The sequence below is a fragment of the Cedecea davisae DSM 4568 genome, from assembly GCF_000412335.2.
In the GTDB taxonomy this organism is placed as follows: domain Bacteria; phylum Pseudomonadota; class Gammaproteobacteria; order Enterobacterales; family Enterobacteriaceae; genus Cedecea; species Cedecea davisae.
The window spans coordinates 2,799,453-2,857,123 of sequence record NZ_KE161030.1; the positions used below are offsets into that span (position 1 = coordinate 2,799,453).

Consider the following 57,671-nt stretch of genomic DNA (forward strand, 5'->3'; position numbering starts at 1 on the left):
GTACTATTACGCAAAATCCAGATAAAAAACAAAAAGGTGAGGCTCAAATCCATTGACAGTTCGCTCATCAATCGACTGTGCACACTGGATAAAGATTGTTTTATTTATGAAAAACACTTAGTCCCTGTAACATCAGGAGAATATATACATGCCCTTCAAAGGGTCATTGACACAAATCTTTTCGGATATGAGTATGTTCTGATACAGCATCTATTAGCCAATTCACTTGGCATCCCACCCCCGACAACTAAAGGTGGTTATATCAATTACGGCCTTACAGTTAACCTCTATGGTGATATTTTCCAGGTATTTGAAAACATAAGCTATCAGGAGAGAATAGATCAACAGCTCAAGCGGTTACCTGAAGATATAGTCTCAGGTATTACAAAAAAAGTCTTAGCCCAAACCACAAAAAAAATCGGCATAAAGGGATATTTTCCTCTGCATAACTTGCCACCGGATGCCTGTTTTGTTATCAAACATTCAGAGTTCGAAAAACTAATCAATTTACCGTCTACAAACGCTTTTCACCCATCATCTCCGACACGTATATCAACACCATTGGCCCGCCTGTTCTGGCTTGCTTGCAAAAATAACGAAATAATTAGACCATTGATCAAACAACCCTACAAACTACTGTCCATCTTCGAACAATGGGCACTAATAGAGGGTATTACCGATCGATTCAGCGGCGACACGTTAAAAACAGCGCTTGAACGTGGTTCGCCCACATCCATTTAGGCGCCTAATTACAATGACATTACATGCTTCAATCTAAAAACCCGTATTAAGGATTGTAGTATCCGTAATACGGGCTCTTCAACTTCCACTCCTTTCCTCACTGTGTTTTTTTGTCATCTCCGGGCATATCCCATTTCTGTACTGGAGGTATTTATGACATCGCATCAGCTGTTGCGCCTGAAACAAGTAGAAGTAAAAACCGGTCTGAAACGCTCGCAAATATACCTTTACATGAATGAAGGATCCTTTCCCTCTTCAATAAAGATTGGGCCAGCCAGCGTTGCCTGGCTGGAATCTGAAATTGACGAATGGATTAACTTCAAATTAGCCAACCGCTTAGAACGCTGAAGGGGGATAGAACATTATGTTTCCCTCACTGAATTATGCGGTATTAACAAATGCCCTTGCCGCGCTCAAGGAAGGTAATTTTCGCTATTGTGAAACGTTAGGATTCACATTTGACGAATTAAATACCCTCAATCAGCTATCACTCGACGAACTGTTTATCGTCAGCCGGGCATCAGCGCAGTTTATGTCGATTACCGTTTGTCACGACGCTCTAAAACAGATTCTGGCGATGTCCGGCCAGGAGGCGCAACGCCAGCAACAGATTAATCGAGCTATCAGGTTGGGAGGGTCTATTGCACTCCTGAATCATTTTTTTGGCCTCACCTCGAATGAGGTCTGCACTCGCCGTCGATTGCTGAGCGTCACCATCCCTTATGGCCGCACGCCTATCCCGGATGAAACCATTGATGCCGAAATCTGGCTGTCATGGAAAAAAAACCGCTCTGAAAACCTTGATACGCCTGATGCGCTGGAAGCAATGATGTTGATTACTGAATCATTGTCTTCTCATAAAAAAGGGCCTTCCCTTACCGCCATCTGGAACCGTATCACCCTTTGCGAGAAAGAAGCATTGAAGAGGAGGATATCGCATGCCAGATGAGATCGATCGCGATCAGGAATTCAATGAACAGCGTCTGAAAGAGATGATTGAACAGAACCGTTTGAAACCAACAACCACACCTTCATTACATTACTGCCGTTTGTGCGGTGAACCTATTCCTGAGCAGCGACGGCAAACTCTGCCGGGAGTGACAACCTGTACGGAATGCCAAACCATAATTGAGCGTCGTCAGCGCTGATAGCCGACAGCACTCGTGCAGAGAAGTTACCTTCTCTGCACGTTTTTTATTACCTGAATAAATACTATGTTTAACTATCAATAGTGAAATACTGAATGGGAATCCGTCACCATTATTGCTTGTCTGTATTGATTCAGACTTTAGCTGGTATTTTTCCTTTTTAGAACACAACTAGACTTGGCTGTCTGCAATGAGCGGACATTCAATCGTTCGTGAGGTATTTACAATACTTAACTTAGTTAATGTAGATATGTTTTTAAGTAATTATATCGGTTGAAAATAAATGTCAAATTTGTCACTGTACAAATTCCCTTTCTGGTAATTAACATTTGGATCCGTAATTATACTTTTTACCAAATGTATATCTGACATATCTGTCTTGCAGCCGAAATAGACAGAAATTAATTCTGCGGGCCAAGGATGTAACTCATTACCTTGCTCAACTACATGCCTCCACTCCTGCTCGTATTCCCAATGTTTAGATTTTGTGTGTAATATTCTAATTTTATTAGATAATGTATCGACTTCATTTAAAATTGAACTCGCCTGTATCGATGGATAATTATCATTGTAATTCATCGGCCTGGTTATTTTATCATCTGCTAAGGCTGTGCCGACGATGCGTTTAAACTCTAAGCACATACCTTTATGTTCAGAAGCATAATGCGACCACATCAGCAAATTTTTGTTACTGCTTGCTAGTGAAAGAATACCTAATTTTTCTAAACCGCTTTTAAATCTGTCCAAAGGTTCATCAAGAGAGCGTTTTTGGGAAACTATTACATCTGACATATCTTCACCAAAAATGGCTGATAATTTTTCAGAGTCCATTTCCCGTTCGTACACATGCCTTTGTCCTCTCACATAAAATTGGGTGTCAAAAGGATCATTAAATCCTGCCGGTTTTGAGTACCAGATTTTCCGCTGTGCAAGAGCACTTAATTGATTCTTACCGATAGAGCAGTATTTGAATAGAGATGTAATTTCAGGCTTTATCACTAGCATTCCTATGATTTTTTCAATGTTAACATAATTAATTATGCAACTTTACTATCACAAATTCAGACATTGCTTACGGCTGGGGTCTGATGGTGTCACAGCGTAAGGGGCCGTTGCAGGTTTTTTACCTCGATGCTCTGTTGATACAGAGCCGGGAAAGTCGGAATCTTACGAAACTTTTTTTCGAAGCCATCTTGATAAACCACTGTCCAAAATTAGCCCAGCCAACTTATTTGGTCCGATTAACGTAATGCTGTCGGCTTTGATATTTTCCGATAACGGCCCGCTGTGCCAGATAAAAAACATTCGTTCATAGGCACTGCTTTCCCTGAACCGCTTTTCGTACTCGCTGAAAGCATGTGCGTCCGCATATGATTTAATCTGTATAAATGCTTTCTCTCCGGTGGTGGGAGATTCAAGCTCAAGATCCAGCGTTTTTTGTGTTTTCCCGACAATACTGATGCGTCGCCACCCGCTTGTTGAAAAAACAAGATCTACCAGTAGTTCGAAATCCTGCCAGGTCAGTAGCTGACAAAGATTTTTTATAGCCGTCAGATAAGTCTCTTCAGCTTTCTTCGCATCAGATACCGCAGGGAGATCTTCATCATTTATTTTACGAACAACGTAATCATGTGCACTTACGTTACATATCGTTCCCCGGTATCCCTGAACCTTTAACAGATCTCCGCTCAAGTGATCTTTGGTTAACCGTGCTCCCCCAATGCTGGTGTTCTGCCACCCCTCCATCGTTTTTCTGACTCGACTACCATCCGCCAGCACCTTAACCGGGCCCACGGGTCGACACCAGTACAGAAATCCCCCCATGAAAGTAATGAATAGCGTCTCTGAGTCCGCCATGTAAAAGGTCTTGATCTGCCTAACGTCATTGCTCGCATTACCTTTTTTCCCCTTGCGGATATTAAGCCATATCTCGTGCACGTCTGCCCATTGTCCCTCAACACAAAGACTGTCCGGGGTTTCATGATAACCAAACCGAAGCGTGCCCTCCGACAGACACAGCTGCTCCCATTCACCGGCCTCACCAAGCTTGATAAACTGAACTGTTGCAGGGCTGATTTTCTCCACAATTTTCTCTGGCGGTTAAGATGTCCGCTGATATAAAACAGGAAATGTTAGGGTATTTCAACGCAAACAGGCAACGTGTTGTGAGAGGGGCTATGCAGACAACTACACTCTATGTAATCGGAAACGGCTTCGATCTCTGGCACAAAATTCCTTCCAGCTTGTGGGATTTCAGAGAATATATTCGGGCTAAAGATTCGAATACCTACCAGAATGTTGAAGAGCACCTTCCCGTGGATGATGACTGGTGCGATCTTGAATCCGCGCTTGCAAAACTGGATGCAGGCATGCTTATCAATAACTTAGGCAATTTCATGAGTTCATATGCTGAGGAGGACTGGAGTGATGCAGGTCATCATGATTTTCAGTATGAGGTGGGTCAGGTAGTCAAACGCCTTTCTAAAAGCTTACGTTATCAATTCGGACTGTGGATCCGTGAGTTGCCTATACCTTCGTGTACAAGTGCACCAACTCGCCTGACTACACTGGATCCACATGCATTTTTTTTAAGCTTTAATTACACCGCTACACTGAGTCACGTTTATGGAGTCGATCCGGAGCGTGTTCTTCATATCCACGGTTCTGTAGAGACGAAGGACAATGATTTGATCCTAGGACATGCCTGGGAGCCGAGATCCCGTCCCTCTCTCAACGACAGGGAGGATATTGCAGAGATTGATACACGGCTCATAGAGGCGAACAGCATCATTGATGACTATTTCTCCGCGACATTTAAGCCTTCACAGAAGCTTATCGCTGATCACCGACATTTTTTCGAGGGTCTAAGCGAAATTAAGCAGGTAGTAATTTTGGGCCATTCTCTGTCTGCGGTTGATGCAGTTTATTTCCAAGCGCTGTTTCAGGAGAGTTCCGTTTCTGCGGCACAGTGGGTGATAGCGTGCCGTAGTGAAGAAGAATGGGCAGAAAAGTATCGGAGACTTGAACTGATAGGTATCAGAGCGGCCATTGTCAGGCCAGTCCTCTGGGATACGCTGTAAATCTGCCCATCTCGAGCCATCTTAAGATCGCTGAGAGACTCTGAACCGACTAACCCTTACCGGAAGATACTTCACTTTCGGCCTTGTTTTTAGCCTTTCTTGCCCTATACCTGTTGATGATCCCGTTACCCGAGCGTACCAAGCGTTGCAGAAGCGGTAAGACCAGTTCTGTTGCAAAAAGCCTGATTACCAGCAGTGTATTGTGGACGATGAACCTTATGCAGTTGAACAGCCATGACCGCGGGCGAACCGTATCATGTGCAACCATTGACCTTGACGCATTCGCAAGCTTACCGCCCGCCACAAAGGCCAGCATGAGAAAGACAAAATAGCGAGTGTTATGCCCTTGCTCAATATCCTGTATACGTGCATCGGCTTTCTGCATGGATTTATGCAGTAGCAGAAGTCTCTGGGCATACGCTGGAGGGAGAAAATCCCTAGGCGTTTTATAATCCTCACTGTCGAGAGACATCTCAATGGGGACAGTCTGGCAATTACCCCTGAGTTCGTTTGGTGAACATGCCAGAAGATTGAACTCCTCAATCTGTTTACTGATTTCCGGATCGTCCGCCACTCTTGTTACCCAGTCTGGCAAATCGCTTCTGGCACGTAAAATGTCATTCGAAGAAAAACTATCCTTAAACGACCACTTCATCTCTGATCCCAAGCCACATAAATCAGTAACCTGATTTTTCACGTCCGGATTTTCACACATTGTTTCAAGGTTTTGCTGGCCATTGCGAAAATGCTGCATAATGAGAGAGGTACGTTCGCCTGCTTCTGACAGGTCCTTTTTGTATGAGGGCAGGCCGCTGTCCGTTACAAAATAGAGAGCCGCGACCAGACCCAGGATGTACCAGATATGGTCATAAGCGTTTTTGAAAGTATTTTTCTTCCATAGCGCGCTGAACAGCATAATGACTGACCAGCCGGTTACCAGAGAGATAAATAAACTGGCTGCCGCTGAAGACGTACTGCCCGTAAACCCCTTCCCAAACCTGAACACATCCGGACCGTAACTTCTAAGGTCAGGGACATAACCCATCAGGCTGAGCGCACCCGGCAGGATCCACAAAATCAGGCTTATCCAGCCCGCCCATTTGTTTAGGTAAAATCCGGCACGGATATTCAGCAATGCTATCGGGATGAGAAAGAGAGTGAGTAAGCCTGATAATATGTTAACGCCGTGCGTCGGGCTGAGATTCCAGGGATAGATAACATCACTTCCGACCTGCAAAGGTAGGTCATTTATACTGTGAAACAAGCCTAGGCCCTCAATATTCTGAGCCAGACCCCAGGCAGCCAGATTAGAAAACATCATGTATGGATGAAGGAATTTTAAAAGCAGGAGCATTGGCAATATGGTTCTATATGAAAGACAGTAGTTTTTCAGGATACAAAAAACATCCGCACCATTCTAATATTTATTTCCCCAATATTTAGCACTCATCCTTAATTCATTAACAGCCAGACTTGGTCCTGTCCGTACATAGCCAGTATTGAACGCATCGAGTCAGCAAGAGCTTTTTCAGATTCCGGCTTAGTCAGCTCTGTTTCAGTGAATCAGGTGAGCTCTGCTCACAGCAGATTAACATACTACGTGGTTAGTAAGGTCTACTCTTAGCACAAACCTGTCTGCCACATTAGCTACGCCCACAAGCAGCAATAGCGCCAGCTAAAATACTAGTCAACACTACCAGTCAGCCCAAAATAATTACCACGCGATTCATTTTCTCTCTCATTCCCTTTTTGATTTCCTCATTTTCATCCCATCGCTGATATCGCACGCTAATCACGTCACCTTCCACTGGCGAGCTTGATGGACGTTTATTCGTCCGGGACCAGTATTGCTCTTTAAAAATATGAGTCGGGCTGTCACGTAACCACAATTCAGGGTGCCGCTGAATGTTCTCGCTGACCCGTTGAAACCGGAATGCAGAATCGGGATGTGATCGATGTAGTTAACTCCCCATGACTTTTTATTAAAGGAAATAGCATGAGAAAACCTACCTATCACGTATTTGTCACGCAGGAAAACCAGCCCGATCCTGGCAGAGAGAAGAACACGTACGGGACAAAAGTCGGCGTGGCGTTCGCTCATAACGGCAAACCCGGATTGAACATCGTACTGACACCCGGCATTGCTGTCTCCGGTAAACTGGTGCTTCTTGAACCGAAGGACGATAGCAACACAGCGCAGGCTCCCCAGCTCGATTAGCACTCAATCCTCACGCACCTTTCCCATGCCACCGACAGCCAGATAGCTGCGTACGACTCAATTTTTTACCGAGGCAACCATGCTTTCACCCACGACCTTTATTGTGGTGGCCATGCAGTGTGCCGCCACCATTCCCCCATCCACCACGTTTGATGTAGCTAAAGTGGAATCCAGCTTTAATCCTTACGCCATCGCTGAGATTGTGCCAAAGAAGGAGAGAACATCCGGCAGTATAGGTGTCATTTCTCATCAGCCCACCAGCAAGCAAACTGCCGTCAACATCATCAAACGAGTGGCAGCAAAAGGTCGCCGCTATTCGGTCGGGCTGATGCAAATCACCAGTACCAACTTTCGCCATTACGGCGTGTCAGCCCATGACTTGTTAGACCCCTGCACTAATCTGTCCGTTTTTGAGCAGATCCTCACCGACTGCTACCAACGAGGCGGCACGCTGAAGAGAGCGCTCAGTTGTTACTATTCCGGCAATTTCGATACGGGTCAACGACCAGAATCTGCCTTCGACCAAACCAGTTATATCCAACGTATTGGCTATGCTGTCCCGTCAACGCGGGAAGATCTCAAGCACAGTACCACCAGCCCATTCCCTTCAGAGATTCATTACCCGGCCACCGTCCTGCGCGGTGAACTTACCGATAGAGCCACACCTGTTTTGACCTCCCTGCACTATCCCGACGCCATTATTCGCGGCGATGTATTCATGCCTGTAATTAATGAGGAGAAATAACGATGCAAAAACGTAAATACTGGCCTGCGTTTTCTTCCCTGTTGGTATCAACCCAAACGCTGGCGGCAGGGAGTGGATTTAATAAAGCCAACGATACGCTGAGTAATACCGCCACAGGCATGCTCGGACTGGCCGCCGCCACGATCACGCTGGCGACCATGTGGGTCGGTTACAAGGTGCTGTTTGATGGTAAAAGTTTGCATGACATGCGCAACGTCATTATCGGAGCCATTCTGATTGTTGGCGCATCCGGCTTTGGTGCCTATTGGGCATCATAAGGGGAATCGATGACCACCCTGAACAAAGCGCTGACCCGCCCTGCCGCCATTATGGGTATCCCTCTTGTCCCGTTCGTGATTGTCAGCGGGGCTATCGTCCTGCTGTCGGTCTATATCAGTTATTACCTTGCATTGTTGTTGATCCCAGCCTGGCTGGAAATGAAAGCAAAGGCTCGAACGGATATTCATTATTTCGGACTGCTGTGGCTGGCTTTTAAAACCCGTGGGCGATTTTCTACGAACCGTCATTTCGGTGCCAGTGCCATGCTGGCAAGCCTCTATGACGCCGTCGACGTTTCGGAGTTTATCGATAAGATGAAATTAAACGAGCGCATCACGCTGGATAAATACATTCCTTACTCCTCCCACATCCACCCTCGCATAATAAGAAATCGCTCCGGTGATTTAGTCGCTACCTGGGAATTGGATGGCACTGTATTTGAATGTGAGGATGAGCATCATCTGACATTCCTGGCAAGCCACCTAAACAACCTGATCCGCTCGTATGAGGGGCTACCGATCACTTTCTATATCCACCGCATACGGGAAAAATATCAGGATAGCTTTGATGCCAGCTCGGGCATTCCTTTTTCGGATGAAGTTACTGAACGCTATTACCAGACAATAAAAGGTAAACCACTCTGGCGGCACCGGCTGTTTTTCACCCTCTGCTATGTTCCTTTCTCCACGCTGGAGAAAAAAGTCATGAAGACGCAGCCCTCAGGAAAAAGGAAAGCGGCGCTGGATGATTCCCTGAAAGGGATGCTGGAACATCATGAGGCAATCAACACCGCCCTGTCCCGTTATGTGGCGACGCCATTGGGCCTTTACGAGGAGAAAGACCGGCTTTACTCTTCGCAGCTCGCTTTCTACCACCGCCTGATTACAGGAAAGTGGCAGAATGTGGCGGTGACGCGCACACCGTTTTATCACACACTCAGCACGCCAGATGTATTCTTTACCACCGATACAGCCGAATGTCAGACGGCCAGCGGCTCCCACTTTTTCCGTAGCCTGGAAATTAAAGATTATTCACCTGAGACCTATACTGGCCTGCTGGATGCGCTGTTGTATGCCGAAAGCGAGTATGTCCTGACGCAGTCTTTCACCTGTATGGCCCGGGATGAAGCGCAAAATCATATCCGACTGGCTGAAAAACGGCTGGACTCAACGGACGATGATGCCATTTCACAGCGAGAGGAATTGATCGTCTTACGCGATCTGCTCCAGTCCGGGCATGTGTCCTGCGGCAAATATCACTTTTCCCTGTTGGTCACATCCACCAGCGCCGATCGGGTAGTAAAAGAGACCAATGCGCTGGCCCAACCTTTTAACGATCTCGGCATCATGACATCCCTGTCTACGCTGTCGTTACCTGCCGCCTATCTGGCTCAACTCCCCGGCGTCTATTCGCTACGCCCCCGTCTGGTGGTGGTCAGTAGCCAGAATTACGCTGATATGGGTAGCTTGCATAACCACCATCCCCATAAACGCCACGGCAATCCGTGGGGTGAGGCTATTGCTATCCTGAAATCCCACAGTGGCGGCAGTTACTATCTGAACCTGCATGACAGCCAGGCGGGGCGGGATGACTTCAATGAGAAAACGCCGGGGAATACCGCCATCATCGGAAAAACAGGTTCAGGAAAGACTTTGCTGATGACGATGATGAAACAGTTGATGCAGAAGTACCGTAATCCGGCGACATTTTCCGCCTCTGCCACCATCAAACGACTGACCACCGTTTACTTTGATAAAGACAGAGCGGCGGAGATGTCTATCCGCCAGATGGGAGGCCGTTACTTCCGCATCCGGACTGGGATGCCTACCGGATTTAACCCGTTTTCACTTCCGCCTACACGCCGAAACATCAGCTTTATCAAGCGACTCATTCGGATGCTGTGTCGTCGTAACGGTAAACCACTCGATCCCCGTGACGAAGAACGTATCAGCGCTGCTGTGGATACGATTATGCTGGACTACCCGCCGGAATACCGCCGCTATGGTATTACCCGATTATTAGAAGTGCTGCCGGAGCCACCAACTAAAGAGGCACGAACTAATGGTCTGCGTATACGGCTGAAACAGTGGGCGCAGGGCGGTGAGTTCGGTTGGGTATTTGATAACGAGGAGGACACATTCAACATCAGCAATATTGATAACTTTGGTATAGACGGCACGGAATTCCTGGATGATGAGGACATACGCGGACCCATCACTTTTTATCTTCTATACCGCGTCACCAGCCTGTTAGATGGTCGCCGACTGGTGATGTTCATGGATGAGTTCTGGAAATGGCTGGCCGATGTCGAATTTTCTAAATTCTCCCTCAATATGCTCAAGGTGATCCGCAAACTGAACGGCATTTTTATCCCCGCTACCCAATCGCCCGATGAAATCGTCAGGCACCCCATCGCTCCGGCGATTATTGAGCAATGCAGTACACAAATTTTTCTCGCCAACCCCAAGGCCAGCCGTGCGGATTACGTTGAGAAAATGAAAGTCCCGGAAAACGTTTACGACATCGTCCGTAATCTTGATCCCGGTGAGCATTATATGGTCATTCTTAAAACACCGCTGCGTGCCGGTGAAACTCGCCCTTTTGTCGCCATGGCAAAAATGGATTTATCGGGCCTCGGTAACATCACCAAAATCCTGAGCGGCAGTGAAGACAACCTGAAAATATTTGATGCCATTTATCAGGAAGACATGTCACCCACCGACTGGAAAGAAACGTTCCTTAACCAGGCTATCTGATATTCACCCCGGAGGTCATTACCATGCACACCAGAAAGATGTTTCTGGCGTTATCTCTATTGGTTTCCACACCCGCACTTAGCACTGGTATCCCCGTGTTTGATGCCACCAGCAATCTCGAGTCGATTAATCAGTGGGTACAAAAGCTCCAGCAATGGCAGGAAACGGTCACCCACTATAAAAGCGAGCTTGACGCCTATAAGCAGCAATTAGCGACCGCGACGGGCATACGAGATATTCAGGGATTTCTCCGCGACGCAAAAAGCCTGAAAAACGATATTGATATTCTCCGTAAAAATGGGATTTCGCTGGATGGTCTACTGACTAATCAGGACGGTAACTACTCTTCTGACCTCGAGCGCTTATATAAAAAATATCAATCGTTTGATATTTGTAATCAGTCCAGTTCATCGCAACGCTATCGGGAAAGTTGCAAACAACTTGTCCTAAATCAAGCGGTATCAATTGAAGATACCAGCAATGTCCAAAACCGGATTAATAGCACATTAAACGATATATCAGACTTGTCCAACCGTATTACTAACGCCAAAGACTCGAAAGAGTCACAGGACCTGGCTAACGCGATAGCAGCCAAAAGCGTACAATTGAACGCATTAACCAGCCAGTGGGAAATGTTAGTCAAACAGGCTGAACAGCGCTCTGTGATGTTGGCTCAACAGCGGCAAAAAGCATTCAATGAACAACAACTTGTCTCCCCGATTCCTGACTTTAATCATTAAGAGGATAAGAATGAAAACATCATTTCGAATTTTGACGGTTATTTTAGGTTCATTATTTCTGGCGGGGTGCGACAACCCGAAATCAACGCAGTGGTACAAAGAACATCCGGATGAAATGAGTAAGCGGTATAAAGCGTGTGAATCATCCGGTAGTGACTCCCAGGATTGCGAAAATGCACAAGAGGCGCAATTTGAACTCCGTCAGGAAAATGCCAGGGTTCCCGATTTGAACTAAAGGGGCAATCTATGTCAGGTGGTATGTTTGTTGGAATGAACAACACGATCGCTGACGGTTTACATGCCGTACTGCGGGGACAATCCTCCGTGTACGGCGACATGGTAAGCGTTATCGCCGTCAGCTCCTTCACGTTATTTGTCACTTATCGGGGTTATCAAACCCTGGCCGGAAAACTCCAAACGCCTGTAGAAGATGTCCTATGGGATGTAGGGCGAATGCTATTAATCATGACATTCGTTTTAAATCTTGATGGATGGCTGGATTTAGCCATTTCTGCCATTAATGGATTAACCGATGGCGTCAGCGGTGATGAGAATGTCTGGGTATTACTGGATACCGTATGGGCGAAAGCACAAACGATAGGACAAAAACTTTATCAACAGGATGATTCCACCTATGTAAAACTCAACGGCGGCATTGCCCAACTCCTGGTCTGGGGAGGTGCAATCGTCACCCTGCTATTTGGTTCAGCGGTTAACCTGTTAGCCGGGATAATCATTCTATTAATGACCACCACCGCACCGTTATTTATTTTCTGCCTGCTGTATGGATTCCTTATCCCGATGTTTAACAACTGGCTTAAAGTTATCTTCACGGTGATCCTGACGATTATGTTTTCCGCGCTATCCATCAGAATTGTCATCAATTATCTCAATAGTTTATTAGATAAAGCGGTTAATTTTTCAGATAGCGCCAATATCGTCACGCTGGGCGTTCAATGCTGCGTTGCGGGGGTTATCTCTGGCGTCGTTATCTGGTTTTCAGCAAAAATCGCGAACGCATTAGGCGGCGTCGCCGTTCAGGTTGCGCTCCAGGGTGTCGCCATGAGCGGTCTGCGAGGGCTAGCGAAACCTTCTTCTGACTCAGCAAAACCGGCTATGAAAGCCGGGGCGGCGGGAGCCAGGTTAGCGGCAAAAGGGAGCGTAAACGCCACTCGCTCCGCCGGTACGCTTATCGCCACAGGTGCCAACAAAGCCCTATCCGCATGGCAAAAACGCGCTGCCTCTATCGATAGCATGAAGCGCTTCAATCAACAACATAACCGCTGATTCCCTTTTAACGCAGTCTCGCCCCTCGTACCGTGGCAGCCGCCACCGGTATGGTATTTCTGTCTTCCGCAAACACAGGTAACGATATGAAATCCAGCCTCGTCTTTCTGATGCTGTGCGTCCTCACAGGCTGCGCACAGAATCGGCACAACCTCCCGTCGGTATCTGGCGAGCCTCAACCAGTTAATTCCCCCGCGACTATTCAGGAGCTGACAAAGCATGTCTGAAACAGAAAATATCATTGCGTCATCCCACACCTTTGAATCCGCCCTGCTGGAAAAGGATGAACGGGAAAAAAAGATGGCGTGGCGAATAGCAGCCACAGGGTTTGCTCTGGCCGCAATGGCGACCGCCGCATTGATTATTCTGCTGCCGCTGAAAACCACCGAAATTGAATTATGGTTGGTGGATAAACAGACCGGGCGCTATGAATATATGACCCGGATTAAAGAGCAGAACATTTCCACAGAAAAAGCACTGGCTCAGGCATTAGCGGCGCATTACGTCAGGCTCCGCGAGGGCTATAACTATTTTGCTCTCCAGCGCGATTATGACAATGTGCAGTTATTCAACAGCGACAGTGTGAACCGGGATTATTTAGACGGGTTTAACAACAATCAGGCACCTGATGTCATATTCAATAAAGCGGAATATGTCGTGTCTATCGACATTATTTCCAACGTTCACGCAACCGCGACAGTTCCCGACCATCTGGCAAGCTTACGCATTAAACGGACTATCCGTCGCATTGTCGATAATTCGGTTAAAACAGATATCTGGAACATCCGCCTGACTTATCGCTACCTCCCCCGTAAACAACTGACCGACAGCCAGCGAGAAGTAAACCCGCTGGGATTCGTTGTGACCAGTTACCAGCGCGATAAAGAATTGAGGGGTGAATGATGCTCAAAAAAACAGCGCCCTTGTTGCTCCTTCTGATGTCATCCATAGCCTGGAGCGCAGCGATACCACGCGGCAGCACATATGACAGCCGAATGCAGAATGTCACCTATAACAGTCAGAATGCGACCATCGTCAACACCCGCCCAGGCTACCTCACTACACTCCTGTTTGATGACGATGAAGAAGTCATCGACGCACAAGTAGGTTTCCCAAAAGGCTGGAAAGTCACAAAGAACAATAACCGGGTCGGTGTTGGCCCGAACCCCATTACCCAACCGGTAACCGATGACAACGGCAACAACGTCAACAAGGTGTTTCTCCCGACAGCTAACGAGTGGAAAACCAATCTCTTTGTCGTGACATCAAAGCGTGATTACAGTCTGGAGCTGAATGTCCTGGAGAACGACTCGCCTTCGCAGGCCTTTATTATCCGCTTTCGCTATCCGGATGACGAACGCAGGCAATCAGAAGCAGCCAGTACAGCCCGGCTGAAACTTCTGCGTGAAACACAGGAAAAACAGCGGATAACCACCGCATTCGAGCAGAGTACCATGCCGCGAAACTGGCTATATACCAAGCGAGTCGCAGCAGGTGCAGCTTCCATAGCACCAGATTTTACTTACGATGATGGTCGCTTTATCTATCTGGGTTTTTCTCCCGTCAAAATCCTTCCGTCTATATTCCGGCTTGTTAACGGCCAGGAGCAGACCGTAACGCCCCGCATAGCCAAACACGGAAACTACACAGTCATCGTCGTGCGCACAATGTCGCCTCATCTGGTGTTGCGCTAGGGCAGCGCGGTGGTCGGAATTGAGAATATGTCATTCGGCAACGCCACCGTTGGCAGCGGTGACACCGTTTCACCTGTCGTCACGCTGGAGGCTAAATGACTGATAAATCGATCCCAGATAAAACGGAAAAAACCGTGGCGGAGCTGGAAGTCGAAGCCCGCGAGCGAACCCGTTCAGCGATGGCGAGCCAGGCACCAGAACAGAACAAGCCTCCCGGCCAACCTGAAGTGACCCGCTTTAAAAAAGCATCAAGTCGCCGGACGCTGATAGTCAGCCTGCTGAGCCTGGGTGCCCTGATTGCGCTGGCATTGGGTGGAGATCGCTTCCTTGAAGCATTAAAGCAAAGCGATGATGAGACGGTTGAAACCACAGCGCCCCCGTCAGACAGTACAGGGCAGCATGAGCGTAAAAACCTTGGCATGAGCAACAATCCGTTCGGCCTGTTCGGTCAGGGCAAACAGGAAACCGCAATAAATAATCATCCAATACAGACTGCACCGCCGCCTGAGCCTCCCGCTTTAAATAAGGCAGCAGCACTGGTCGATGGAGCAGGCAATGCCGCTGATTCCGCACTGAACGGTAATACCCAGAACTCGCAAACAGCACCGTCCGGCACGCAGAGCAAAGATACACCTGCAACTACGCCTGGCAAAGACGCTAACGACATCAATCCTGGTGTCGCAAAAGCTATCAGCGTCAGGCCTCTTGGTCTCGATCCCAATCTTTACCTGCCAGTTGATAGTTTTATTCCATGCTCAATGATGCGCCGTTTTGTCTCTGACGTGGGTGGTCGTATTTCCTGTCTCATCGGTGAAGATGTCTACAGCGCCAACCACTATGTGAGGTTGCTCCCTGCCGGAACCATCGCCAGAGGCATCTACCGCACCGGCGCACTGCAACATGGTCGGAGCCGAATGTTTGTTATCTGGACGGAATTACGCACACCGGAACCCGATAGCCTGCAAATTCCACTGGTTGATACCGAAGCCACCGGCCCTTTGGGTGAGGCAGGTATTAGCGGCTGGATTGATACCCATTTCTGGGAACGGTTCGGCAATGCGTTGATGTTGAGCACCGTACAGGACGTGGCCGCCGCCGCATCCGATTCAGCTCCGGGGAAAGAGCGCAATACCGATTACACCGAAAACACCCGCGCTGCCGCGTCAGAAATGGCGAAAACGGCGTTAGAAAACAGCATCAATATCCCACCCACCATGTATCTGAACCAGGGCGATGTGATCGGCATCATGACCGGTACGGATATCGATTTCTCTTCCGTCTATCAACTCCGTCTAAAAAAGAGGTGGTATGAACGCTGAAAACCTGTCGCTGGATTTTATGAAAAACCAGTTATTTGGTGAATTTCTGCAAATGGCAGGCCTGACGGAAATCGCCATTAACCGCCCCGGAGAGATCCACACCAAAATAAACGGTCGATGGCAGAAGCATGATTCTCCTGTGACGTTGCGTCAGTGCCATGCTTTTGCCAAAGCATTGGCCTCATGGAATGAGGACAATATCGATGATACCTCCCCTATCCTTTCCGCCACATTGGGATCAGGCGAACGAGTCCAGACCATTATTCCCCCAGCCTGCGAGAGGAATACCGTATCTATTACGCTGAGAAATCCATCATTCAAGCAGAAAACGCATCAATCCTGGATTGATGCTGGTTTTTATAACCGGATAGCGGGTAAGGAGAGAAACGAAAGCAAAGATGATGAACTGGCCCAATGCTATAACAGTGGTGACATCCCTCACTTTATCGAAAAGGCCGTCGAGTACGGCAAAACCCTCTTTATTGTTGGTGAAACCGGCTCCGGTAAAACCACCTATATGAAGACGTTGCTGCACTATATTCCGCCACATCTCAGACTGACAACGATTGAAGATAATCCCGAAATTCAGTTTTACCACCACACTAATTATGTCCATTTATTTTACCCGGCGGATGCCGGAGACGAGGCGATTATCACGCCCGGCAGACTTATTCGTGCGAATTATCGAATGAATCCTGATCGGATTCTGCTGGCGGAAATTCGTGGACGGGAGGCGTGGGATGCGCTGAAAATTATCGGATCAGGGCATGAAGGCCTTATCACCTCCATGCACGCAGGCGGCCCGGAAGAATGTATTGAAGGGCTCATTGACCGTTGCTATGAGAATCCTGACTGCAAAAATATCCCGTTCGATGTGTTGTTACGCAAAGTGCTGAAATGCGTGGACATCATCATCAGCGTAGATATTCAAGGCGATATTCGGCGAATAGGAGATATCTACTTCAAACCGATACACCTTCATCAAATGAAGAAAACCTTCCGATAGATGAACAGCTCCCCCCTCTCATTTCCAATAAAGGTATTTAATATGAAAACAATTATATTCACCGCCTGCCTTTTCTGCATGAATTTGCTAGTACCTTCTTCCGTAATGGCTGCTGATGTCTGTGAGATTGTTTTATGCCTTTATGGTAAAGCAATCGGGAATGGAGGAGGAAGTGAATGTCACTCAGCTGAACGCACATTCTTTAATGTTGTAAGAAAGAACAAACACGGATTTCGCCCCAACCGTACCGCCGATGCCCGAAAGGCCTTATTACTCGAATGCAAGCCAGCCAACCCGGAAGTTATTGACCTTATAATTAATAAATTTGGCCGCGTGCGTAATTGAATTCAAAGTAAACGGTAATAACAGCACCTTGATTATTACCGATCCCCCTGAAAAATCTGGTTGGCAAACCTGGCATCGGTCGTGACGGTTTTAGGGCTTTTTAATTTATGCGAATAGCAGAAATTAAAAAGTGGCCGTAAGGCGAGTAAATTCGATTTCGCAGAAATTGTTAATTTGCGTCGCCGACTCCATCTGCAAACAGCCGCGCCCACGCGGATTTTGCAGGCCGGGGGAGCCGAATAAATTTCGCCGCCCCAGCGAGCGAAAAGCTATCGCCCACGATAGCGGTTTATTTGGGGGGCTTGCCCCGCACACCGTCGCGGCTAAGTCTCCGGCCAAAAGCCGGTAGCGTGGCGCGACCAACCCCTTTAAAGGTCAGCTTCCCTTTTATTCACGCTGCGAGGAACGAGCAAAGGGAATAAAAAGGCGAAAGCGACCGTCTTAAAGGGGTTGGTCGCGCGTAGCGGGCGACGGTGTGCCGCCTTTGACGTTGGGGGTTTTGGCGCGGCGTTCAGCCGCGACATTACCCCCATGCGACAGGCAATAAGGGCGTCCAGCCCGCATGTACTGGCGCACACCGTTTCGTGCAGGGAAGCATGTTTTCCTGCATATGGCCGCGCAGCGGCCACCTTCTTTGCCCCATACGCTCGCCCCACGTTTTCGCCCGACACCGTGGGGCGAACTGATGGGGCGATGTCATGGGGCGAATCGCTGACGAAGGAGGCATCATGATTTTAAATAAGCTTGCCGCTTCACTGTCGCCGATAGTGAACGGGATGCTGGCACTGCTCGCTTTTGTGCAACAGCAACAACTGATGCTGGCGTTATTAGCGGGGCTGACGATGCCGTTTTTTGTATCAATGAAAAGCGATGAACGGCAAAAAGCCCCGTTGTGGCAAAAGCTGATTATTGCTTTTTCCATGCTGTGTTTTCTTTGCGGCTCTATGGGGCCGGTACTTATCTGGATTTTCCAGTGGCTTTATCAGGGCCGTGTTATCGCCAGCATTCCCGTTCTGGCATGGCCTGCGCTGATTACATTTACCGTAACGGGTTTTATTTTGCACATTCTGCTGCGAAGAGTATTAACACCTGAATTAGACAAAATAAAGAAACGCCTAGTCAGAAAAACCACGCTTGAGCGGGAATTGCGCACCGATGTCCGCACGGTGAAATCACTGCTGCCGGAAACACTGCATTATGACCCGCTGGATTATATCGACCTGAACAAAGGGTTATTTATCGGCATAGACCGAGATATTCAGCCGATGTACCTGCCGTTAAAGGACTGGCAAAAACAACACGCGGATATTATCGGCACCACCGGAGCCGGTAAGGGCGTTGCCACCGGGATATTACTTTATCAAAGTATTCTGGCCGGTGAAGGCGTATTTGTTATGGACCCCAAGGATGATGAATGGGCCCCCCACCTTTACCGGAAAGCATGCGAGGATGCAGGTAAACCTTTTGCCCTGATTGACCTGCGAAAACCCCAATACCAGTTAAACCTGATTGAAGAGATCACTGCCGATGAACTGGAAGAACTTTTTGTTGCCGGGTTCAGTCTGGCAGAGAAAGGTCAGGAGTCAGACTTTTATCGCATTGACGACCGGAAAGCGGCCAGGATAGCCGCACAATTTGTCACCCGTAATACCACTGCAACCATTCGGGATGTTTATAACGGAGACTACGTTCAGGGCATTGCAGATAAAATAAAAGCCTTTTTCGGGAAAATTGAAGAGCTGGCTTTACTCAATGCCATTAATGCCCCCACTGGATTTTCGCTTAATACGATATTTGATGAAGGGGGTTGCTGTTATGTGATTGGCTCAATGCGCAACAGCAAAATCATTACCGCTCAGCGCATGCTGCTGGTTCGCCTGTATCAGCTGGCGGAAAAGCGCGAGCGAGTGAAAGACGTGCCCCGCCCCATTGCTATTTATCTTTCCGAACTGAAATACCATCTATCCAGGCCAGCGCTGGAAGGTTTAGGCGCGGCACGCGATAAAGGCGTACACATTATTATGGACCACCAGTCGATTGCCGATTTAAAAGACTGCCCGGCTGATTTGAAAGGCGACGCCGTTGTCGGCGCTGTCGTTGAGAACGCCAAATTCAAACTGGTTTATCGCGTTATGGACCCGGACACCGCGGAATGGGTGGCCAGGATGTCCGGCACTATATTAGTCGATGATGAAGTCCGCAAAGCGAAAACCGACGCCGTGCTGACAGAGACTATCGACAGTGAACGCACCATCAGGCAGGCCGAGCGTTTCTTCACCGACAGCAATATGATCCTGAACCTACCCGATTTTGTCAGCTTCATCTTCACAACAAAAACACTCCCGTCGGCCTCTCTGATTTCGCCCATCAGGGTGAAAAAACGCGAACTGGAGATCTGCGCTGTGTCGCCCGCGATTGCCGCCACCGCAGCAACGGTAAACATTCCCCTGGAGTTTAACGAGGAGGAGACATCCCCCGAACCCGTATCAACACCGGATATCACCACAACGCGGCCTGATCTTTTTTTTGATGAGACGGGAGAAAAAGACACGACAATGCCGAATGCCGACAAAGAAGAAAACCCGTCAATGCTGGATTTTTAAAGGGGGAATGATGCTGATCACCGCATACTGCGAACGCCAGACGCGACACCGCGAAAAAATACAACGACTACTGAATTTCCTAAAAGAAGAAACGTACAGTGACTTTAAAACACTGATGCAGCTGTATGGCTTCAGGGATCATAAATCGCTGTATTCCCTTCTTTCAAAAGTCGAGGGAATGGGCTTAATACAAAAGCACGTCCTGGTATCGCGCAACATGAAAATTTCATTATGGGGCATAACCACTGACGGACTGGCCGTTGTCTTAACCCCCGACGATGCGCTTTTCCCGGCACGGTTTGAGCCATCAAAAATTACCGGCTGGACGCTGGCGCATCATCTTGATAATCAGGCAGCCCGGATCATCCTTGAGCAAAAAGGCGCATCCGGGTGGATAAATGGCGATCGCACGACCTTCCTTAGCCGTTACCAGGTTAATCACCGGCCGGACGGCTTGATCACCCTCCCCGGTGGCACCGTGGTCGCCATTGAGACCGAGCGCCGTCTGAAAACTAAAGCTCGTTATCAGTCGATCATCGTCAGCCATTTGCTTGCCCGAACCCGTAAAGACTGGATTTACGTTTTTTATATCGTGCCGGACCCGCAGAAAAAACGCGGTCTTGAACGGCTGTTTGACAGCATCCGGCACGTCATCGTTAACCATCAGCACATCCCGCTGGAAGAACGCCACCGTCGGGTGTTTCGCATTTATACTTTTGATGAACTGAAACACCTTTCATTAGACAGCTATGCGTAAACTTTTACTCAGGCCATCGTGATGGCCTCACCGGCCTGGCGGCGGTACCGCCTGGCCGGAATGTTTTTTATTCCACTGTGAGGCGCAGACTGTTCGGTACTCGCTGCGCCGCGTTCCACCTCAGTCTGCGCCTTGCAGCGTTGCCGGTTAAAAACCATTAACCGCATTCCCTTGCGGTTGTCTGATTCGGTCTCAGAGTTTATCCATCAGGTAACGATGTGCTTTAGAGGCTGCGCTGGCCGCTTTGAAAATATAACGCTTGTCGTTTTTCAGCGCTTTCAGCCAGGAAGCAATATAGCTTTCATATTGTACCTCTCCCTCAATCCCAAGATCCGCCATCAGAAAGGCACTTCCCAGCTCCGCGACAAGTTCTTCCTCTGCATAATCCGCACTGCCAAACTTCCCTTTCATTTCACGGTTCAGGCGTTTTTTACCTCCACTCCAGTGAACCAGCTCATGCAGGCCGGTAGCGTAAAAGTTAGCCGCATCAGAAAACAGATGGCGCTCCGGTAACCAGACTTCATCAGTTGAAGGGCTGAAAAAGGCGTTTTGTCCTTTCTCGATGATGTTTGCGCCGCTCTTCCTGAATAGATTTTCAGCCTGCGGCAACGGGGCAAATGTCGCTTCCGGGCTGACAGTTACCTTTGTCAGAGGCAAGCCGTCGATTTGCTGAACGTTAAACACGGTGAAAGTTTTCAGCATCGGGATATGGTCGATTTCTCCGGCGTCGTTTTCCTTCTCCAGCGTGGTGTAGAAAATGGCTGTGGTGCCACGTTCACGCGTGCGAACCTGCCCACCGACTGCCTGCGCCTGTTTGTAGGTCATCCAGCGTGAATCACCAAAGGCCTGTTCCGACGCACTGCACCACAACAGCATGATATTCATTCCGCTATACGCGATACCGGTTGCAAAGTTGGAAGGCAACCCAGACATACCCGGCACTCGTTGCCATGGGCAACACCACGGTTTTACATTGGCCTCAAGCGCTGCAATGATGTTGTCGGTAACTGTCTGATAAATATCCGTTCGGGTTTTCGAAAATTTCGTTTTTGAGGAGCCTGACTGCTCCAGCGGGGATACGCTGGTCGCCGCTGCGGTGTTAGGGGCGCTAGTCTGGGGATGTAGGGAAATCGGCATGGTGTTTTCTCCGTCAGTGTGTGATTTTCGTCTTCGTATCGCCTGACGGTTCGCTTTCCCGGCATCGTTCCGTCCCGCAAGGGCGCAGAATGCGTGCCATTTATCCTTGCGGGACGGGTTGTGTTGGGAAACGATTAACAGGAAGCCGATAGAGGAACGAAAAGCGCACAGGAGAAAAATCTTGCCCCTGCATATCCGGGCGTAGCGCCCCTTACTTTGCTGTGGCGAAATGGGTTTGGGGTTTGGGGTACCGCCAGCAACATAACCAAGGTCATTAAATTATGACTATTTTTAAATCTTGTGTATAAAATACAATCAAAAAAGATGGACAATACTGAGGGACTCATGCGTATTCAGCAGGTTCAAATCAAGAATTTTCGACTTTTAGCAGATGTAGAGCTAATGCTGGAAGAACAGACCACTGTTATCGTTGGACGAAATAATAGTGGAAAAACATCTCTGTCGGAGATAATCCGCAGGTTTTTGGCAGATGGGAGCTCAGCCTTTCAGCTCGAAGACTTTTCCAGTACCTCTTATGACTGCTTCTGTGAGGCGCTGGATGCACTGAACCAAGGGGCTGAAGAAAATATTATTCGTCAGCTTATCCCCGCCATTGAACTTCGATTGAAATTCCAATATGACCCTACTCAACCTCAGTTAGGTCCCTTGAGTCCTTTCGTGATTGATTTGGATCCCGGATGCACTGAGGCACTGGCTGTAATTCGTTATGAGTTGAAACATGGTCAACTTGCACAGTTTCTAGAAAATCAGCCTAATAAGCCGCTAACCTATGAAACCCGTATATTATTCCTTCGTACACTACGGGAACGAATACCCAATAATTTCAGCACAAAAATATGGGCCGAAGATCCAAACGATCCAGATAATCGCCGTGAGTTACAACCTAGCGCATTACGAGGCTTAGTCAAAACTGGATTTATCAATGCTCAGCGAGGACTTGATGATGTAACATCTCGAGAGTCTGACGTGTTGGCCAAAACTGTAGAAGGACTTTTCGCAACAGCTTCTTCTGCATCAGCTGATACAGCAGATAAGCAAATTGCCGAGGCTCTAAAAGACACAGTTCAGGACATTCAAGCTCAGATTGATACGAACTTTGGTGGTCAGCTCAAAAGCTTGATTCCTGCGCTTAAAACATTTGGATACCCCGGTCTGGGAGGGCAAGAGCTTCATACCGAAACCCTGTTGGATGTCGGAAAATTACTGTCTAACTTCACTAAAGTTCGTTACGCGGGTTATGGAGGCGTAGCATTACCTGAATCATATAACGGCTTAGGTGCGCGAAATCTGATATTTATCCTTTTGCAATTAGCAGGCTTTTATAAGGCATTTCGCGCAGAAACCAAAGAGCCAGGCGTGCACTTGATCTTCATTGAGGAACCTGAAGCGCATCTACATCCTCAAATGCAGGAAGTTTTTATTCGCCAGCTAGCTAAAATAGCACAGCAGTTGGTTGATGGCACTGAGGATAAGAAGCCGTGGCCTGTTCAATTCGTCGTTTCAACCCACTCATCGCATATTGCCAATGCAGCTGGCTTCGAGAATATTCGCTACTTTCTCGGGGCTCCTATTACAGGTGCACAACAAGGTATACGCGAAACCAAAATAAAAGATCTACGCAAAGGGCTGAAGCACATATCACCCGGAGATAAGAAGTTCCTTCATCAATACATGACGTTGACACGTAGTGACTTGTTTTTCGCAGATAAAGCGGTTCTCGTCGAAGGACTGAGCGAACGTTTGCTGCTTCCAGTCATCATTGCAAAATTAGAAGCCGAAGAACCGGAATGTCCTAAGTTGTCCAGCCAATATGCCACCATACTGGAAATAGGAGGGGCTTACGCTCACCTGTTCTTCGAGTTGTTGCAGTTCCTTGAACTTCGCAGCTTAATCATCACAGATCTAGATGCCGTCGAGAAACCTGGAGGAAAAACTTGCGCAGTACACCTCGGAACATATTCCAGTAACGCCTGTTTGAAGGCATGGTTCTCCGCGGATGCTTCTTTCACTTTAGCTGGACTACTTGCCAAGAAAGACTCGGACAAAATACTTAAAGGAAATCGCATTGCTTATCAATGTGTAGAGAAAGAAGATGGTCCCTGCGGACGGACATTTGAAGATGCATTTATTCTTGCAAATCCAAAGTTGTTTGGCTTGGTCAAAGAGGATTCCCAAGAACTAGAAATCGAAGCCCGTTGCAAGGCGGATGAGTGGAAAAAGTCTGAATTCGCATTGAAGTATGCAATTACTGAAACGGAATGGGTGTCTCCGAAATACATTAAAGACGGCGTTCGCTGGCTGGCTCGTGAGAACGTGGCAGTACCAGATCCAGAATTGGCATTGGCTGTAGAAACAATAGCCGACGCGTTGAATGGAGGTGAGGCTAATGTCTGAGATCCATTCACCTGCCGAGGTTGCAAGTCAGCGTGCTCTTGAGGCCATGTACACTTGTCTTGCTGAGGGACAAAGCTTTCGTTTAGAAGCCGGTGCTGGTGCTGGCAAAACATATTCGCTGATCAAAGCAATCAAGTTCCTAATTGAAAATAATAAATCAATTTTTTTGAAACATAGCAAGCAAATTGCATGTATCACCTTTACAAACGTTGCAAAGGACGAAATTGCAACGCGTACAGATCGGAGTCCGTTGGTTTTCTGCGAAACCAATCACGCATTCTGTTGGTCGCTCATTTGTGGCTTCCAGAAATCGCTCCGGATCCTGATCGAAACGATGCCAGTTTGGAAAGAAAAGATTCAGGAGGCTGGAGGAACTATAGGTAATCGTACTATCGAATACAGCCTCGGACATCGGTCAATACGCGATCATAGCGTGTCCATTCACCATGACGACGTACTGCCTCTAACAATATCACTCATGGCCCATGAAAAGTTTCGTCGCATGATCACGGATAGATTTCCGATCATTTTGGTTGATGAATACCAGGACACAAACTATGAGTGGGTTGAAGCGCTCAAGGAGCATTTCCTAGGACAACCAAGTGCACCTTTGTTTGGCTTCTTCGGAGACCATTGGCAGAAAATTTATGGTGGAGGATGTGGGAAGCTTGAGCATCCAAGCGTGAGAGAGATCGGAAAAGAAGCTAACTTTCGGTCTGTTAAGAAAATAGTTGATGCACTCAATCGCATGAGGCCAGAGCTGAAGCAATTCGTTCAAGACCCTGAGTCTAAGGGTGAAATATGCATTTTTCATACTAATAACTGGCAGGGAGTACGTCAAAAAGGACCTCACTGGGCAGGCGATCTACCTTTGACTGATGGACATGCCACTTTGGTACGCGTTAAGACCGCGCTAGAACTTGACGGTTGGGACTTATCACCCAAGCACACGAAGATCCTCATGTTGACTCATAAACTTTTGGCTAATCAACAAGGCTATTCTAATTTGGCGGCAGCTTTTCGATACAATGAATCATTCACCAAGAAGGAGCAGGAACACATTGCTTTCTTTGTTGATAAATTAGAACCAGCCTGTGATGCTTTCTCTAATCGTAAGTATGGAATGATGTTTGAATCCCTAGGGGGTTCTACACCTCACTTACGGAGTCATTCCGACAAAGCCAGTTGGCACGATGCAATGTCACAGTTGCTTGCTATCCAGAGTACAGGAAGTGTTGGCGAGGTGATCGATCACTTACATAAAGTGCGAAAACCAAGACTTCCTGATGCCATCGAAAAGCACGAACTTGAGCTCCGTGAGTTCAACGAGGCTGCTGGTGTTGAGTTGCCACGAACGCTGGAAGAATTAAAAAATTTCCGAAATGTTGCATATTCTGAAGTGAAGGCGCTTCGCAATTACCTTGTAGGTTACTCGCCTTTTGAAACGCAACATGGCGTCAAAGGCGCTGAATTTGATAATGTATTGATCGTAGTTGGACGTGGCTGGAATCAGTATAACTTCGGTGAGATGCTGGAACTTGCCAGCGCTAAAGTAGTTCCCCCACCAAAAGAAGAAGCATTTGAACGTAACCGCAATTTGTTCTATGTCGCCTGCTCAAGACCACAAAAGAGGCTTTCCATCTTGTTCACACAGTTCTTGTCACCAGAAGCACTTAATACTCTTGAAAATTGGTTCGGAATCGATGCGATTAAACCAGCACCATAGTCGTTCTGACAGGAATAATCTACCTTGAACTTGAAGAAATTTCATTTATAAGTAGTAGCTTATTAACTAATAAAAAAATTTTTATTAATCTGTGAAAAACATTATCAGAATTATCTTAATAAGTATAAAACATTAAAAGGGATGCTGAACTTGGGGAAAAATATCGTTGTTTGTTGTGATGGTACTGGTAACGAAGTGAATGCAGAACTGTCAAATGTTCTTAAACTTTACCGTGTTATGAGTATAAATAATACTCAAGTAGTTTACTACAACCCAGGCATTGGTACTATTGGGCTACATAATCCATGGCAGCGATTCAGACAGAAAGTTCGTGGTTTGTTTGAGTTAGCCACGGGTTTTGGCCTGGATAAAGACATTCTTAATGCTTATCGTTATCTTTGTGAGAACCATATTAATGGGGATAAAATATGGTTATTTGGTTTTAGCCGAGGAGCTTATACAGTGCGAGTTCTGGCGGCATTTGTGAATATGATAGGGCTTCTTAGCAAGGACCAGTTAAATCTTGCTGAATATGCGTTAGCTGCATATAAACGGGCAAGCTCATATGGCTACACAGAAGCACAATATGCCGAAAATTCAAGTGAACCTAAACGATCTTCCTCTGCATTGGCTGATGCTTGGCATCTGGCCCGTGTAACCAGAACCCGCAAGGTCCAGATCGAATTCATTGGAGTCTGGGATACAGTATCCTCTGTATTTGCACCTAAAAAATACGGCTTAATACCTTGTATTGAGAATCTACTTTACACCCAGAAAAATCCTATAGTTAAATGTTTTCGCCAAGCGATCGCTATTGATGAACGTCGTAGGATGTTCCGTTTACATCATTGGAATGATCCACAACCCTTTAGAGAGAAATCTTTTAATACTGAGAGTGACGTAGAACAGAACATCAAACAAGTCTGGTTTGCTGGTGTACATGCAGATATTGGAGGAGGATATCCAGAAGCAGAAAGTGGCCTGTCAAAATTTCCTCTCGCTTGGATGATAAAAGAAGCTCGTGATTGTGGCTTACTTGTTAATCAAGCAAATATAAATCGACTGGTATTTGGTAAGCCCCGGAAAGGTAGCAAATACTTTTATGTCGAACCTAATGCAACAGCAAAATTGCATGATTCATTAACTTCATTCTGGAAAGCATTGGAATGGATACCTAAGAAGCTGACAACGAGGGAGTGGGAAAATCGCAGGTCATGGTTAGGATTTTATTTCCCTAGAGGTGAGCCTAGATTAATTCCTGAGGGTGCCTTGATTCATAGTTCAGTTCGCTTAAGAATGAAACTGTCTGGATACAAACCTATTAACCTTCCCCACCGGTATGAGTATACAGATGATTAACTCCTATTATTAATGTTGTAACAGCCAGAATATATTAGGGTGTAGACTTACTATATTGTCCTCTCAGGACATGCCTATTTACACTCTCTTATGCAGATTCCCTATAAGACTAGGGTTGAAGAAATATATTATGGATAGAATCAAAATGTATATTTCTGTTGATGTTGATATACCTAAGCTTATACTCGAAATATTTAGCCTTCTTTTCATCGGACCCTGTCTTTTTGAACGGTAACTCTCTTGAACAGTCTGTAGAAAATTAGATCTTTTTTGTAATCAGAGTCTGACTGTACAACTCGGTGTGATATATATCCGATTTATCAGAGCGGTATTTATAACTACTGTGGTTAACCTCGATTAAGTGGTAGAGTATATCCACAGGATATACACGCCCTGATTTTTCAGATTAACGAGAACTGTTCAGGGACTCTGACGAAGAGAGCACTAGCTTTTTAATATTTTTCTCTCTATTTCAATATGTTGTGGCTTTTTATTCAACAAACGTATTTCAATTTATTCCCAGGTAATAGAGAAGATTTCTTTTTTCCTGTCACTCGTTCTGTAATTGTCTAACAATCAGGTCATTATTGAAAGGCCTTAATCCATGCTTTTGCTACTTCAACAGCTGTGTAGTTCTGTTCGACAAGAAATTAAGCCGGTTCACGTTTGAACTGCGCACTAAAATCTAATTTTTCATTGAAGCGGTTGTACTGTTCTGAGGTGAGCATGTCACCTCTGTCTTGGTGGAAAAATTCAGTATTTCACTTCATCGTTCCTTAGCAATTAAGTATTGGCAAAGGATAAAATTTTTTAATTTGATTATACGACAATCATTTTTTTAAAGCTTCACTATAAAATTCATTTTTATAGACCCATGCCTTTATCCCATCTTGACATAATGAAGTTCCAACTATAATAAAAATAGGAGATCTTATAATCTCTTTATTCATAACATAGAATCGCTCAATACTAATTTTATCTTGATATGACAACTTAGGGATTTCTTGGGGGTGAGTGTGCCAATAACCTGCAAAAACTAAACCATTTCCTCTCGCTAGGTTCTGTTCTGATTCACATCTATTAGAATTGAACTCTACCCAATTTTTTGAGGATTTATCATCTGGATGTGGTAACGTTGCGGAAGTTAGCCATAATCCATTGTTGAATGAGATATCTATAAATAACTGCCCGCCACATTCATTTTTATTATTGTATTGCCTATGCGAATCAAATACATCGTAAACATCTTTACTCACATGCAATTCAAAATCATATTCATTCCAATCCCAAATCCATGCTAGCGTGGGGATATTATTTGTCATGCCATTCATTTTTAATCACCATACTTTCAATATTGTCAGCTATCTCAGGACCTATGTATTGACCGCCAGACATAATAATTTTTCGACTTTCAGTAACAAAGGAGTTCCATGTATTACATTCCAAGCTGTCATTTTTTTCCAAAACGTTTAATACGGATTTTGATACCATGCCTGCAATCTGTTGAATGCTTAATGAGCTCCCTGGAATGAAACCTACACCACAAGCAGGCAATTTATGATATCCATTATTCTCCCAATGAGTAAATTTCTTTATGAAATTCCCCCTTCGATCAAATAAATGTCTCGCATCGGCAGTTTTTGTTTTATCACTACATATAACATGGCCAACGAAAGCGAATGGTTCTACCCAAGCTTGCACAAATGCCATATCTTTAATCTTAGATTTCATTTCCCAAAGAAAATATTCATTTGACCAGTCAGCAGAAGTTGAAACAATACAATCATATAAATTGATATTAATGTCTTTATAAAAGAGTGCTTCATAAAAAGTTTTTGGAATCGCTGTTATTAGAGCTGTTGGTATGCAAGACTTAAGATGGCTTTTAAGGGCTATAGATTTATTTTTCCCTAGGTCGTCAATTGTTAATATATGCCTACCTAAATTTGAATCATCTAGAGAATCAGGGTCAACAATTGTCAAATCAGTTATGCCTGAATGTATTAGTTGTGATGCAACGTGACTCCCAAGTGAACCTGCACCTATCAGGAGAACTTTTTTTTTGGTATTTTCTTCAACTTTAAAATCTTTTGAACGTGAAAAAATAACTTCATTATCAAGAATGAAGGTATCAGTTATTAGTAACTTATCTTTTTCACCAATCAGGTTTGCCTGAGGTTTTTTTTTCGCCTTCCTTAATCCAAAATTAAATGTCTGATTATCTCTAACCCCTTTCCTTTTAATCAAAAATGATATTATGCTAACAGGCTCTGAATTAAATATCTCAAGTATCACCCATCTTAATGGATAATTAGAATCATTTTCTAACCAATCTTTAAGGGCTTGAATATCATTGCCATTAGCATGACCTGAGAGCCAATCAACTAGACCAAGGGCAGTTGGTAATTTTACATTTGGTGTAGATGTAAGTTTCAAATAAAAAGCCCCCTTTGCAGCATCAATTTTCTTTTTAGATGGAGAAACCTGCCATTGATAGTGTTCTAAAATTTTTATTTCTTTGTCTGAAATCCAAATTTCTTCCCTGCCTGATGTATCACTCTTAGATAAAGTATACAATGGTGCTGAGATTTTTGGCTTATTTAGAAGAATTAACCTCTGCTTACTTAATGCAACTTGCATGCCCCAATAACTAATGATTTCACTATCAAACTCATTTTTTATCTGACTAGAATTTTTATACTCGCAGACTAATGAGATGAGTTTGCCGAGTCTATAGAATGTATTATCTATAACCTCGACAGGATCACCATATACAGCCTTATCTCCGCCCCCAAACAAACAAACGAAATCATCTAAGATATGAGGCCATTCTAACCATGGACTTGGTATTATGGATAATATTAATGCTACACTGGGGAAGTTTTCACTGAAGCCTATTTGTAACCTCCTGTTTATCCCTAAATAATCAACTGGTAGGCTTAACTCAAATCGTATCACTTCCTTTTTATTTATTGCATCAACCTCAATTAGATAGCAATCACTAAATATTTCATTAAGCCTTTCTACACCTGCCTGAATGGCAGGTGTAATTTTATTAGTCTTATCCAAGGCGTTCGACCGTCCCTGCGTTAGCTTGACCTGTCCCTGATAACGTACCAAAAGCACTAAGTACCGTTTTATTCAGCGTTTCGCCAGATTTCCTTCCCGGTAATGTCCAGGACCTGCCAAATTCTTTTGATATCTCATTTATCATAGATTGTGGGACACCAAATTTATCACTAACTTCCTGCTCAAATCGATGCTGTGTTCCCCAATCGCTCAAACCCAGTGCTATATCAGTGATAGCATCAGCATGCCATTCATAAAAAGCAGACATGTACATATCACCTTCTCCGTTATTTCTATTCCATTTTTCAGCAAAGTTCTCACCTTCATCACATGGATTTAATACTTGGTATTCATTATTTACATAATTAACATATTGAGTCATATCCGATACAATTGAGAACATTACATCGATCGGTCTCATTGGTTTTGACGCAGATCTTAACGCAATATTATAATAAGCTTGGGTTGCTAGTGTTGTAATAACCGCAGAAATTGGTCTATAAAGCTCAGATGAAGAACGAATAGCCCAGCGATCACGATGCCTTTTCAATAGTTTAATCGTTGCGCCAAGAGGGTGAGAATCTGTATATTCTTGATATTGGGGAATAGGATCCATTGTGGATTTAGCAAATTCTTCATTGCTAACAATACTATCCATAGTTCTTGTTGATTCAGAGATCATTACAATTTTTTCAGTGCTGACACTCTCAAGCCATTGGGAATAGGAGCGCGGCGAACTTGCTTTCCAACCATCTACCCTATCTGGAACAAGCAGTTTACCATATCCATCATCTTCATTATTGCCATAGGTTTTAATAGCAGGTGTTATATCAATATGAAAACCAGGATTTTCATCAGAATAAACGATTCTGATACCTCGTCTCAGTTGCTCTGGTTCAGCCTTAACAGTTGACTCGGCTTTAAATAAAGCTTCAATTGCAAGCAACACATCCTCCGAGCTTGAGTTTGAGGCGTTAGGTAATAGTATGATAGCATCTGCATCAATAGTTGCCATATCACCCTTGGCCTCAGGGGCAGGTTTGACAGTAGTCTTCAGCCCAATGGATCCTTGGATAAATATATGAGCCCCGGATAAAAAATACTCTTGAGCTTTATCTAGGACTTTTTGTAATTGAGCATATCGGCTTTCAATTAAATCATATTGTGTTTGACTTAAAGATATTTTTTTAGAGGCTTCGAGGAGCATCTGCTCCCAACTATTTACTTGTGTAGAATCTTGTGCTGTAAAGTCTAAAACTTGAGAGCTCATGTTAATCTCCTAATGAAAATGATATTATTTTTTTGAAATAATACTAAATATTTCCGATTGATATATCGCATCCTTAAGAGCATCATGGCTTGCCATATTTTTTGTTTTTAATTTAATATCTATTTTACTAGATTTAGTTTCCTGCCAAAGTGTCCCAAACCTTCCCATGTAATATGATTTGATATCTAACGCTGTGAACCCAAATGGATTTTTTCCAATATGTTTTATGAATGCATAATTAATAAATGACCAATCAAAAGCAGCATTGAACCCAACGAAAACTAAGTTTTTTTGTTTGAACTCACTTCTCTCAAGCCAATTACTAAAGAGCTCCATGGCGAGAATTATGTTTCTCCCATTTGCATTCAAATAGTCAATATCTAACCCAGTTACGGCAAGAGCATCATCCTCAACCAAGCCTCCCTGTGGTTTAACTAAGCAACTGAAATTATCTTCAGGTTTTCCAACTACACAGGCACCGATACTAATTAGATCATATACCCCCGGGATGGGCCCAGTTGTCTCTATATCAACAGATATATATACTTCAGGATAGAGCATTGACATCGTAAACTCATTTTAGTTAATTGAGATCAACCCTTTATGAAAAATAACAAATCAACAAAAAAAGTCAATTAATCAATAGGCGCCCCAATCAAAAAAGTGCTAACATTTTGTTTTTTATAATCTTTTAAATAGAAATCGGCTTTGTTGGATATAGATAAACCAAACTTTTGCTCAATGGTAAACCCAGCCTCCTACCAACACCGGGAATCCTATGGAAAATCAGAATCTTAAAATCACTAACTGGAGCTCTTACAACGAGGCCCTTATTAACTGTGTCTTTGCCAACTTCTGGCTAGACGATAAATCTATTAAGGCATGGTATTAGTCATCAACGCCTTCATCATAGGGAAGACCACGACGCTATTCTGACCTTGCCATCATGACTGTATTGGTTATATAGCACGTATTCCGGCTGAATCTTCGGGCTGCATAGACTGATTCCATTTTTTTAACTAATGGATTTTCCCCTACGGGTCCGGATTACAACAGCCTCGCCAGCACGGAATGCCTGATAACACAAGTCTTAGAAAGACTAGCCGAAGTGAAATCGTCCATTTGGTAATAGATTCAGCAGGGGTGAAAGTCGTCGGTGAAGATGAGTGGAATATCATTGAACACGATAAAGTGCGCCATCGCACCTGGCGAAAGCTGAGCCTTGCTGTAGGTGCAAAAACGCATGAAATTACTTGTTCTAACCTATCGCCGGACAATGTGACGGAGGCAGGAGTCTCACCGAAATTTATACGAAATACCCACCCTAAAATCAGCTCAGCTAAAGCGGATGGTACTTACGATACGCCGTTATGTCACAAAGCACAGTGGATTAAGAGCATCAGGGCGCTGATGACCCGCAAGGGGCGGAGACAGCATCGTACTGTTGCGAATCAGCCTCTGAGCGGGAGTGATTCGTGCCGTATGAACAACAGAGTATGCCCGCCGTTGGATAGCCGAAATAGCTATGTCCGAAGTGAAACAGTTATTCGGTGGTTAACCTGGTTGTGACCTTTATTCTCTTGAGCTATATTAATAGCCTGCTTCCAAACATATTGAACTATGGGATGGCGCGAGTATCGTCTGACAGCAATAACCGGTTAAGTGTATGCTTATCCAAAAGCTGATTTAGTCAACAAAGCTTTCCAGCATGAAATTGTTGATATTTTTGAAGGCACAACATAATATTTTACTATATTGCAATCTCGATGCCTGCCAAAAGCAAAGTCATATTTATTTGAGTCAAATATAAATTTGATCGGGAGCCTAAAATGAATAAAAATGAGTTACTTAATCAAACTAATTACCCTCCTCTTGAAGATGAACAATCAATTACAGAATTCTCGTGTTTTATAGAAACTGAAATAGAATGGGATTGTGTTGACGTAATCAGTGATGAAGGTAGTTCAAATATAATTATTACCATGATTGACAGAGATGTTGTAAAATCTTGCTTTAGATTAAATCTACCACCCGACGAATTCATAGAAGTTATAAAAAAAATTGCATGCGATAAGACAGTAAGACTTTCATATCTTCAAGGTAATAGTTTCTCATCTCAAGATCTTTTAAGTTTCGAATCAATCCAAGCTATATATCTGCGTACTAGAGGGCAGTCATCTGAAGTGGACTTTCTAGAATTAGCTGAATTCCTTGTAGCTGCAGAAAAAGGGAGTAGGGAAAAAGGTAGAGGGAAAGATTTCTCAGTTGAAACTATACGAGCTGTGAATATGGCTAGCCATAGCCGTTGCATGTTTATTGGATGTGGCGAGCATTTAAATGTAGATGAATTGACAGGACGGGAAGGTAATTACTCTTACCTAGCTCATAATGTTGCTTCTTCTGAGAATGGTGAACGTGGTATTCCTGTTTTATCAAACTTGCTTTCAAATGAACCAAGTAATATTCTTTTGTTGTGTGATAAACATCACCGATTAATAGATCGTGTCGCGGCATGTGATTACACTGCCGAAATATTATCGACTATGAGAAGCAGGTTTATTAGAGATGCTGATGAACTTCTTAACGGCCTTAAGTATCAGCCGATACCGGTCTACTCGATTTTATGGCCCATAAACACTAATGTTGCATCGCCACCGAACAAAAAAGAAATTTCAGCATGCCTCTCTACACTTAATATGAAAATGAGTGGTGTAGTCAATAGCATCTACGATAGTAATGATTCTACTCGGGAAGATCCAGAATCTCATAAGTATATTATGCCCTCTAGCATAAAAATGGCTGCAGATAAAATCATTCAGCAAACAAGAGATTCTGGACACCGTGCAGCATTGTTTGCTTTTGGTCCAACACCTGCTTTAGTCGCACTAGGAGCATTTCTTGGAAACAAAAGTCAATATACTCCTATGTTGAGATACCGAGACGGTGCCTGCTGGAAGTGGCCTTCTGCCACTTCAGCTGGAGTATTTTATGATAGAGATGGATTTGATGCTCTAGAAAAAAATGAAGAGGTTATAATATGCATAGCTTTTACTGCATTTCCTGAAGCTATGGTGATGACAGCAAAAAGATTGAGCGAAAAGCTTGGCATAAAAATAATCACGTACAAACCGAAAAATAATTTTTTCGATAACGGCGCGATACCGCATCCCACTGATGGAGTTCTTTTCTCCTCAAGGCTTAACTACGACTTCCATACTTTAAAGTCGCACTTCGGTGTAAAAAAAATGCATGTTTTAATTTGTGCATCTAATGCGGCATCTGTATTTATAGGACAAGCATTCGATTTGCACCATCCAGAAATGATAGTTTACGATTTTAAAGATGGGAGTATGCAACCAATCTTATCATTGATGAATGACTCAACTCGCACGACGATAAATTACTACTGACTATTAAGCAAATGTCCTTATTGTAGGGATTTATACTAACATTAGTTATTAGCGAAATCTCTTTTTTTTTGTTCTATATAGCGATTGCAGAAGCTCTGATTTTTTTAGATTTATGTACCCTATCACTATTGGTGGTCATCTTGGTGGTCTTGACAGGAGAGGAATTCAGGTTTAGCTTATTTATTAGCCGCCTACTGGCAAAGGCGATCCCAGTCAGAGGAGCCATATTTGAGAAGCCCGCTTAAGGAAACTTAAGCGGGCTTTTTGCTTTTGGCTTCGCCAACCTCCCCTCCTCCTCCCCCACTGCCCTCCACCGTTTAAACCGCACACAATCTTTTGCATCCTGAAAGCAGAGCAATGTATAATAATATCTAAACATTTTCCCTGGTGTTGCTCAGGTCGTTGACCACCTGATCCGCAGACGTGTTGGCGTGGCGGGTCAGGTTTCTTTTCATAATGATTAGAAAAACAAATGATTAGCCACGGATGGATCTTTACGGGCAGGGATGCCTGGCGCATTGTGCGCCCGATCCTTTGATAAGAATATATGATGTTTTTCTTCGTTTGCTCCCCATGTTCAATGTCTACATCAGCCAAAGCGATTTACAGGGCATAAAACCGCTCGCCGGATAAGCATTAGATATGGTGCAACCTGGCCACTCGCTCAACGTATTCGCCGCCCCAACTCTCCGCCAGAGTGCTGCTTTGCTCACTGCATGAAAAACAAACCCCACCCACCTCCGTTTTAATTAATGAAAGCTAAAAATATACCCCTTAAAAACACGCATTCCGTTTTCTTATAATAAACATTTATCGTGTTGATAATTTTTTATCACCGTGTTTTAGTCCAAATCAATTAACGCCAATTTAATTAATTGAGGGCTAAGTGCCATGCAGGATATTCGTAAAAAGATGATCCCGGAGTTTAGCGTATTGCAGGGTGGGCTCTTTAGCAGCGTAAAAAAAGCGGATGTCGGCACCGCCATACTCGACTTAATGAATAACGGCGTGGACATGCTTTGCTGGGCGGATCCCTTTTTCCCCGACCACGTATTACCCCAGCATATTGCCGATGCCGTAAGCCAGTCGATGGTTAACGGAAGCGCCAGCCATTATACAATGCCGATTGGCAACCCTTATTTAAAAGAGAAAATAGCCGAGAAACTGAAGCGTTATAATCATTTAAATGTCGATCCGCAGCGCAATATTCTTATCACCCCAGGTTCTGACTCCGGGCTGCTCTTCGCGATGATGCCGTTTATTAATGAAGGCGATGAGGTTCTGATCCATGCGCCCTCTTATCCGAGCAATTTTCTAAACGTAGAGCTGCTCGGCGGCAAGCCGGTTTCCGTGGAGCTGAAGGCGGTAAATAACTATCAGATAGATATTGCCGCCTTCGAAGAAAAGCTGAGCGTAAAAACCAAAATGGTGGTGCTCACCAACCCCAATAACCCTACCGGGACGGTATTCCGCCGCGAAAGCCTGGAACAGATTGCGGACTTTGTTATCCGCCATGACCTGGTGCTGGTGGTTGACCAGGCGTTTGAAGACGCCATTTTCGACGATATTGATTTTTGCTCTGTGGCTTCGCTACCCGGTATGTGGGAGCGCACGGTTAGCGTATTTTCGTTTTCCAAAGGCATGGGGCTGAGCGGGTTCCGCGTGGGCTACCTGGTGGCGGACGACCGGATTATGGACGTGCTGTTTGGCTGTACCGTTAACGTGCTTGGCGCCACCAACACGTCGTCGCAGGCGGGCATGCTGGCCGCGCTGGATAAGCCACAATTTATGGATGAATACATTCAGATATTCGATGCACGCAGAAAAAAAGTCTTTGAGATAATTAATTCAATCCCCGGAGTTTCCATGGCGTTGCCGGAAAGCGGATTTTTATCCTGGATAGATATTTCCAGCTTGGGAAGCTCCGCGTTTATCTGTGATTATTTATTAGAACACGCCAGGGTCATTGTTAATGCCGGTACGCCGTACGGCGAAGGTGGAGAAGGTTTTATCCGCCTGGTTCACGGCTGTTATAAAGATGACGACAAGCTATATGCCGTCCTCAATAAAATAAAAGACACACTCACTTTATTAGCGCAGCACCAGGGGATAAGCAATGATTGAAAATGAACTCACCTTTCACGGCGGGAAGAATATTGCACTCTTGCCGATAGCACTCTTTATTATTTCATGCTCGCTGTTTTTTTCGGTTTACCACGTTTTTGATTTAACCGCGCTGGCGATGTGGGCTTTTATTGCCATTATGATCGGGGCTGTTTTTTCCCGCAACGTCAATGAATACTGGAGGGCGGTCGTTTCTCAGGGTATCGGGAGCGAAATGGCGGTGACTATCGCCACCATTCTTTTAGTCATCGGCATGTATGCAAAAATGATTGCCCAGTCCGGCGTGGCGGACAGCTTTGCTTTGCTGGCAAGCCACCTTGGCCTGCATGACGGAGCCTTTACCCTGTTTACCTTTGTGGCCGTGTGCGTGGTCTCAACGGCGACCGGCACCTCCATCGGCACCCTTTTTACCGCCTTCCCGGTTTTCTACCCTTCCGGCATTCTGCTGGGCGCTGATCCGGTGGTGCTGGCCAGCGCGATCCTGTGCGGCGCAATTTTTGGCGATAACATCGCACCAATCTCGGACACCACGGTAGCCTCTGCCTCAACCCAAAGCTATACCCATCGCCGCGGCAGTGCGGAAATAGCAGGCGTAGTGGCCGCGCGTTTCCCGTTCGCGATAGTCAGCGCTCTGATTGCCTGCGTATTTTTCTATCTGTTCGGTACTCACAGCGGCCCGGTTCCTTCTCTGCCGGTCACCCATCACGACCAGGCTTCCTGGCGTAGTCTGTGGATGCTGGTGCCTATGGCGGTTCTGCTGCTGGTTGCCATGAAGACACGCAACATCTTCAAGGCCATTCCTTCCGGGATCTGCGCCGGGATTGTGATTGGCCTGCTGGCCGGTATTTTTCACCTCCAGGACATCTTCACGCTGGATAACGGCAACGCCGGAGGCTTTCTGTATAAAGGGTTCAGCGGCATGGTAAGCACTATTTTGTTCGTGCTTTCCCTGTTCGGCATTATCGGTATTCTGCGGGCCAGCAACACCATGGAGCGTATTTCTTCCGCGATATGCCGCAGCCGTCTGGCTCAGTCTTCACGCGGAGCGGAATGGTGCATTGCCGTCGGATCTATTGTTGCCACCGCTTTAGTGGGCGGCGTGACCAGCGCCTCTATTCTGGCCTTTGGCCCGGTAGCGAGCGAAATTGGCGCTCGCCGGTCGCTGCACCCTTACCGCCGCGCGGTGCTGCTGGACTGCTTCGCGATGACGCTGGCCGCCATCCTTCCCTTCCTGAGCGCGTTTATTTTTATCGTCACCGCAATTATCAGTTCGCTGCACAAAGACTATCCGTTTATTAACGACGTCAACCCGATCGCTCTGTCGCTGACCTCGTTCTACCCGCTGGCGCTGTTTGTGGTGATGTCGTTTGCCATCGTCGTGGGCTGGGGTCGCCGCTATGAAAATAGCCGGGGCGAAGCCGTTACCCAGCCGGAGAAAGAGTAGCCAATATGACTCAGGATGAAATTATTAAGTCATGGACTCCGATGGTTGATTTTATCGCCCTCACCTATGGCGAACATTGCGAAGTGATTTTGCATGACCTGCGAAATATCGATAAATCCATCGTCGCCATCAGCCAGAACCCCATTTCCGGGCGGCAGCCTGGCGGCACGATTACCGATTTTGCGCTGAAAATCATTCAGGACAGGTTGTGGGAAGACAAGGACTTCATCACGAACTACAAGGGCCGGATCCCCGGGAAGTCTGAAAATCTGCGATCCTCAACGTTTTTCATCCGCGATGAAGAAAACGAGATCATCGCCATGCTGTGCATGAATATCGATCTCACCCCGCTTTCAATGGCGAAGAAGGTGATTGAGGGATTACTGTTCACTGAGCAGGAAAACAAAGTTGATGAGGAAACGTTGAGCAGCCTTTCGATGACCGACATGCTGCACGAGCAGATTTCTGATGTGCTGAAAACGTCTCCCCGCTCCCCCGCGCTGCTGGTGATGGAGGAAAAGAAAGAGATAGTCCGCAAGCTGAACGACAAAGGTGTGTTTTCGCTTAAAGGAGCGGTAGCGGAAGTTGCAAGGCGGCTTGAAACCTCCGAGCAAACTATTTACCGCTATCTGAAATAGTGGATGATGCAGGCGAGCCAGCAACGGTTCGCCTGCAACACGGTAATTACAGTTCGGTCAGGATTTGGCTGAACTCAAGGCGGGATTTTGGCAGCCCGGCGTTGAAATCTTCCACGCTGCGGTAGCCAATCGGCACGATAACCGAACTGGTGAATCCTTTCTCGCGCAGGCCAAACTCTTCGTCCAGAATACGGGCGTCAAAGCCTTCAATCGGCACTGCATCAATGTTCAGCGTGGAAACACCCAGCAAGAAGTTGCCCACATTGAGGTAAACCTGCTTCTCCATCCAGTGCTGGGCGTCTTTCAGGTCAAAGCGGTGCATATTGGCAAAATAAGAGCGGCCTTTATGCTGGCCTTCCATCGCCTGCTGGCTGGCAAAACGCCCGTCTGCCTGTTCTTTTTCAAGCAGGGCTTTCAGGTACGTTTCATCGACGGTGGTTCTGGTGCAGAACACCACAACGTGAGAGGCATCCAGCACTTTGCGTTCGTTAAACACGTAAAAACCTGATGTGGATTTTGCAATACGCGCCTTGCCTTCTTCGCTGCTCGCCAGAATGAAATGCCACGGCTGCGAGTTGGTGCTCGACGGGCTGAGGCGCAGCAGATTTTTAACTTTTTCGATCTCTTCGGCGGCTATTTTTTTAGAAGCATCGAAGGCTTTGGTCGCATAGCGTTTAGACGCTGCATCAATAATATTCATCATTTTTCCCTGTGGATTTCTTAATTCCGCGGCGGCGGGCGGGCCACCGCAGGCCGATTAAATGTCTACCGCTTCCAGCGGCACCAGCTTCAGAGGCTCCGCCAGCAGGTCGTCCATCTGCTTAACAAAAGCCTGGAAGTGCGGTAACGAGTTATGCAACTCAAGCGCCTGTTGCCCGCGCCAGGACTCGCGAACGTAAAAGGCGTCCGGTTCGTCTTTAAGCTGGAACAAAGCGTAATCCAGGCAGCCCGGCTCTTGCCGGCTCGGCGCCACCAGCGCCTTTAATGCCGCTTTGAGGTTCTCCCTCTGCCCTGCTTTCGCCTTCAACATGGCGATGATCGTCAGCGTTTCCGTGCTCGCCATGTTAAAACCCCTCCAGCACGATTTTGCCAACGGCACGGCCGGTTTCCAGCAGCTCGTGGGCACGCCTGAGGTTGGCGGCGCTAATTGTACCGTAATGTTCGCCCAGAGTGGTTCGCAGCACGCCCTGGTCGATAAGATTTGCCACGCGAGTCAGGAGGTTATGCTGCTCGATGATATCGCTGGTGGTAAACATGGAGCGGGTAAACATAAATTCCCAGTGCAGCGAAATGCTTTTCGCTTTCAGGGCACGAACGTCCAGCGCGGTTGGGTCGTCAATCAGGGCGAATTTCCCCTGCGGAATAAGGGCTTCGATCAGTTGGCCGTAATGCTGCTCGGTATTGGTCAGGCTGGCAACATGAGTCACCTGCTTGATGCCGATGCGTTTTAGCTCTTCGGTCAGCGGCTTGCCGTGGTCAATCACGTAATGCGCGCCCAGTTCGGTGGCCCATTTCTGACTTTCAGGGCGAGAAGCCGTGCCGATAACGGTCGCTTTTGTCAGCTTACGAGCCAGTTGAGTCAGAATTGACCCCACGCCGCCCGCCGCGCCAACAATCAGCAGCACGTCATTTTCGCTGCCGTTTTCCTTAATCCCAAGACGGTCGAACAGCATCTCCCAGGCGGTGATGGCCGTCAGAGGCAATGCCGCAGCGGCGGCGTTATCAACGGATTTGGGCTTCAGCGCCGCAATACGCTCGTCCACCAACTGATATTCGCTGTTGCTGCCTGGGCGAGTCAAAGACCCGGCATACCAGACTTCGTCTCCCGGCTGGAACAGGGTTACGGCCTCGCCGACTTCAACCACTTTGCCTACGGCGTCCCAGCCCAGTACACGAGGCTCGCCGCCCGCATAACCAGCGCGAACTTTGGTGTCCACCGGGTTAACGGAAATAGCGTTAACTTCTACCAGAATATCGTGGCCGCCAGCCTGAGGCCTGGGCAAAGTAATATCCTGTAGCGCTTCGAGATTGCTGCCGTTTTCGGCGGCACGGGTAATAGCGATAGCTTTCATAGCGACTCCAGCGAGGTAATGGGTTCATCAATTTAGTAAAATCATGGTACAAGGAGCGCTAAACGCGAAAAACAGGCGCCAGGAAACAACACTTATACTCGGAGAGTGAAAATGCTCAGGCTGGAAGACCTTACTCTGTTCGTCAGGGCCGCGGCGTTAAACAGTTTTAGCGATACCGCCAGAGAGGCGGGGCTACAGCCCGCCCAGGTCAGCACCGCCATTAAGCGGCTTGAGCAAAGCCTCAATATTCGCCTGTTTGCCCGCTCCACCCGCAGCCTGAGGCTGACGCCGGAAGGCGAGGCCTGGCTGCCGTATGCGGTACAGGTACTGCAAACGCTTGAGGCGGGCTATGAACAGATCCAGCCGCCCAGCGACGAGGTACGGGGCATTTTACAAATCGCCGTGCCGTCCGACCTCGGGCGCAATATGTTGCTGGCGGTGTTCCAGGCGTTTCGCCGCAGCCACCCTGCCCTGAGCCTGAAAATCCTCTTTTCCGATCAAATAACCGATGTCTTTAAAGATCCGGTGGATGTGGCATTTCGCTACGGCAACAACGACGATGCCTCATTTATTTCGCTCCCGGTTGCGCCAGAAAACCGCCGCGTGGTCGTTGCTTCTCCGGACTATATTGAACGCCACGGCGAGCCAAAAACCATCAGTGATTTAGCCCAGCACAACGCGCTGACCTACGTTTTGCGCGGGCGGGTTTATGACAACTGGACGTTTACCCGCCACGGCAACAAGCACCACGTAGCGGTAAAAGGGACGATGATGAGCGACGACGCGGAGGTTATTCACCGTCTGGCGCTCCACGGCGAAGGCATTACTTATAAATCGTGGCTGGATGTGGCGGAAGATGTGCGGGCCGGGCGCTTAAAGCTGCTGCTGCCCCAGTACGAGGGGGACAGCATTCCGCTGAACCTGATTTGCCCGCACCGCAAACAGCTCTCTGCCACGGTGCGGCTGCTGCATGAGGCGGTAAAAGCGCGCTGCGAAATTGAGATGCGCACCCTTCCCGCCGTTAAAGATTAGAACGCCACCCAGTCATCCGCCGCCGCGCCCGCTGCGGCGGGTTTAGCTAACGGCTTAACCTTTGCTTCAGGAACAAAGTTTTCATCACGCCCGGAGAGGCGGAAGCGGGCAACCGCTTTCTGCAATGTTTCCGTCTGGCCTTCCAGCGCCGCCGCCGCCGCCGAAATCTGCTCGACCAGGGCGGCGTTTTGTTGGGTCACGCTGTCCATCTCGCTGACGGCCACGCTGACCTGCGAAATCCCCTTGCTCTGCTCGTCGGTCGCGGAGGCAATTTGCTTCATGATTTGCGTGGTGTCGGACACCGCCTTAAGCACCTCTTTCATGGTGTTGCCCGCCTCGTTGACCAGCGCCGAACCGCTGTTGACGCGGCTGACCGAATCGGCAATCAGCGTTTCGATTTCTTTTGCCGCACCTGCGCTACGGCTAGCCAGGTTGCGCACTTCACCCGCTACCACGGCAAAACCACGGCCCTGTTCGCCCGCGCGTGCGGCCTCAACGGCGGCGTTCAGCGCCAGAATGTTGGTCTGGAAGGCAATGCTGTTAATGACGCTGGTGATTTCGCTGATTTTTCTGGAGCTGTTGGAAATCCCTTCCATTGTGACCACCACGTCGCCCACCAGCTTGCCGCTGCGGCTCGCGGTTTGAGAAGCCTTCTCGGCAATGCTGCTGGCCTGGCGGGCGTTCTCGGCGTTGAATTTCACCGTTGCGGTCAGCTGTTCCATGCTGGCGGCAGTTTCTTCCAGCGCCGCCGCCTGCTCCTCGGTGCGCGACGAGAGATCGTTATTGCCGGAGGAAATCTCCGCCGAGCCACGATAGATGTTTTCCGTGCCGCTGCGGATGGCGCTAACCGCCTCGCGCAGGCTGCTTTGCATCTCGGCAAGCAGCGGGAACAGTTTACCCACGCAGTTGCGGCCAAAATCCTCTATCGGGTGGCTCAGGTCACCTTTGGCGATTGTCGAAAAATGCTCGCGAATGCGATCCAGAGGCTTGACCAGCAGGTTAACGAGGTAGCGGTCGGTAAACAGCAGGATCAGCAGCCCAATCACGATAGCCACCACTACGGTCACCTTCATCAGGCGCGTCAGCCCGTCTACCGCGACCCTGGTGCGGTCCAGCCGCTCTTCGGCTACCGAGGTGAATTTACTGCTGCTGGCACCAAATGCCCGGCTTAACGGCGGGGTCACCTGCGTTGCCTGCTGGCGATAGTCCGCAGCCGAACCCTGCTGCGCGAGCTGCATCTGAACGGCCACGCCGTTATCCAGCAGCTTCTGCCATTTGTCGATAACGTCTGCAGAAACTGCCGGGTCCATTGGCCCTGGCGAAACGCTTTTCAGCCGCTCAAGTTCTTTTTTCATATTATCCAGCGCTTCCTGCACCGGCTTAAAATCTGTGGCTTCTCCGGCGGCTTTCGCCTCCATCACGCGTGAAAGGCGGGTAATAAAACGGAAATACTGGTCGTTACCCTTGCTTAGAATCGTCATCTGGGACACCAGCTGACGGTCAACGGCGTTGCCGTCACCGAGCTTAGCCAGCGAATAGACGGTAAACACGCCCACGGCAGACCACAGCAGGCAAAACAGCCCCAAAACGGTAAGCATCACCCGGCGTACGGTAAAGTTCTTTAACATTCCCATGTGTATCCCCAATTCGTTATTGTCGTTATCCCATTTACCTCGGGTATCACTTTGGTTATCGGCAATGCCTGCCCGGGTATTCATCTATTTGTGATGATTTTTTTATGAGGCACACAACTCGGGCCGTCTTCCCCTTCCGTTCTCGCCACGGCATGACATACTGAGGGTCTAACCCGGTTTGAACCGGTAAAGGAGAATCAATGGATAATAACGTTGCAAATCAGGGGCTGACGCCTGCGCAGGCTCTGGAAAAGCTGGAAGAATTGTACGAAAACTCGGTCGCCGCGCTGCGCGATGCAATAGCCCTCTATACCCAACAGGGCACGCTGCCGGACGTTGACGCCCGCTCCGACGGCCTGTTCGTTTACCCGGAGCTGCGCGTAAGCTGGGACGGCGTTCCCAGAGGCCCGAAGAACACCCGCTCCTACGCCCGTTTTACCCATTCCGGCAGCTATACCACCACGGTAACGCGCCCGGCGCTGTTCCGCAGCTACCTCAATGAGCAATTAAGCCTGCTGTGCGAAGATTACGGCGTCCACATTGAAGTTGGCCCGTCGCAGCACGAAATCCCTTATCCGTACGTGCTGGACGGCCTGAACCTCGACCGCACCATGAGCGCGGGGCTGACGCGCCATTTCCCGACCACCGAGCTGGCGCAAATTGGCGACGAAACGGCGGACGGGCTGTTCCACCCGACCGAGGCCTGGCCGCTTTCGCACTTTGATGCACGCCGCGTTGACTTCTCGCTGGCTCGCCTGCGCCACTACACCGGCACGCCGGTTGAGCACTTCCAGCCCTTTGTGCTGTTCACCAACTACACCCGCTACGTGGATGAGTTTGTGCGCTGGGGCTGCCAGCAAATTCTTGACCCGGACAGCCCGTATATCGCGCTCTCCTGCGCGGGTGGCACCTGGCTGACCGCCGAGACGGAAGCCCCGGAAGAAGCGATTTCCGACCTTGCCTGGAAGAAACACCAGATGCCGGCCTGGCACCTGATCGACAAAAACGGCAGCGGCATCACGCTTATCAACATCGGGGTTGGCCCCTCCAATGCCAAAACCATCTGCGACCACCTTGCGGTACTGCGCCCGGATGCCTGGCTGATGATTGGCCACTGCGGCGGCCTGCGCGAAAGCCAGCAGATTGGTGATTACGTGCTGGCACATGCCTACCTGCGTGACGACCACGTGCTCGACGCCGTGCTGCCGCCGGATATTCCTATCCCGAGCATCGCCGAAGTACAGCGTGCGCTTTACGACGCCACCAAACAGGTCAGCGGCATGCCGGGCGAAGAGGTCAAACAGCGCCTGCGTACCGGGACGGTGGTCACTACCGACGACCGTAACTGGGAGCTGCGTTATTCCGCCTCGGCGCTGCGCTTCAACCTTAGCCGCGCGGTCGCAATCGATATGGAGAGCGCCACGATTGCCGCCCAGGGTTACCGCTTCCGCGTGCCTTACGGCACTCTGCTTTGCGTGTCCGATAAGCCGCTGCACGGCGAGATAAAACTGCCGGGCCAGGCAAACCGCTTCTATGAAGGGGCGATTTCCGAGCACCTGCAAATCGGCATTCGGGCCATTGATCTCCTGCGCGCCGAAGGTGAGAAGCTGCATTCGCGCAAGCTACGCACCTTCAACGAACCGCCGTTCCGCTAACAACAATAATAAGGAAACTGGATGCAACACACCTCCACACTCGCCGCACTGCGTGCGCTGCTCACGGAGCGCGAACTGGACGGGATTATCGTCCCGCGTGCCGATGCTCACCAGAGCGAAGACTGCGCCCCACACGACAATAAACTGGCCTTTATCAGCGGCTTTACCGGCTCGGCCGGGCTGGCGCTGATCCTCGCCGACCGCGCCCTGCTGTTCGTTGATGGCCGCTACCAGGTACAGGCTCGCCACCAGGTGAATTTGCAGGAGTTCGACATTCATCACCTGCATGATGAGCCGCTGCACCTTTGGCTACGCGACAATCTCCCCGCAGGAAAACGTATCGCCTTCGAACCGCTGCTAATGGTGAACAGCCAGTACGAAAATCTGCGTACCAGCGGCTGCGACCTGGTGGCCGTGGATGACGATCCGCTCGATGCTATCTGGCTCGATCGCCCGACAGCACCCTGCGGAGCCATTAGCGCCATGCCGGAGGAGCTGAGCGGTGAAAGTTCTGCCTCAAAACGCTCTCGCGTGGCTCAGGCGCTGAATAAAACCGGTGCCGATTTCCTGGCCCTGACGCTGCCGGACAATATCGCCTGGCTGCTGAACGTGCGCGGGTCCGATATTGCGATGAACCCCGTCCCGCACTCCTTCGCCCTGGTGAGCGCCAGCGGCGACATCGAGTGGTTTGTTGATCCTGCCAAACTGCACGGGCTGGATAACGCCGCGCTGGCAGGGATCACGTCCCAGCCGATGGAGGCTTTTATCGGGCGCTGCCAGCAGGTAGCGGCGGGAAAACGCATCCTTATTGACGCCGATTACGCGCCCGTGGCGGTTCGCTTCGCCGTTGAACAAGGCGGCGGCGAGGTGATATGGGCCGCAGACCCGGTAACGTTAATCAAATCCAACAAGAATGAAACCGAGCTGGCGGGCTACCGCAGCAGCCACGTTGATGACGGCGTAGCCTGGGTGAATTTCCTGGCCTGGTTAACCCGGGAAGTTCCGCTGCGCGAGGCCGCAGGCAACCCTGTAACGGAGCTGGAAGCCCAGGAAAAACAGCTCGGCTTCCGCCAGCAGAGCGCTAACTTCACCGAGCAGAGTTTTAGCACTATTTCCGCCTCGGGCAGTAACGCCGCAATGTGCCATTACCACTCATCCCCGGAAACCAACTTCGCGCTAACCGGCGATCGGTTCTACCTGAATGATTCCGGCGGCCAGTATTTCAACGGCACCACCGACGCCACGCGCACCCTTAGCTTTGGCGAGCTGGACGCGAACCGCCGCCTGCATTACACCGCGGTGCTCAAAGGCTTCCTGGCGCTTATCTCCCTACAATTCCCGCAGGGTACTCAGGGCCACCAGCTGGATGCGTTTGCCCGCGCCCCGCTTTGGGCGCTGGGGCTGGATTACGACCACGGCACCGGGCACGGCGTTGGCCACCGGCTGATGATCCATGAAAACCCGCACCGCATGGCGAAAAAGGTGAACCCGTGGCCGATGCTGCCGGGCAACATCATCACCATCGAGCCGGGCTATTATCTGGCGGACCATTACGGTATTCGTATTGAAAACCAGGTGGAAGTCGTCGCTTCTCAGCCCGGCTTCTGCAAGTTTGCCTCGCTGACGCTCATCCCTATTGACCTGGCGGCGGTAGATTTTGATTTACTGAGTACCCAGGAGATAGCCTGGCTTGATGATTACCACCGGCAGGTGCGCGAGACGCTCTCCCCTCGCGTTGGAGAAGAAACCCGCCGCTGGCTTGCTTCAGCTACGGAGCCGGTCAGCGTTCAGCGCAGCCGGTAACCGCTCAAAGGCCGCAGAAATGCGGCCTTTTTCATTGATTTGCTGGATTAATCGGCAGTTGAGCGCATTTCGCCAAAACAGGCTTTGACAACCCGCCCCCCCGCCGTTAATATGCGCCCCGTTCACACGATTCCTCTGTAGTTCAGTCGGTAGAACGGCGGACTGTTAATCCGTATGTCACTGGTTCGAGTCCAGTCAGAGGAGCCATATTTGAGAAGCCCGCTCAGGGAAACCCGAGCGGGCTTTTTGCTTTTGAAAAACTCATTCACCTGCCGCGTTATCTCTTTTTACTCCCCAGATATAAATCAATTGATTAACATCAAAAACTGCCATCAAAACCGGCTATTGGATCCACGGTCAATACAGTATGTTAAATCTTTAAACCAAATGGATCGGGAAAATACTGATGGCAGCAGTTTCGATAAATAAAATAAGCGGTGCGATTATCTCCGGGATAGAAAAAGCGCAGATGGACTACGCAAAAATGTCTGGCGGCGAGTGGGTATGGAATGCCGCTGAATATGTCCTGACCACGTATATTGCCAAAGAGATCGATTCTCTCGAAGGCAGTAAATACGTGACGATTGAGCATAGCGGCCTTGCCGCCGTGGGCGACGCAGGTGCAATTGGGCCAGGGCCGAAGCCTTTAAAAGCAAGGCTAAGAGGCCGTTTTGACCTGGTGTTATGGTGGGCAAATAGCAAGCCGAGAGCCGTGATTGAAGTGAAAAACCACCCTTCAGGGCCAAAAGGATGGATTAAAGATATCGATCGTATTGCTGCCGTGCTGGATATGCAGAAAGACAATTCTTCTTTTAACTTTGGTGCTTTTGCCTATTACTATTCGGCTCGGGATGGAAGACAACTCAGCGCCGAAGAGAAGATAGCCGGCAAGCTTGAGAGAATGAAAGAATTCGTAGCCTCACAATTATCTGATAAATTCCGCGTAGAGCAGGTAGAGTCCGATATACACAACGAAGGTGAATACGGTGCCTGGGTGGCGGCCTGTATCATTATAAAACGCGTAAACCAGTAGCTACTGGCCTTATGGCAGAAAACCCGCACAAAGAAACTGATACGGGTTTTCTTTCTCTATCATGGTGCCTGACTCAAGCCTTGCTCTTTATCCCCCGGTCAGCTCAGGGGAATGGTAATATCTGATTTATTTTTTGAGGGATGATATTCGCCGGGAAGATCTGATTTTCATAGGGCACCGCACAATTGACGTCCTGAGCTAACGTTAACAATGCATTTTGATGATCTTCACTTAATGCATGCCACCAGCTTAAAGGGAAATAAACATTTTCGTTCCACCCGAGTATTGCCCAGCAGAAGAATGCCATGATGTCCTGCAAGCTTCGGCTAAAAAGCTGTGCCAGAAACTCAGCGGCAATAGTCTGCTCCGGCAGACAAGAGATTATCCACGCGCCATTTCCTTCATACATGACTGTAGAAATGGAAAAATGCTCTAAATGGCAGGTAACCCTTCCCCCCTGAATTTGCTCTCCGTTCAGTGAGTAAAAAGGCGAAAATGTCCCGCTGACGGCCAGAAGAGGTGGGCCGTCAAACGTTACCATCCAGCCAAGAAGTTTGCCCTCAGGTTGCTTAACTATTTCTTCAAAACGATCTTTAATGCGTTTAATAAACATTAAACCGAGTTTTTGCTGTTCAAGCGTATGTTGAATGTTTCTCTGAATATAAAACTGCCAGGGTAAGCTATAACCATTATCGGCAAAATCTCGCTGCGCCAGCGTGCCTTGTATTGCCGCCATTTTTTGATAATGCTCATGGCAAACCGCTCTGTAAGAAGAGGCCCAAAGACATTCCGCCGTTAACGCTACGGGAGCATCTTCTATACACTTGAACAATTGCTTATCATGTTTACCGCAAAACCCGCGAAAAATCGAAGCTGAGCTGGCGACACCTCGTTTGACCCTCACACCGGACAAATCTCCGACTTGCTGATAAAGACTGCCAACATGCCCATCCTCTGCCATCAGGCTCAGGACGCCATTATTCTGGATGGTGTGCGCTTCAACAATATTACCCTGCTCACAATTTTCACTGTCAAAGCTCGCGCTGCAAAAACTTTTCTTTTTAAAAGTTCGTATGCGAATACCAATCTCATGGCCTTGATTAAATTTGGCAGCACTCTCCCGCTTTTTATGACAATCTTTATGAAGCTTCCCGCTTTGGCACCAGCAAGGTTGATCGTCACCAAGGCGCATTATGGCAATTAATTTCTGAGTGAACTCTATTCTCTCATCTTGAGTCGCCAGTGAACTCAGGACATCTCTCAGTGCTAATTTAAAGGCTTGATCCATAAATCCATCCCTGAAAGCAATGCTCATCACACAGTAAATTTAATAGTAGTAAAAAACCTCAGTAATAACGGGAAGCCGTTTTACTTAAAGCGCCCCAGCAGCTGAACCAATTTGCACCGGCATACCGGAGCGGCGGTTTAGCGCCTCGCTGACTACTACGGCATTTACGCCTGCGGCCTGGGTTTCGTTACGCAGTACGGTGGTCATCGGGAGCGGGACTTTTTTGTCTGACTCAAACTCCGCGCGGTTGCGGGACAGCGGCTCGTGGACTTCTAACCAGCGTTTGCCGTCCGGCTCGACGGTGACTTTTACCGGCTGGTCTATCAGCTGCACGCGGGTGCCGACCGGCACGTTGTCGAACAGGTATTTAATATCGTCGTTGCGCAGGCGGATGCAGCCCTGGCTAACGCGCAGGCCAATGCCGAAGTTGGCGTTGGTGCCGTGAATGGCGTACAGCTTGCCGATGTAAATGGCGTAAAGGCCCATCGGGTTGTCCGGCCCCGGCGGCACAAAAGCAGGCAGCGTTTTGCCCTCTTTGGCGTATTCACGGCGGGTGTTCGGGGTTGGCGTCCAGGCCGGAGCATCCTGTTTACGCTCCACGCGGGTGACCCAGTTGCGCGGGGTTTCACGCCCGGCCTGGCCGATGCCGATAGGCAAAATCTCAACTGTGTTGCTGCCCTTCGGGTAGTAATAAATACGCATTTCGGCCACGTTCACGACCAGGCCTTCGCGCACCGTATCCGGCAGGATCACCTGCTGCGGAATAACCAGCTGCGTGCCCACTTTTGGCAGGAACGGATCGACGCCGGGGTTAGCCTCCAGCATATTGCTGAAGCCCTGGCCGTACTGGGCGGCAAAGTGCTCAAGCGGCTGGGTATTACCCTCCGGCACGGTGATGGTAATTGGCTGGCCCACCAGGCGGCTGCCTTCCGGCGGGAGCGGATAAGTCACGGCCAGAGCGCTTTGGGTTACCGCTGCCAGCGCAAAAGCGAGGCTGGAGAAACGAATCATAATTTCCCTGTTATTAAACATGATGTGATTAGGCTAAGCATAACCGCCGTGGGCGTTTTCTGTAAGCCTTGCGGGGAAATATGTTCATTAACCAGGCGGCCGGGTTGCGACCGCCGCCCCGGCAAGGCATCATGTCCTCTTGTTTGTTAAGGAGACGTTATGCAGGAATTGATATCCGCACTGAAGCAATACGGCTTTCAGCCAGACCACACCACTTCCCTGATCGTCATTTTCGGCATCATTTTTCTCACCGCGCTAATTGTTCACGTTATTCTGCATCGCATTGTGCTGCGCACCTTTGAAAAACGCGCCCAGGCCAGTACCAGCCTGTCTTTGCAGATAATTACCCAGAACAAGCTATTCCACCGGCTGGCGTTTTTATTGCAGGGGATTATCGTCAACGTACAGGCGGTGCTGTGGCTGCAAAAAGGCAGCGACGCGGCGACTATACTCACCACCTGCGCCCAGCTGTGGGTCATGCTTTACGCCCTGATGTCGTTCTTCTCGCTGCTCGACGTGGTGTTTGGCCTGTCCGGGAGATTCACTTTTGCCTCCCAGCTGCCGCTGAAAGGCATTTTCCAGGGCGTGAAGCTGATTGCCGCGATTGTTGTCGGCATCATGATGGTTTCGCTCCTGATTGGTAAATCCCCGGCCATTCTCATCAGCGGGCTTGGCGCGATGGCCGCGGTACTGATGTTGGTGTTTAAAGATCCGATCCTTGGCCTGGTGGCGGGTATTCAGCTTTCGGCCAACAGCATGCTGAAGTTGGGCGACTGGCTGGAAATGCCGAAATACGGCGCTGACGGGGCAGTTATCGACATCGGCCTGACCACGGTGAAAGTGCGCAACTGGGATAACACCATCACTACGATCCCAACCTATGCCCTGGTTTCTGACGCGTTTAAAAACTGGAGCGGGATGTCTGCCTCCGGCGGGCGCAGGATCAAACGCAGCGTTAACATCGACACCACCAGCATTCGTTTTCTGTCTCACGAAGAGCAGGACAAGCTGCTGAAGGCGAAGCTGTTGCAACCTTATATGGCAGAGCGCAGCAAAGAGATTGAAGAGTACAACCGGCAGCACGCCGACGATCTGGTGCTGAACCAGCGCAAGATGACCAACGTTGGCACCTTCCGCGCTTACCTGAATGAATACCTGCGTAACCACCCGCGTATTCGTAAAGATATGACGCTGATGGTGCGCCAGTTAGCGCCGGAAAATGACGGCCTGCCGATTGAGATTTACGCCTTCACCAATACTGTTGCGTGGGCGGAGTACGAGAGTATTCAGGCCGATATCTTCGACCATATTTTTGCCGTGGTAGAAGAGTTTGGGCTGCGTATTCACCAGGCGCCGACCGGGAACGATATTCGCTCTCTGGCCGGAGCCTTTAGCCGCTAAACGGACTTTTCGCCTGCTGCAATAAGCGGTTCTTTTGGCGGTCGCGGGTATTTTTTCAACCAGCGGCCGCTGACCATTCGCCAGTAGAAGCACGCCCCGCGCACCGCCCAGTCTCCGAACATGCCAAGCCAGACGCCCACCACGCCCATACCCAGCACAATGCCGAGCGTATAACCGGCGATTACGCGGCAGCCCCACATCCCGGCCATTGACACCCACATAGCAAAACGTGCGTCTCGCGCGCCCTTCAGCCCGGCGGGCAGCACCCAGGAAGCGGCCCAGATAGGCATAAACGCGGCGTTCATCCACAGCAGGACTTTAACCACCTCTTTTACGTCATCTTCACTGGTGTAGAACGAAGCAAAAAGCCCGGCGAACGGCGCGGTTCCCCACGCGATAACCGTTAAACCAAAGGTTGCCAGCCAGAAGGTGTGGCGCAGCTGGCGCTCCGCCTGGCCTATTTGCCCCTTCCCTAACCGCCTGCCGACGATGATGGTCGAGGCCGACCCGAGGGCGTTGCCCGGCAGGTTGATAAGCGAGGCAACGGAGAAGGCAATAAAGTTACCGGCAATCACGTTGGTGCCCATCCCGGCGACGAACATCTGCGTGAGCAGCTTACCGCCGTTAAACAGCACCGACTCCACGCTTGCCGGAATGCCTATACCGAGCACTTCCCAGAGAATGCCCCAGTTAAGCGGCGTAAAGTAGCTTTTCAGCGAGATGCGCAGCGCCGGGTTAAAGCCAATCATCAGCACGAAGATAATGCCCGCCGCGCCGATATAGCGCGAGATGGTCAGCCCCAGACCCGCGCCAACGAAGCCCAGCCCGCCCCAGCCAAAAATGCCGTAAATCAAAATACTACTGATGATGATATTGAGGATGTTCATGCCGCCGTTAATCAGCAGCGGGATTTTGGTGTTCCCTGCCCCGCGCAGTGCACCGCTGCCGATAAGCGCGATGGCCGCCGCCGGGTAGCTCCAGACCGTGGTTTGCAGGTAAGAAAGCGCCAGGCCTTTTACTTCTGGCGTGGCGTTCCCGGCGATAACATCGATGATGTGTGTGCCCGCCAGGTGAATGCCTGCCGCCATAATGAACGAGACGATGGTCATTAAAATTAGCGACTGCCTGGCCGCCGCCCTCGCCCGCTCCGGATCGAGCCTGCCGAAGCTGAACGCCACCACCACCGTGGTGCCGAGATCGATGGCGGCGAAGAACGCCATAATCACCATATTGAAGCTGTCTGCCAGGCCCACGCCCGCCATGGCTTCTTTGCCAAGCCAGCTGACGAGGAAGGTGCTGAGCACACCCATCAACAATACGCAGGTATTTTCGAGGAAGATTGGCACGGCCAGGGGCGTTATTTCTCGCCAGAACAGCACCCGGTAACTCTTACGTTTGGCGTACCACGGCGTTTTCGCCACGGCCTGGCGAAGGACTGCATGTAAGTTCAAGAAAGGACCTGCAAGGGAAGATAAAACGGCATTTCAAATAATGGGCGACAAATCGTTATCCTGCAAAGGATTTTTTGTCGCGGATTGCCTGAAAAGGCAACAAGATGTTGATAGTTTCCGCAAACGCACCGCGCCGGGCGATTTTGCCTTTGACAAGCCGGGCGTAATCGCTAAGATATGCCTCCTAACCGATTCCTCTGTAGTTCAGTCGGTAGAACGGCGGACTGTTAATCCGTATGTCACTGGTTCGAGTCCAGTCAGAGGAGCCATATTCGAGAGCCCGCTCAGGGAAACCTGAGCGGGCTTTTTGCTTTTTGTGATTTGATTTGGCTTTTGAGCGGCTGCTTTGAACGAGGAGCGGAGTTTCTAAATACTTACTTACATCGATGTACCTTGAGTCATAGAAAGCAGGTCACTTCAGTTGGCTTAAAGGATAATGACAAATCTCAGCTGATAACTGATAATTATAGGCTGTTAAGTCACATCAGAACGGAAAATGGCAATGTGTTACTATAATAAAAATGGGGTCTTGAGGATTTAGGGATTATAAATATATGAGATTTTACAGCATAGATTATCTGCAAATACAGTCTAACATCAATGACTATTTAAAATACATTGTTATATTTAGCACTTTATTTATCCTGATCGTTGTTTTTAGTCTGTATATGCGCCATCGTTTGCAAACTAAATATCGTGATTTAACAATCATAGCTTTCTTATTTTTGCTCTTTATTTCTGGCGTTCAGTATACTGATTATACCGATAGCCAAAATATACACTCCCAATCATCACAAATGGTTAACTTTGTTAGGTTGTTATCACAAGGAAAAGATGTGGATGAGAATGCGATATTTTCCAGTTCAGTACAACTTTCTGATGGCATTATCGTTAAAATTAATGACCTTTTTTATCGCGTCAACTTAAGCCCGGATCAAAAAACATACAATTTAGTAGAGGTTTCGTTAGTAAACCCAGAAATAGAAATCATAAAAAACTGAGGTGTGAAAATGATAATTTATTTACCTATCATTATAAAGTTGGGCCTGGGGATACTGTGTTTAATTGTTCAAATAAATCTTATGGGGAAAGGAAATCTGGCCCCGTCATCCGCAATGGATCAGGTTCAAAACTATGTGCTGGGCGGGATTATAGGAGGCGTAATTTACAACGAATCGATAACAGTACTACAATTTGTCCTGGTCTTAATTATATGGACTTTTTTGGTATTTGTTCTTAAATTTTTGAAAGAAAACAATCGATTAGTTAAAAGAATAATTGATGGCAAACCTATTACCTTGGTACATAATGGCAGCGTTAATGTTAAAGAGTGTTTACGGAATGGTGTTTCTGCAAATGATTTAATGTTCAAATTAAGAGCAAATGGCATTTATGAAATAGAACAACTAAAACGCGTGGTTCTCGAACAAAATGGGCAGTTAACCATTATACAAAGTGGTGATGAAAATATACGCCATCCAATTATAGTGGACGGTTTAGCCAACCATGATCTGCTCGAAATACTTAATAAGGACAGTGAATGGTTAGAAAATGAAGTTACAAAACAAGGCTTCAATAAAACCAGTGAAGTATATTTAGGTGAGTACTTATCGGGTAGGATTAATTTATACGGATATGAAAAATAACATCCAAAATTAACGCCTTTATTATCAGGAGGCAGCCATTTCAGGTGTGCCTCTGCCTGAAAACACTAACATAAACGTCTGCTCCTGGCGCATAGCAGCTGCTCAAAACGCAGCCCCCCCCTAAATCAGGTAGGCATATATCTAATACCGTCCCTCCAAATTCCATTTTCCACCTCATTATCCCGTTTTGGGATAATTTCAAAGCCAGGAGATAGTCGAGTCTGGAGAAAGCAGGTAACGGCTTTCATTGACTCACCTGAGTATCAGGATGGATAAAATGGATAAGTTGAGAGAAGAAAATGACTGGCATCCGGCGGATATCCTTGCGGCATTGAAGAAGAAAGGAACGTCTCTGGCGGCTGTATCACGTAAAGCAGGGCTGGCGTCTTCTACGCTGGCAAATGCGTTAACGCGCCACTGGCCGAAAGGGGAAAGACTGATTGCCGAAGAAATTGGCGTTGCGCCTGAGCAAATCTGGCCTTCTCGCCAGCGTCAGGTTAAGGAGCAGTAAAATCATCGCCACCGGTATTGCCGGTGGCGAGAATCACCTACATCCCCAGCTCCCACTCCACTCCCCCAAGCACCTTGCCGTTAACCTGGATCTCGATAAACTGCGCGCCCGCGTAATACTGGCGGGTGGTGATTTTCTTTACCGCGTGCTTTTTCTCGATGGTTACCGTGCCGTTAGCCGGGAGTTCAAACGCGCGGAGCTTGAAGACTTTGGGCGCGGTTTTGTTGTTGGCTTTCATAAAGTGAATGATGTAGTCCACCACAATGTTTTGCGGGGCGGAGCTGGTCGAGCGAAGGCTGACTTTAAATTCCAGGCTTTCACCTAACAGGATCTGCTTTTGTTTCAGGGCAAACGCATCAAGCGCTACATCCGCACCGTGCTGTACGCCAATAAGCGCCAGCGCGTCCGGGTGGCCGTTTTTAATTAAGGTGCGCAGCGCGTGGCGGGTTATCCAGGCCACCTTTTTCACATCGTCATTTCTGGCCTGCTGCTGCCAGCTTTGTAATAGCTCAATAACGTAGTCCGGGTGGTCTTTGGTGATGTCGTTCAGGTGGTTCGCCACGCTTTTTCTGACGAACAGCTCCGGGTCGAATTTCAGCGCCTCTAATATCTCTCTTGTCCCGGAGGGGTCGGTAATAAACATGTGCAGCTTTTCGCCCCACGGCACGCGCGGGCGTGTGCCTTCAGATGCCCAGCGGCGAATATCCACGTTGTCATCCTGGGCGCATTGCAGCAGAAAACGCATTGTTTCGGCGGGATTGGTTTTGATAAAGGGGCGCACCGCCCATTCAGAGGTAAAACAGGTGGTGACGACCTTCAGGGCATTCAGAGAAATCTCGCGGTGCTCAAGGCCGTAAACCTGAATAAATTCGGCAAAGGGCCAGACGGCAAACCCGCGCAAATTGTTCTCTTTAAGCACGGAGACAACCACGGCCAGCGCCTCCGGGTATTCCCGGGGCAGCTCCGCAGCCAGCGCGTCCCGAATAACCCGGACTCTGGCCTTCATTTCTAACTTATCCAACTGGGCGTTTTGATCCAGAAAGGCACGCGTATTGAATGGCGGATAATACCGCGCAACGGAGCTTGCCATCTCCTGCAAAAGAGCAGGATTAAATGCATGCTTAAACGCGTTTTCGTTCTGGTTATCTACAGAGCTACCCATTTAACTACCTTATTCACCCGTTAAGTATCACGGGAGTTTATCACTGTTTCTGCCGGGTCAACCTGCGATCTCGCCGTGCCAAATATCTTCTTTTCATCAGCGCTGCGGGCTATAAACTTGAAGATCAATGCGTATCCGACATTGTATTCATGGCCTACGCCTTAATTCCTGCGTCTTCGCCAACTCAACTCCAGATACAGCAGAAATAGCTTCAAGGTGCGATCTCAATCTTTTAAGGCGGTAAGCATAGCTGCCGTTGGATTCGTGAAGCCTCCTGGGGTGAAGCTGCCGGAGCATCGCCTCCCGGCCATCGTGCTCCTCCCTTACCGTGCGGATTAACCGATGTATTGTGCCCAGCGTCATTCCGGTCACCGCTGAAATCGCCTCAACATCCGCACTGATTGTCACAAGGCGTCGGACATAATCAGCGTGTTTTTCATCAAAACATTGAGGATAGGTCCGGCACAGCCTCTCCGCCCTGCCATCCCGCTCTGCTGCGGCCACACGTTCGAGTTGCTTTACATGCGCCAGAGACAGCCCGGATGCGGCCGAGATAGCCTCAATGTCTTCATTAAACAGAACGAGACGCCGGGCATAATCTCCGCCGGTTTCGTTTTCCTCTCGCGGGAGAGCCTGCCGCAGGCTCTCCGCCCGGCCGTCTG

Annotated in this window: 51 protein-coding genes, 2 tRNA genes and 1 pseudogene (2 of these 54 cut by a window edge); 37 read left to right on the plus strand and 17 right to left on the minus strand. The window is 48.3% G+C overall.

From position 1 onward, the window contains the following. The 4 genes from HMPREF0201_RS12800 to HMPREF0201_RS22565 form a co-directional block, all read left to right on the plus strand. Window positions 1-741: the 3' portion of a hypothetical protein gene (locus HMPREF0201_RS12800; RefSeq protein ID WP_016537116.1), read on the plus strand. 174 nt of this gene lie to the left of the window's left edge; only the last 741 of its 915 coding nucleotides appear in the window; its start codon lies off the left edge, out of view; it ends in the stop codon at window positions 739-741. A gap of 153 nt (window positions 742-894) precedes the next feature. Then, window positions 895-1,089 carry an AlpA family transcriptional regulator gene (locus HMPREF0201_RS12805; protein ID WP_016537117.1) on the plus strand — a complete coding sequence of 65 codons (195 nt, stop codon included), beginning with the start codon at window positions 895-897 and terminating at the stop codon, window positions 1,087-1,089. A gap of 16 nt (window positions 1,090-1,105) precedes the next feature. Then, window positions 1,106-1,690 carry a DUF2857 domain-containing protein gene (locus HMPREF0201_RS12810; protein ID WP_016537118.1) on the plus strand — a complete coding sequence of 195 codons (585 nt, stop codon included), beginning with the start codon at window positions 1,106-1,108 and terminating at the stop codon, window positions 1,688-1,690. Then, the gene (locus HMPREF0201_RS22565) at window positions 1,680-1,889 is read left to right on the plus strand and encodes a TraR/DksA family transcriptional regulator (protein WP_016537119.1); all 210 of its coding nucleotides are present in this window, start codon (window positions 1,680-1,682) and stop codon (window positions 1,887-1,889) included. The genes HMPREF0201_RS12810 and HMPREF0201_RS22565 overlap by 11 nt, the downstream gene beginning before the upstream one ends. Window positions 1,890-2,153: 264 nt before the next feature. Here the strand turns inward: HMPREF0201_RS22565 and HMPREF0201_RS12815 are convergent, their stop codons facing one another. Together HMPREF0201_RS12815 and HMPREF0201_RS12820 are read right to left on the minus strand one after the other, a co-directional pair. Next, window positions 2,154-2,894, minus strand: coding sequence for a DUF2971 domain-containing protein (locus tag HMPREF0201_RS12815; RefSeq protein WP_016537120.1), 741 nt, complete (start codon window positions 2,892-2,894; stop codon window positions 2,154-2,156). 162 nt (window positions 2,895-3,056) lie between these two features. Further along, a complete protein-coding gene (locus tag HMPREF0201_RS12820) occupies window positions 3,057-3,974 on the minus strand; it encodes a hypothetical protein (protein ID WP_016537121.1) in 918 nt (305 codons plus the stop codon). Window positions 3,975-3,994: 20 nt separating this feature from the next. On the opposite strand from HMPREF0201_RS12820, the gene HMPREF0201_RS12825 reads away from it, so the two are divergent. Next, window positions 3,995-4,969 carry a bacteriophage abortive infection AbiH family protein gene (locus HMPREF0201_RS12825; RefSeq protein ID WP_016537122.1) on the plus strand — a complete coding sequence of 325 codons (975 nt, stop codon included), beginning with the start codon at window positions 3,995-3,997 and terminating at the stop codon, window positions 4,967-4,969. Window positions 4,970-5,018: 49 nt separating this feature from the next. Here HMPREF0201_RS12825 and HMPREF0201_RS12830 read toward each other — a convergent pair whose 3' ends face one another. Next, a complete protein-coding gene (locus HMPREF0201_RS12830) occupies window positions 5,019-6,323 on the minus strand; it encodes a hypothetical protein (RefSeq protein ID WP_016537123.1) in 1,305 nt (434 codons plus the stop codon). Between the two features lie 642 nt (window positions 6,324-6,965). Between HMPREF0201_RS12830 and HMPREF0201_RS12835 the strand changes: the two genes are divergently transcribed. The 14 genes and pseudogenes from HMPREF0201_RS12835 (at window position 6,966) to mobC (ending at window position 20,718) form a co-directional block, all read left to right on the plus strand. Next, window positions 6,966-7,187: a hypothetical protein gene (locus tag HMPREF0201_RS12835; protein ID WP_016537126.1), complete on the plus strand. Its 222-nt coding sequence runs from the start codon at window positions 6,966-6,968 to the stop codon at window positions 7,185-7,187. Window positions 7,188-7,266: 79 nt separating this feature from the next. Continuing rightward, entirely contained in the window at window positions 7,267-7,932 is a 666-nt protein-coding gene (locus HMPREF0201_RS12840) for a lytic transglycosylase domain-containing protein (RefSeq protein WP_016537127.1), read from the plus strand. Between the two features lie 2 nt (window positions 7,933-7,934). Next, window positions 7,935-8,210 carry a TrbC/VirB2 family protein gene (locus tag HMPREF0201_RS12845; RefSeq protein ID WP_016537128.1) on the plus strand — a complete coding sequence of 92 codons (276 nt, stop codon included), beginning with the start codon at window positions 7,935-7,937 and terminating at the stop codon, window positions 8,208-8,210. Between the two features lie 9 nt (window positions 8,211-8,219). Continuing rightward, the gene (locus HMPREF0201_RS12850; RefSeq protein WP_016537129.1) at window positions 8,220-10,967 is read left to right on the plus strand and encodes a VirB4 family type IV secretion/conjugal transfer ATPase; all 2,748 of its coding nucleotides are present in this window, start codon (window positions 8,220-8,222) and stop codon (window positions 10,965-10,967) included. 23 nt (window positions 10,968-10,990) lie between these two features. After that, the gene (locus tag HMPREF0201_RS12855; RefSeq protein WP_016537130.1) at window positions 10,991-11,707 is read left to right on the plus strand and encodes a TrbJ/VirB5 family protein; all 717 of its coding nucleotides are present in this window, start codon (window positions 10,991-10,993) and stop codon (window positions 11,705-11,707) included. Between the two features lie 10 nt (window positions 11,708-11,717). Next, window positions 11,718-11,942: an EexN family lipoprotein gene (locus HMPREF0201_RS22570; RefSeq protein WP_016537131.1), complete on the plus strand. Its 225-nt coding sequence runs from the start codon at window positions 11,718-11,720 to the stop codon at window positions 11,940-11,942. An 11-nt stretch (window positions 11,943-11,953) separates the two neighbouring features. Further along, complete coding sequence (locus tag HMPREF0201_RS12860) at window positions 11,954-12,994, plus strand: TrbL/VirB6 family protein (protein WP_039898387.1); 1,041 nt, start codon at window positions 11,954-11,956, stop codon at window positions 12,992-12,994. A gap of 219 nt (window positions 12,995-13,213) precedes the next feature. After that, window positions 13,214-13,897, plus strand: a complete 684-nt coding sequence (locus tag HMPREF0201_RS12865) for a VirB8 family type IV secretion system protein (RefSeq protein ID WP_016537134.1) — start codon at window positions 13,214-13,216, stop codon at window positions 13,895-13,897. Next, window positions 13,894-14,787, plus strand: a pseudogene (gene virB9 / locus HMPREF0201_RS12870) (P-type conjugative transfer protein VirB9). Before HMPREF0201_RS12865 ends, virB9 begins: the two are co-directional and overlap by 4 nt. Next, window positions 14,784-16,007, plus strand: a complete 1,224-nt coding sequence (gene virB10 / locus HMPREF0201_RS12875; RefSeq protein WP_016537136.1) for a VirB10/TraB/TrbI family type IV secretion system protein — start codon at window positions 14,784-14,786, stop codon at window positions 16,005-16,007. The pseudogene virB9 and the gene virB10 overlap by 4 nt, the downstream one beginning before the upstream one ends. Beyond that, a complete protein-coding gene (gene virB11, locus HMPREF0201_RS12880; RefSeq protein ID WP_016537137.1) occupies window positions 15,997-17,013 on the plus strand; it encodes a P-type DNA transfer ATPase VirB11 in 1,017 nt (338 codons plus the stop codon). Before virB10 ends, virB11 begins: the two co-directional genes overlap by 11 nt. Before the next feature lie 42 nt (window positions 17,014-17,055). Next, window positions 17,056-17,358 (plus strand): conjugal transfer protein, encoded by a 303-nt coding sequence (locus HMPREF0201_RS22575; protein ID WP_071704100.1) that lies wholly within the window; start codon window positions 17,056-17,058, stop codon window positions 17,356-17,358. Between the two features lie 728 nt (window positions 17,359-18,086). Beyond that, window positions 18,087-19,961: a type IV secretory system conjugative DNA transfer family protein gene (locus HMPREF0201_RS12885; protein WP_039898389.1), complete on the plus strand. Its 1,875-nt coding sequence runs from the start codon at window positions 18,087-18,089 to the stop codon at window positions 19,959-19,961. Between the two features lie 10 nt (window positions 19,962-19,971). Then, entirely contained in the window at window positions 19,972-20,718 is a 747-nt protein-coding gene (gene mobC / locus HMPREF0201_RS12890; RefSeq protein ID WP_039898391.1) for a MobC family replication-relaxation protein, read from the plus strand. 192 nt (window positions 20,719-20,910) lie between these two features. Here the strand turns inward: mobC and HMPREF0201_RS12895 are convergent, their stop codons facing one another. After that, window positions 20,911-21,855, minus strand: coding sequence for an ArdC family protein (locus HMPREF0201_RS12895; RefSeq protein ID WP_016537145.1), 945 nt, complete (start codon window positions 21,853-21,855; stop codon window positions 20,911-20,913). A gap of 345 nt (window positions 21,856-22,200) precedes the next feature. Here HMPREF0201_RS12895 and HMPREF0201_RS12900 point away from each other — a divergent pair, with 345 nt between their 5' ends. From HMPREF0201_RS12900 to HMPREF0201_RS12910, 3 genes are all read left to right on the plus strand, one after another. Beyond that, window positions 22,201-24,270: an ATP-dependent nuclease gene (locus tag HMPREF0201_RS12900; RefSeq protein WP_039898393.1), complete on the plus strand. Its 2,070-nt coding sequence runs from the start codon at window positions 22,201-22,203 to the stop codon at window positions 24,268-24,270. Then, complete coding sequence (locus tag HMPREF0201_RS12905) at window positions 24,263-25,996, plus strand: UvrD-helicase domain-containing protein (RefSeq protein WP_039898395.1); 1,734 nt, start codon at window positions 24,263-24,265, stop codon at window positions 25,994-25,996. Before HMPREF0201_RS12900 ends, HMPREF0201_RS12905 begins: the two co-directional genes overlap by 8 nt. Before the next feature lie 141 nt (window positions 25,997-26,137). After that, window positions 26,138-27,355, plus strand: a complete 1,218-nt coding sequence (locus tag HMPREF0201_RS12910) for a DUF2235 domain-containing protein (RefSeq protein WP_016537148.1) — start codon at window positions 26,138-26,140, stop codon at window positions 27,353-27,355. 830 nt (window positions 27,356-28,185) lie between these two features. Here HMPREF0201_RS12910 and HMPREF0201_RS23065 read toward each other — a convergent pair. The 4 genes from HMPREF0201_RS23065 to HMPREF0201_RS12925 are packed head-to-tail and all read right to left on the minus strand — an operon-like array spanning window position 28,186 to window position 32,261. Continuing rightward, the gene (locus tag HMPREF0201_RS23065) at window positions 28,186-28,677 is read right to left on the minus strand and encodes a Mov34/MPN/PAD-1 family protein (RefSeq protein ID WP_071704140.1); all 492 of its coding nucleotides are present in this window, start codon (window positions 28,675-28,677) and stop codon (window positions 28,186-28,188) included. Then, the gene (locus tag HMPREF0201_RS12915) at window positions 28,667-30,424 is read right to left on the minus strand and encodes a ThiF family adenylyltransferase (protein WP_016537150.1); all 1,758 of its coding nucleotides are present in this window, start codon (window positions 30,422-30,424) and stop codon (window positions 28,667-28,669) included. Before HMPREF0201_RS12915 ends, HMPREF0201_RS23065 begins: the two co-directional genes overlap by 11 nt. Beyond that, window positions 30,417-31,694 (minus strand): nucleotidyltransferase domain-containing protein, encoded by a 1,278-nt coding sequence (locus HMPREF0201_RS12920; protein ID WP_016537151.1) that lies wholly within the window; start codon window positions 31,692-31,694, stop codon window positions 30,417-30,419. Before HMPREF0201_RS12920 ends, HMPREF0201_RS12915 begins: the two co-directional genes overlap by 8 nt. 24 nt (window positions 31,695-31,718) lie before the next feature. After that, complete coding sequence (locus HMPREF0201_RS12925) at window positions 31,719-32,261, minus strand: 3'-5' exonuclease (RefSeq protein ID WP_115586354.1); 543 nt, start codon at window positions 32,259-32,261, stop codon at window positions 31,719-31,721. 504 nt (window positions 32,262-32,765) lie between these two features. Between HMPREF0201_RS12925 and HMPREF0201_RS23535 the strand changes: the two genes are divergently transcribed. The 5 genes from HMPREF0201_RS23535 to HMPREF0201_RS12950 all read left to right on the plus strand — a co-directional run bounded on the left by HMPREF0201_RS23535 (window position 32,766) and on the right by HMPREF0201_RS12950 (window position 39,310). Continuing rightward, entirely contained in the window at window positions 32,766-33,263 is a 498-nt protein-coding gene (locus HMPREF0201_RS23535; protein ID WP_368656446.1) for a transposase, read from the plus strand. A 260-nt stretch (window positions 33,264-33,523) separates the two neighbouring features. After that, a complete protein-coding gene (locus HMPREF0201_RS12935; RefSeq protein ID WP_039898398.1) occupies window positions 33,524-35,104 on the plus strand; it encodes an SAVED domain-containing protein in 1,581 nt (526 codons plus the stop codon). 891 nt (window positions 35,105-35,995) lie between these two features. Further along, entirely contained in the window at window positions 35,996-37,228 is a 1,233-nt protein-coding gene (locus HMPREF0201_RS12940; protein WP_016537155.1) for a pyridoxal phosphate-dependent aminotransferase, read from the plus strand. Then, window positions 37,224-38,672 (plus strand): Na+/H+ antiporter NhaC family protein, encoded by a 1,449-nt coding sequence (locus HMPREF0201_RS12945; protein WP_055696399.1) that lies wholly within the window; start codon window positions 37,224-37,226, stop codon window positions 38,670-38,672. Before HMPREF0201_RS12940 ends, HMPREF0201_RS12945 begins: the two co-directional genes overlap by 5 nt. Before the next feature lie 5 nt (window positions 38,673-38,677). After that, on the plus strand, window positions 38,678-39,310 hold the full coding sequence (locus HMPREF0201_RS12950; RefSeq protein ID WP_016537157.1) for a helix-turn-helix transcriptional regulator: 633 nt from the start codon (window positions 38,678-38,680) through the stop codon (window positions 39,308-39,310). Between the two features lie 46 nt (window positions 39,311-39,356). Here HMPREF0201_RS12950 and nfsB read toward each other — a convergent pair whose 3' ends face one another. From nfsB to HMPREF0201_RS12965, 3 genes are read right to left on the minus strand one after another with little or no spacing between them, the layout of a single operon-like run. Beyond that, complete coding sequence (gene nfsB, locus HMPREF0201_RS12955) at window positions 39,357-40,010, minus strand: oxygen-insensitive NAD(P)H nitroreductase (protein WP_039898400.1); 654 nt, start codon at window positions 40,008-40,010, stop codon at window positions 39,357-39,359. Between the two features lie 57 nt (window positions 40,011-40,067). After that, entirely contained in the window at window positions 40,068-40,373 is a 306-nt protein-coding gene (locus tag HMPREF0201_RS12960; protein WP_016537159.1) for a putative quinol monooxygenase, read from the minus strand. Window position 40,374: 1 nt separating this feature from the next. Continuing rightward, window positions 40,375-41,382, minus strand: a complete 1,008-nt coding sequence (locus HMPREF0201_RS12965; RefSeq protein WP_016537160.1) for a zinc-binding alcohol dehydrogenase family protein — start codon at window positions 41,380-41,382, stop codon at window positions 40,375-40,377. A gap of 111 nt (window positions 41,383-41,493) precedes the next feature. Here HMPREF0201_RS12965 and HMPREF0201_RS12970 point away from each other — a divergent pair, with 111 nt between their 5' ends. Continuing rightward, window positions 41,494-42,414: a LysR family transcriptional regulator gene (locus tag HMPREF0201_RS12970; RefSeq protein ID WP_016537161.1), complete on the plus strand. Its 921-nt coding sequence runs from the start codon at window positions 41,494-41,496 to the stop codon at window positions 42,412-42,414. Here HMPREF0201_RS12970 and HMPREF0201_RS12975 read toward each other — a convergent pair. Further along, the gene (locus HMPREF0201_RS12975; protein WP_039898403.1) at window positions 42,411-44,048 is read right to left on the minus strand and encodes a methyl-accepting chemotaxis protein; all 1,638 of its coding nucleotides are present in this window, start codon (window positions 44,046-44,048) and stop codon (window positions 42,411-42,413) included. The genes HMPREF0201_RS12970 and HMPREF0201_RS12975 overlap by 4 nt on opposite strands. Window positions 44,049-44,248: 200 nt before the next feature. Here HMPREF0201_RS12975 and HMPREF0201_RS12980 point away from each other — a divergent pair, with 200 nt between their 5' ends. From HMPREF0201_RS12980 to HMPREF0201_RS12995, 4 genes are all read left to right on the plus strand, one after another. Further along, window positions 44,249-45,703 (plus strand): AMP nucleosidase, encoded by a 1,455-nt coding sequence (locus HMPREF0201_RS12980; protein WP_016537163.1) that lies wholly within the window; start codon window positions 44,249-44,251, stop codon window positions 45,701-45,703. A 21-nt stretch (window positions 45,704-45,724) separates the two neighbouring features. Then, complete coding sequence (locus HMPREF0201_RS12985) at window positions 45,725-47,506, plus strand: aminopeptidase P family protein (RefSeq protein WP_016537164.1); 1,782 nt, start codon at window positions 45,725-45,727, stop codon at window positions 47,504-47,506. Window positions 47,507-47,637: 131 nt separating this feature from the next. After that, window positions 47,638-47,713, plus strand: a tRNA-Asn gene (locus HMPREF0201_RS12990). A 199-nt stretch (window positions 47,714-47,912) separates the two neighbouring features. Next, window positions 47,913-48,539: a hypothetical protein gene (locus tag HMPREF0201_RS12995; protein WP_016537166.1), complete on the plus strand. Its 627-nt coding sequence runs from the start codon at window positions 47,913-47,915 to the stop codon at window positions 48,537-48,539. A gap of 103 nt (window positions 48,540-48,642) precedes the next feature. Here HMPREF0201_RS12995 and HMPREF0201_RS13000 read toward each other — a convergent pair whose 3' ends face one another. Both HMPREF0201_RS13000 and ldtA read right to left on the minus strand, forming a co-directional pair. After that, on the minus strand, window positions 48,643-49,827 hold the full coding sequence (locus tag HMPREF0201_RS13000; RefSeq protein ID WP_115586353.1) for an SEC-C domain-containing protein: 1,185 nt from the start codon (window positions 49,825-49,827) through the stop codon (window positions 48,643-48,645). Between the two features lie 84 nt (window positions 49,828-49,911). Then, the gene (gene ldtA, locus HMPREF0201_RS13005; protein WP_039898407.1) at window positions 49,912-50,838 is read right to left on the minus strand and encodes a L,D-transpeptidase; all 927 of its coding nucleotides are present in this window, start codon (window positions 50,836-50,838) and stop codon (window positions 49,912-49,914) included. A gap of 159 nt (window positions 50,839-50,997) precedes the next feature. Here ldtA and HMPREF0201_RS13010 point away from each other — a divergent pair, with 159 nt between their 5' ends. After that, entirely contained in the window at window positions 50,998-52,239 is a 1,242-nt protein-coding gene (locus HMPREF0201_RS13010) for a mechanosensitive ion channel family protein (RefSeq protein ID WP_016537170.1), read from the plus strand. Here the strand turns inward: HMPREF0201_RS13010 and HMPREF0201_RS13015 are convergent. Continuing rightward, on the minus strand, window positions 52,236-53,690 hold the full coding sequence (locus tag HMPREF0201_RS13015; protein WP_016537171.1) for an EmmdR/YeeO family multidrug/toxin efflux MATE transporter: 1,455 nt from the start codon (window positions 53,688-53,690) through the stop codon (window positions 52,236-52,238). The two genes, HMPREF0201_RS13010 and HMPREF0201_RS13015, sit on opposite strands and share 4 nt — an antisense overlap. A gap of 193 nt (window positions 53,691-53,883) precedes the next feature. On the opposite strand from HMPREF0201_RS13015, the gene HMPREF0201_RS13020 reads away from it, so the two are divergent. From HMPREF0201_RS13020 to HMPREF0201_RS13035, 4 genes are all read left to right on the plus strand, one after another. After that, window positions 53,884-53,959 (plus strand) — tRNA-Asn (locus HMPREF0201_RS13020). A 285-nt stretch (window positions 53,960-54,244) separates the two neighbouring features. Then, complete coding sequence (locus tag HMPREF0201_RS13025; protein ID WP_016537172.1) at window positions 54,245-54,691, plus strand: DUF3290 domain-containing protein; 447 nt, start codon at window positions 54,245-54,247, stop codon at window positions 54,689-54,691. A 9-nt stretch (window positions 54,692-54,700) separates the two neighbouring features. After that, window positions 54,701-55,336, plus strand: a complete 636-nt coding sequence (locus HMPREF0201_RS13030; RefSeq protein ID WP_016537173.1) for a DUF421 domain-containing protein — start codon at window positions 54,701-54,703, stop codon at window positions 55,334-55,336. 268 nt (window positions 55,337-55,604) lie between these two features. Beyond that, the gene (locus tag HMPREF0201_RS13035) at window positions 55,605-55,847 is read left to right on the plus strand and encodes a helix-turn-helix domain-containing protein (RefSeq protein ID WP_016537174.1); all 243 of its coding nucleotides are present in this window, start codon (window positions 55,605-55,607) and stop codon (window positions 55,845-55,847) included. A 37-nt stretch (window positions 55,848-55,884) separates the two neighbouring features. On the opposite strand, the gene HMPREF0201_RS13040 is transcribed toward HMPREF0201_RS13035, so the two are convergent. Both HMPREF0201_RS13040 and HMPREF0201_RS13045 read right to left on the minus strand, forming a co-directional pair. Further along, window positions 55,885-57,009: a DNA alkylation repair protein gene (locus HMPREF0201_RS13040; protein ID WP_016537175.1), complete on the minus strand. Its 1,125-nt coding sequence runs from the start codon at window positions 57,007-57,009 to the stop codon at window positions 55,885-55,887. A gap of 147 nt (window positions 57,010-57,156) precedes the next feature. Then, window positions 57,157-57,671: the 3' portion of a hypothetical protein gene (locus HMPREF0201_RS13045; protein ID WP_039898410.1), read on the minus strand. The gene runs 433 nt beyond the window's last position; only the last 515 of its 948 coding nucleotides appear in the window; its start codon lies off the right edge, out of view — the gene reads right to left on this strand; it ends in the stop codon at window positions 57,157-57,159.

Bases quoted from the DNA above. Each gene is read 5' to 3' on its own strand.
- HMPREF0201_RS12830 (WP_016537123.1), bottom strand. From the start codon at position 6,323: ATGCTCCTGCTTTTAAAATTCCTTCATCCATACATGATGTTTTCTAAT.
- HMPREF0201_RS13010 (WP_016537170.1), top strand. From the start codon at position 50,998: ATGCAGGAATTGATATCCGCACTGAAGCAATACGGCTTTCAGCCAGAC.
- virB11 (WP_016537137.1), top strand. From the start codon at position 15,997: ATGAACGCTGAAAACCTGTCGCTGGATTTTATGAAAAACCAGTTATTT.
- HMPREF0201_RS12805 (WP_016537117.1), top strand. From the start codon at position 895: ATGACATCGCATCAGCTGTTGCGCCTGAAACAAGTAGAAGTAAAAACC.
- HMPREF0201_RS12845 (WP_016537128.1), top strand. From the start codon at position 7,935: ATGCAAAAACGTAAATACTGGCCTGCGTTTTCTTCCCTGTTGGTATCA.
- HMPREF0201_RS13000 (WP_115586353.1), bottom strand. From the start codon at position 49,827: ATGGATCAAGCCTTTAAATTAGCACTGAGAGATGTCCTGAGTTCACTG.
- HMPREF0201_RS22570 (WP_016537131.1), top strand. From the start codon at position 11,718: ATGAAAACATCATTTCGAATTTTGACGGTTATTTTAGGTTCATTATTT.
- HMPREF0201_RS12860 (WP_039898387.1), top strand. From the start codon at position 11,954: ATGTCAGGTGGTATGTTTGTTGGAATGAACAACACGATCGCTGACGGT.
- HMPREF0201_RS12840 (WP_016537127.1), top strand. From the start codon at position 7,267: ATGCTTTCACCCACGACCTTTATTGTGGTGGCCATGCAGTGTGCCGCC.
- HMPREF0201_RS12865 (WP_016537134.1), top strand. From the start codon at position 13,214: ATGTCTGAAACAGAAAATATCATTGCGTCATCCCACACCTTTGAATCC.
- HMPREF0201_RS12940 (WP_016537155.1), top strand. From the start codon at position 35,996: ATGCAGGATATTCGTAAAAAGATGATCCCGGAGTTTAGCGTATTGCAG.
- HMPREF0201_RS12965 (WP_016537160.1), bottom strand. From the start codon at position 41,382: ATGAAAGCTATCGCTATTACCCGTGCCGCCGAAAACGGCAGCAATCTC.
- nfsB (WP_039898400.1), bottom strand. From the start codon at position 40,010: ATGAATATTATTGATGCAGCGTCTAAACGCTATGCGACCAAAGCCTTC.
- HMPREF0201_RS12920 (WP_016537151.1), bottom strand. From the start codon at position 31,694: ATGAGCTCTCAAGTTTTAGACTTTACAGCACAAGATTCTACACAAGTA.
- HMPREF0201_RS12950 (WP_016537157.1), top strand. From the start codon at position 38,678: ATGACTCAGGATGAAATTATTAAGTCATGGACTCCGATGGTTGATTTT.
- HMPREF0201_RS12960 (WP_016537159.1), bottom strand. From the start codon at position 40,373: ATGGCGAGCACGGAAACGCTGACGATCATCGCCATGTTGAAGGCGAAA.
- HMPREF0201_RS12980 (WP_016537163.1), top strand. From the start codon at position 44,249: ATGGATAATAACGTTGCAAATCAGGGGCTGACGCCTGCGCAGGCTCTG.
- HMPREF0201_RS12935 (WP_039898398.1), top strand. From the start codon at position 33,524: ATGAATAAAAATGAGTTACTTAATCAAACTAATTACCCTCCTCTTGAA.
- HMPREF0201_RS12995 (WP_016537166.1), top strand. From the start codon at position 47,913: ATGGCAGCAGTTTCGATAAATAAAATAAGCGGTGCGATTATCTCCGGG.
- HMPREF0201_RS12975 (WP_039898403.1), bottom strand. From the start codon at position 44,048: ATGGGAATGTTAAAGAACTTTACCGTACGCCGGGTGATGCTTACCGTT.
- HMPREF0201_RS23535 (WP_368656446.1), top strand. From the start codon at position 32,766: ATGCCTGATAACACAAGTCTTAGAAAGACTAGCCGAAGTGAAATCGTC.
- HMPREF0201_RS12900 (WP_039898393.1), top strand. From the start codon at position 22,201: ATGCGTATTCAGCAGGTTCAAATCAAGAATTTTCGACTTTTAGCAGAT.
- HMPREF0201_RS12925 (WP_115586354.1), bottom strand. From the start codon at position 32,261: ATGTCAATGCTCTATCCTGAAGTATATATATCTGTTGATATAGAGACA.
- HMPREF0201_RS12825 (WP_016537122.1), top strand. From the start codon at position 3,995: ATGTCCGCTGATATAAAACAGGAAATGTTAGGGTATTTCAACGCAAAC.
- virB10 (WP_016537136.1), top strand. From the start codon at position 14,784: ATGACTGATAAATCGATCCCAGATAAAACGGAAAAAACCGTGGCGGAG.
- HMPREF0201_RS23065 (WP_071704140.1), bottom strand. From the start codon at position 28,677: ATGACAAATAATATCCCCACGCTAGCATGGATTTGGGATTGGAATGAA.
- HMPREF0201_RS22565 (WP_016537119.1), top strand. From the start codon at position 1,680: ATGCCAGATGAGATCGATCGCGATCAGGAATTCAATGAACAGCGTCTG.
- HMPREF0201_RS12885 (WP_039898389.1), top strand. From the start codon at position 18,087: ATGATTTTAAATAAGCTTGCCGCTTCACTGTCGCCGATAGTGAACGGG.
- HMPREF0201_RS13040 (WP_016537175.1), bottom strand. From the start codon at position 57,009: ATGGGTAGCTCTGTAGATAACCAGAACGAAAACGCGTTTAAGCATGCA.
- HMPREF0201_RS12855 (WP_016537130.1), top strand. From the start codon at position 10,991: ATGCACACCAGAAAGATGTTTCTGGCGTTATCTCTATTGGTTTCCACA.
- HMPREF0201_RS13025 (WP_016537172.1), top strand. From the start codon at position 54,245: ATGAGATTTTACAGCATAGATTATCTGCAAATACAGTCTAACATCAAT.
- HMPREF0201_RS12910 (WP_016537148.1), top strand. From the start codon at position 26,138: ATGCTGAACTTGGGGAAAAATATCGTTGTTTGTTGTGATGGTACTGGT.
- HMPREF0201_RS12810 (WP_016537118.1), top strand. From the start codon at position 1,106: ATGTTTCCCTCACTGAATTATGCGGTATTAACAAATGCCCTTGCCGCG.
- HMPREF0201_RS12850 (WP_016537129.1), top strand. From the start codon at position 8,220: ATGACCACCCTGAACAAAGCGCTGACCCGCCCTGCCGCCATTATGGGT.
- ldtA (WP_039898407.1), bottom strand. From the start codon at position 50,838: ATGATTCGTTTCTCCAGCCTCGCTTTTGCGCTGGCAGCGGTAACCCAA.
- mobC (WP_039898391.1), top strand. From the start codon at position 19,972: ATGCTGATCACCGCATACTGCGAACGCCAGACGCGACACCGCGAAAAA.
- HMPREF0201_RS12905 (WP_039898395.1), top strand. From the start codon at position 24,263: ATGTCTGAGATCCATTCACCTGCCGAGGTTGCAAGTCAGCGTGCTCTT.
- HMPREF0201_RS12895 (WP_016537145.1), bottom strand. From the start codon at position 21,855: ATGCCGATTTCCCTACATCCCCAGACTAGCGCCCCTAACACCGCAGCG.
- HMPREF0201_RS13035 (WP_016537174.1), top strand. From the start codon at position 55,605: ATGGATAAAATGGATAAGTTGAGAGAAGAAAATGACTGGCATCCGGCG.
- HMPREF0201_RS13030 (WP_016537173.1), top strand. From the start codon at position 54,701: ATGATAATTTATTTACCTATCATTATAAAGTTGGGCCTGGGGATACTG.
- HMPREF0201_RS12835 (WP_016537126.1), top strand. From the start codon at position 6,966: ATGAGAAAACCTACCTATCACGTATTTGTCACGCAGGAAAACCAGCCC.
- HMPREF0201_RS12815 (WP_016537120.1), bottom strand. From the start codon at position 2,894: ATGCTAGTGATAAAGCCTGAAATTACATCTCTATTCAAATACTGCTCT.
- HMPREF0201_RS12985 (WP_016537164.1), top strand. From the start codon at position 45,725: ATGCAACACACCTCCACACTCGCCGCACTGCGTGCGCTGCTCACGGAG.
- HMPREF0201_RS22575 (WP_071704100.1), top strand. From the start codon at position 17,056: ATGAAAACAATTATATTCACCGCCTGCCTTTTCTGCATGAATTTGCTA.
- HMPREF0201_RS12970 (WP_016537161.1), top strand. From the start codon at position 41,494: ATGCTCAGGCTGGAAGACCTTACTCTGTTCGTCAGGGCCGCGGCGTTA.